Here is a 57,011-nt window from a genome sequence, read left to right as displayed (position 1 = left end):
CCATTGAGCGCGTCGGAGACGGTCGTGATCGAGACGCCGGCCGCGGCGGCCACGTCCCTGATTCCCGCACGGCCCGGACGGCCTGCGGTCCGCCGGGGGGTGTCGGTCCGGCTCACCTGATGCTTCCCTGCTGCTGTCATGGCGAGCCGATAGTAGGGCTCGGTGGGGTGGCTGGGCCGTATGCATATGCAGGCGTTGACAGGAACGGTTCTGCACGGTTCGCCACCCTCAATGACCTTGGAAATAAAGGCATTTAGTAGCAATGAGTGACCATGGCGCTTGTCGTCGGGTACGAGCATGCCAAAGTGAGGAGGTCTCGGACCGGTCTCAACTCACCTGCACGAGGGACGCGCGCCACGGCGCAGGCCACCGGCGCACGCATATATGCATGCGCTCCCCCTCATTCCTGGCGCCGGCCATTTTCGGGAGCGCGGAATCCTCATAAGGTGAGCAGTATTGAGTTGCACGGGATGGTCGAGGAGGACCTGCGGTGAGCGAGAAGAGCCCGAGGCTGCGCGCCGAGCTGGATGGCATTCCCACCTACAAGCCGGGGAAGCCCGCCGCCGCCGGAGGCCCGGTGGCGTACAAGCTGTCCTCCAACGAGAACCCCTACCCGCCGCTGCCGGGCGTACTGGAGAGCGTCGTCTCGGCGGCCGGTGACTTCAACCGCTACCCCGACATGGCCTGCACGGGGCTCGTCAACGAGATCGCCGAGCGCTTCGGCGTGCCGGTCGAGCACGTGGCGACCGGCACCGGGTCGGTCGGCGTCGCGCAGTCGCTGATCCAGGCGACGGCCGGTCCGGGCGACGAGGTCATGTACGCCTGGCGGTCCTTCGAGGCGTACCCGATCATCGTCCAGATCTCCGGGGCGACCTCGGTGAAGGTGCCGTTGACCTCGGGTGACGTGCACGACCTGGACGCGATGGCCGACGCGATCACCGAGCGCACCCGGCTGATCTTCATCTGCAACCCCAACAACCCGACCGGCACCGTCGTGCGGCGGGCGGAGCTGGAGCGGTTCCTGGACCGGGTGCCCTCGGACGTCCTGGTGGTGCTGGACGAGGCGTACCGCGAGTTCGTGCGCGACGCCGAGGTGCCGGACGGCATCGAGATCTACCGGGACCGGCCGAACGTGGCGGTTCTGCGGACCTTCTCCAAGGCGTACGGCCTGGCCGGCCTGCGGGTCGGGTTCGCGATCGCGCACGAGCCGGTGGCCGCCGCGCTGCGCAAGACGGCCGTTCCCTTCGGCGTCAGTCAGCTCGCCCAGGACGCGGCGGTCGCGTCGCTGCGGGCCGAGGACGAGTTGTTGGGCCGGGTCGGCTCGCTGCTCGGCGAGCGGGCGCGGGTGTACGAGACGCTGATCGCGCAGGGCTGGTCCGTGGTTCCCGAGACCCAGGCGAACTTCGTGTGGATGCGGCTGGGGGAGCGCACCGCCGACTTCGCGGCGGCCTGCGAGAAGGCCGGTGTGGTGGTCCGACCCTTCGCGGGTGAGGGCCTGCGGGTCACGATCGGTGAGACCGAGGCGAACGACCTGTTCCTGCACACGGCAGAGGCCTTCTTCAAGGAGCTGTGAGGGGCCGCGGCCGCGAGCCGCGCCCCGTGGGAGCTGTTACGCCAGTTCCACGCGGATGGGGTCACCGTCATGGACGGTGGCCAGCGGGCGGGGGTCGCCGTCGAACGAGCCCAGGACGTTGCAGGGGCTCGCCAGGCGGCTCTCGCCTCCCCGTGAGATGGGGGTCGGGCCGTAGGGGAGTGCGAGCGCGTCGCCCTCGGTCCAGAAGGCGACCGTGCCCGGCTCGACGACCTGCCGGGCGTCGTCCTCCAGTGCCACGGAAACCCCGGTGTCGAAGTAGACCTCCTCGCCCCAGGTGTTGGCGGAGGCGGAGATCGGGAGTGCCTCCAGCAGGGCCTTGGCCGTGGGGGTGTCGTCGAGGGTCGCGGTGAGCTGGCCGGAGGGCCAGGAGATTCGTATCTGCATGGGCCGCATTCAACAATCTGTTGAATCAATTGGCTAGAGGTACCCCGCCCGAAAGATGCCGACAGGTGTGCGACATAATGCTTGTGAATGTGAACGCGTTCACAAGCGTGTCTCGTTCCTCCCGTATTGGGTGGGATGTAAGGGGCACACTGCGGCTGTGACCACGGCGACGCGAAGGAGAAGACGACGTGGACCTAGCTTTGGCGCCGGAGACCCTGGCGCGATGGCAGTTCGGCATTACCACCGTCTACCACTTCCTCTTCGTCCCCCTGACGATCTCGCTCGCCGCCCTCGTCGCGGTGTTGCAGACGGCGTGGGTGCGGACGGAGAAGGAGAAGTACCTCAAGGCCACCAAGTTCTGGGGCAAGCTCTTCCTGATCAACATCGCGATGGGCGTCGTCACCGGCATCGTCCAGGAGTTCCAGTTCGGCATGAACTGGTCCGACTACTCGCGGTTCGTCGGTGACATCTTCGGGGCCCCGCTGGCCTTCGAGGCGCTCATCGCCTTCTTCTTCGAGTCGACCTTCATCGGCCTGTGGATCTTCGGCTGGGACAAGCTGCCGAAGAAGATCCACCTCGCCTGCATCTGGATGGTGTCGATCGGCACCATCCTGTCCGCCTACTTCATCCTCGCGGCCAATTCCTGGATGCAGCACCCCGTCGGGTACCGCTTCAACAAGGAGACCGGCCGCGCGGAGCTGACCGACTTCTGGCTCGTGCTGACCCAGAACACCGCGCTCAGCCAGGTCTTCCACACCCTGACGGCGGCCCTGCTGACCGGCGGCGCCTTCATGGTCGGCATCGCCGCCTTCCACCTGCTGCGCAAGAACCACATCGCCGTGATGCGCACCTCGCTGCGCCTCGGCCTGGTCGCCGTGGTGATCGGTGGCCTGCTGACCGCGATCAGCGGCGACACCCTCGCCAAGGTCATGTTCAAGCAGCAGCCGATGAAGATGGCCGCCGCCGAGGCGCTGTGGGACGGCGAGAAGAGCGCGCCCTTCTCGGTCTTCGCCGTCGGGGACGTGGACAAGGGCCACAACAAGGTGGCCATAGAGCTGCCCGGCCTGCTGTCCTTCCTCGCCGACAACGACTTCGACTCCTTCGTGCCCGGCATCAACGACGTCAACAAGGCGGAGCAGCAGAAGTACGGGCCCGGTGACTACCGCCCGAACATCCCGGTCGCCTACTGGGGCTTCCGCTGGATGATCGGCTTCGGCATGGCCTCCTTCGCCATCGGCGCGCTGGGGCTCTGGCTGACCCGACGCAAGTTCCTGCTCCCACCGGCCCTGCGGACCGGTGAGGACGAGCGGCCCCACCTGGTCCTCTTCAAGAGCGCCCTGAGCCCGCGGCTCACCCGGCTCTACTGGCTCGGCACGATCTGGACGCTCGGCTTCCCGCTGATCGCCAACTCCTGGGGCTGGATCTTCACCGAGATGGGCCGCCAGCCCTGGGCCGTCTACGGGGTCCTGCGCACCGCCGACGCGGTCTCGCCGTCGGTCTCCCAGGGCGAGGTGATCACCTCGATGGTCGTCTTCACCGCGCTCTACGCCGTCCTCGCCGTGATCGAGGTGAAGCTCCTCGTGAAGTACGTCAAGGCCGGGCCGCCGGAGTTGACCGAGGCCGACCTCAACCCGCCCACCAAGATCGGTGGCGACGACGCCGACGCCGACCGGCCGATGGCCTTCTCGTACTGAGGCTGGGGAGACCACACCATGCAACTCCACGACGTCTGGTTCGTACTCATCGCCGTCCTCTGGATCGGCTACTTCTTCCTGGAGGGATTCGACTTCGGGATCGGCGTACTGACCAAGCTGCTGGCCCGGGACCGCAAGGAGAAGCGGGTCCTGATCAACACGATCGGACCCGTCTGGGACGGCAACGAGGTCTGGCTGCTCACCGCGGGAGGCGCGACCTTCGCGGCCTTCCCCGACTGGTACGCCACCCTCTTCTCGGGCTTCTACCTGCCGCTGCTGATCATCCTGGTGTGCCTCATCATCCGGGGCGTGGCCTTCGAGTACCGGCACAAGAGGCCCGAGGACAAGTGGCAGTCCAACTGGGAACACGCCATCTTCTGGACCTCGCTGATCCCCGCCTTCCTCTGGGGCGTCGCCTTCGCCAACATCGTGCGCGGCGTGAAGATCGACGAGCACAAGGAGTACGTCGGCACCTTCTTCGACCTGCTCAACGTCTACGCGATCCTCGGCGGTCTGGTCACCCTCACCCTGTTCACCTTCCACGGCGCGGTCTTCGCCTCGCTCAAGACGGTCGGTGACATCCGGCTCCGCGCGCGGACGCTGGCCACCCGGCTGGGTGTGGTGACCGCCGTGCTGGCGCTGGTCTTCCTGATCTGGACCCAGGCCACCAAGGGCGACGGCAAGAGCCTGGTCGCGATGGTCATCGCGGTGCTCGCCCTGGTCGGCGCGCTCGGCTTCAACCTGGCGGGCCGTGAAGGCTGGTCGTTCGCCCTGTCCGGGGTCACCATCGCGGCCGCGGTCGCGATGCTGTTCCTGACGCTCTTCCCGAACGTCATGCCCTCGTCGCTGAACGACGCCTGGAGCCTCACGGTCACCAACGCCTCGTCCACGCCCTACACCCTCAAGATCATGACCTGGTGCGCGGGAGTGGCCACGCCGCTCGTCCTGCTCTACCAGAGCTGGACCTACTGGGTGTTCCGCAAGCGGATCGGCACGCAGCACATCGCCGACGCGCACTGATCCCACTCTCCTGCCTGACCCTCCCTGGGGGATGTTTCACGTGAAACCGATCGACCCGCGCCTGCTCCGGTACGCCCGCTCCACCCGTCTCTTCCTGGGGGCCGTGGTGGCTCTGGGACTCGCCGGAGCGGGGCTGGTCGTCGGTCAGGCGATGCTGATCGCCGAGATCGTGGTCGGCGCCTTCGAGGACGGGCTCGACGGGCAGGCGCTGCGGACGCCCCTGTTGCTGCTCGCGGCGGTGGCCCTGGGCCGGGGCCTGGTGGCCTGGCTGACCGAGCTGGCCGCCCACCGGGCCAGCGCCGCGGTCAAGTCGGAACTGCGCGGCCGACTGCTGGAGCGGGCCGCGGACCTGGGCCCGTCCTGGCTCAGCGGGCAGCGGACGGGCTCCTTGGTGGCACTGGCCACCCGGGGCGTGGACGCACTCGACGACTACTTCTCCCGGTACCTGCCGCAGCTCGGGCTCGCGATCGTGGTGCCGGTGGCGGTCCTCGCCCGGATCGTCACGGAGGACTGGGTCTCGGCGGCCATCATCGTGGTGACGCTGCCGCTGATCCCCGTCTTCATGATCCTCATCGGCTGGGCCACCCAGTCCCGGATGGACCGCCAGTGGCGCCTGCTGTCCCGACTCTCGGGCCACTTCCTCGACGTGGTCGCCGGACTGCCGACGCTGAAGGTCTTCGGCCGGGCCAAGGCCCAGGCCGAGTCCATCCGGACCATCACCGACGACTACCGGCGCGCCACGATGCGCACGCTGCGGATCGCCTTCCTCTCGTCCTTCGCGCTGGAGCTGCTCGCCACCCTGTCGGTGGCCCTGGTCGCCGTGACCATCGGCATGCGGCTCGTGCACGGCGACCTCGACCTGTACACCGGGCTGGTCATCCTGATCCTGGCGCCCGAGGCGTACCTGCCGCTGCGCCAGGTCGGTGCGCAGTACCACGCGGCTGCCGAGGGACTGGCGGCGGCGGAAGAGATCTTCGAGGTCCTGGAGACGCCGGTGACCGGCACGGGCGGGACGGCCGCCCCGGCGCCCGTCGCCACCGCCGGGCTGAGCTTCGAGGGCGTCGCCGTGCGCTACGAGGGCCGGGCCGAGCCCTCGCCCGGGCCGGTCTCGCTGACGGTCGCGCCGGGGGAGTGCGTGGCGCTCACCGGCCCCAGCGGGGTGGGCAAGTCCACCCTGCTCCAGGTGCTGCTCGGATTCGTGACGCCGACCGAGGGGCGGGTGCGGATCGGGGGCGTGGACCTGTCCGAGCTGTCCCTGGAGCAGTGGCGCGAGCGGATCGCCTGGGTGCCGCAGCGCCCCCACCTGTTCGCGGGGACCATCGCGGAGAACGTACGGCTGGCCCGCCCGGGGGCCTCGGACGAAGAGGTCGCACGGGCGCTGCGGGACGCGGGGGCCGAGGAGTTCGTGGCCGCGCTGCCGGCCGGAGCGCAGACCCCGCTGGGCGAGGGCGGGGTCGGCCTCTCCGCCGGCCAGCGGCAGCGGCTCGCGCTCGCCCGGGCGTTCCTGGCGGACCGGCCGGTGCTGCTGCTGGACGAGCCCACGGCCGCGCTGGACGGGCGGACCGAGGCCGCGGTGGTGGACGCCGTGCGCCGGCTGGCCGCCGGTCGCACGGTGCTGCTCGTGGTGCACCGGCCGGCGCTGCTGGCGGTGGCGGACCGGGTGGTGACGGTGGCCGCCGGGGCCGCACCGGCGATCCCTGCGCACGCTCCGGCCCCGGCCCGGGCATCCCACGCGCCGGCGGAGCCGCACGCCGAACCCGGGGGCTGGATCCTCGGGGAGGTCGCCGAGCGGGAGGCGGCCGCCGCGACCGGTGGCGGGCGCGGCGGCGACCACCCGCTCGCCCGGGTGCGGGCGGCCGCGGCGCAGTGGCAGGGGCGGTTCCGGCTCGGCCTCTTCCTCGGCGCGCTGGCCGTCGGGTGCGGAGTCGCTCTGATGGCCGTCTCCGGCTGGCTCATCTCCCGGGCCTCCGAACACCCGCCCGTGCTCTACCTGATGGTCGCGGTCACCGCGACCAGGGCCTTCGGCATGGGCCGTGCCGTCTTCCGCTACGCGGAGCGGCTGGTCTCCCACGACGCCGTGCTGCGGATGCTCGCGGAGCTGCGGGTCTCCGTCTACCGGCGGCTGGAGCGGATCGCCCCCGGCGGACTGCGCGAGCGGCGCCGCGGTGACCTGCTGACCCGTCTGGTGGCCGACGCCGACGCCCTGCAGGACTACTGGCTGCGCTGGCTGCTGCCGGTCGGCACCGCCGTGCTCGTCGGGCTCGGCTCGGTCGGCTTCACGGCCTGGCTGCTGCCGGAGGCCGGGGCCGTGCTCGCCGTCGGGCTGCTGGCCGCGGGGATCGTCGTGCCCCTGGTCAGTGGTGCCTGCGCACGACGGGCGGAGCGCAGGCTCGCCCCCGCACGCGGCGAGCTGGCCACCCGGGTGGCGGATCTGCTGTCCGGCACCGCAGAGCTGACCGTCGCCGGGGCGCTGGGCAGCCGCAAGGAGCGGGCCCGCGAGAGCGACGGGGTCCTCACCCGGATCGCCGCCCGGGGCGCGGCGGCCACCGGCATCGGCAGCGGGCTGTCGGCCCTGATCTGCGGCCTGACCGTGACGGCGGCCGCCGCCGTCGCCGCGGGCGCGGTGCACCAGGGCCGGCTCGGCGGGGTGGCCATGGCCGTGGCGGTGCTCACCCCGCTCGCCGCCTTCGAAGCGGTCAACGGGCTGCCGCTGGCCGTCCAGTACCGCCAGCGGGTGCGGCGCAGTGCGGAGCGGGTCTACGAGGTCATCGACGCCCCGGCGCCCGTCGTCGAGCCCGAGGCGCCCGGCCCGGCGCCCGCGTCCGTCTTCCCGCTGCGGCTGACCGGGCTCGCCGCCCGCCACCCCGGGCAGGAGGGCGACGCGCTGCGGGGGATCGACCTGACCCTCGACGCGGGCCGCCGGGTCGCCGTGGTGGGACCCTCCGGCGCGGGCAAGACCACCCTGGCCCAGGTGCTCCTGCGCTTCCTGGACGTGGCCGAGGGCGCGTACACCGTCGCGGGGGTCGACGTACGGACCCTGGACGGGGACGACGTACGCCGCGGTGTCGGCCTGTGCGCGCAGGACGCGCACCTCTTCGACAGCTCGGTCCGGGAGAACCTGCGCCTGGCGCGGACCGGGGCGAGCGAGGCGGAGCTGCGCGCGGCCCTCGCCGCCGCCCGGCTGCTGGAGTGGGCGGACGGCCTGCCCGAGGGGCTGGACACGCTCGTCGGCGAGCACGGTGAGAGGATCTCCGGCGGTCAACGCCAGCGGCTCGCCCTGGCCCGGGCGCTGCTGGCCGACTTCCCCGTACTGGTCCTGGACGAGCCCGCCGAGCACCTGGACGTGGTCACCGCGGACGCGCTGACCGAGGACCTGCTGCACGCGACCGAGGGGCGGACGACGGTGCTGATCACGCACCGGCTGGCCGGCCTGGACGCGGTGGACGAGATCCTCGTGCTGGACGGCGGACGGGTGGTGCAGCGCGGTCCGTACGCCGAGCTCGTCGCCGTACCGGGCCCGTTGCGGAGGATGGTCGAGCGGGAGCGGGAAGGGGACCTGGCCGGTGCCGGGCAGCGGGAATCGGCTTGATCGGGCGGTGGGAAGGCCGGTGCCGACTTTCCCCAGCAAAAGGGACTAACTAGTCTCAAGGACATGTCAGCGCAGGAGTCGCAGGAATCGCCGGACCCGATGGAGGCCGCCACCCAGGCCACGCGGAGTCTGCAGGGGCTGTCCACCGAGCTCACCGCCCGTGTCCCGCAGCTGCTGGAGGCGATGCGGTCGGTCGGTACCGGCCTCGAACTGCACTCCACACTGGACCGGATCTGCGAGACCGCCGCGGAGCTGGCCGCCGCCCGCTACGCGGCGATCGGCGTGGTGGACACCGAGGGCCGCGGCCTCTCCGATTTCGTCACCTACGGCATCGACGACGAGACGGCCCGGCTCATCGGGCACCGTCCCGACGGCAAGCGGGGCCTGCTCGGGGCGTTGATCGAGCATCCGGACGCCGTCCGCCTCGCCGATCTGTCGAGCGACCCGCGCTCGGCGGGCTTCCCGGCGGGCCACCCGCCGATGAAGACCTTCCTCGGCGTACCGATCCGCGTCCAGGGGGAGATCTTCGGCAACCTGTACCTCGCCGAGAAGCACGACGGCGCCGAGTTCAACGATTACGACGTCCACATGGTCCGGGTGCTGGCGACCGAGGCGGGCATCGCCATCGGCAACGCCCGCCTGTACGAGGCCGCCACCCAGCGCGAGCGGTGGATCGACGGATCGGTGGCCGTCACCACCGCGCTGCTGTCGGGCGGGGACGCCGACGACGCGCTCGCCGTCGTCGCGGAACAGGCCCGTCGGCTGGCGGACTCGGCGGCCGGGATCGTCATGCTGCCCTCCGAGGAGGGCGGGATGGAGATCGTGGCGGTCTCCGCCGATCACCCGGGCAACTCGCTGGGAGTGCTGATCCCCGGCGACAGCCCGGTGGTGGACAAGCTGCTCCACGGGGAGCCGGTGTTCGTGGACGACGCGTCCGCCGACCCGCGGATGATCGGGCGCCTGACCAGTCAGTACGGACCCTGCATGATGCTCCCGCTGCACAGCGGCGGGCGGGTGCTGGGCGCGCTCGTGACGCCCCGTGCACGCGGGAAGCGGCCGTTCAGCGAGGCGGAGCGGACCCTGGCCACGCAGTTCGCCTCGCAGGCCGCCCTCGCGCTGATGATGGCCGAAGCCCAGCGCGACCGGGAGCGGCTCGCGGTGTTCGAGGACCGCGACCGGATCGCCCGTGACCTGCACGACCTGGTCATCCAGCGGCTGTTCGCCACCGGGATGATGCTGGAGGGAGCCCAACGCCGCTCCATCGTTCCCGAGGTGCGCGACGGGGTGGGCAAGGCCGTCGACGAGCTGGACGTGACGATCCAGGAGATCCGGACCGCGATCTTCGCCCTCCAGCAGGGCCCGGCGGAGGCCCCGTCGGGCCTGCGCACGCGGGTGCTGCGCGAGATCAACATGGCGGCCGTACCGCTGGGCTTCAAGCCCGCGCACCGCTTCCTGGGGCCGATCGACGCGGTGGTCGGCGAGCTGGTCGGCAAGAACCTGATCGCCGCGCTGCGCGAGGCGCTGTCCAACGCGTTCCGGCATTCGGAGGCGGGCCGGATCGAGGTGGTGCTGGACTCGACGATCACGCTCGCGGACGGGCGGCCCGGTGTCCGGCTGGAGGTCGCGGACGACGGGGTGGGCATCCCCGAGGGCGGTCGGCGCAGCGGGCTGCGGAACCTGCGGCGCCGGGCGGAGTCGCTGGGCGGGTCCAGCTCGTACGGCCCGGGCATCGGCGAGGACGGTGGCGGGACGACCCTCGTGTGGGAGGCCCCGCTCTGACCGGGACGCCTGCGACCGGGCCGTCCGCGACGAGGACGCCTGCGACCGGGCACGGTCGGGGCGTCCCGCGTCAGTGCGGGCGGTGGGCCAGGTCCGCCAGGATCTGCTCGATGACGAGGGCGACCCCGTCCTCGTTGTTGGCGACGGTGCGTCCGGACGCGGCCGCGATCACGGCGGGGTGGGCGTTGCCCATCGCGTACGAGGTGCCCGCCCAGCTCAGCATCTCCACGTCATTGGGCATGTCCCCGAAGGCGACGACCTCGGCGCTGGAGATGCCGCGTTCGGCGCAGCAGCGTTCCAGGGTGCTGGCCTTGGACACGCCGAGGCCGCTGATCTCCAGCAGCGCGGTCGGGCTGGAGCGCGTGATGGAGCCGAACTCCCCCGCGGCGCCCCGGGCCAGGGTCAAGAACGCGTCCGGCGACAGCTCGGGGTGGTGGGCGAGCAGCTTGAGCACGGGCGCGGCCGGCGTGGCCGGCTCCGCGTACAGGAGCTTCTCCGCGGTGGCCACCGTGGCACCCGGGTCCTGGTAGAAGGGCGGGTACGCGGGCTCGTAGTGGATGCCGGTGGTCAGCTCGACGGCGAAGGAGCTGCCGGGGGCGGCGGCGCGCAGCGCGTGCACGATGGCCAGCGCGTCGGCCCGGGGCAGCTCGCGGACCTGGACGAACTCCCGGCCGGCGTGCAGATCGACGACGGCGGCGCCGTTCGCGCAGATGGCGAGGCCGTGGCCGTGCACGTGCTCGGCGACGACGTCCATCCAGCGGGCCGGACGGCCGGTCACGAAGAAGACCTCGATCCCGGCTTCCTCGGCGGCCGCGAGGGCGGCGACGGTGCGGTCGGACACGGACTTGTCGTCGCGCAGCAGGGTGCCGTCGAGGTCGGTGGCGATGAGGCGGGGCGTGGGTGCGGGCCCGTCCGGGCGCTGGGGAGCCGAGGTCACCGGTCCATCTTCGCCCATGGGTCCGCCCGGCCCGACCAGGGCCGCGGCGGACGGGGTGCTCGGCCGGACCGCCGTAGGCTCTGGGACATGAGTCTGCGTCTGAGCACTGTGATCCTTCCGGTACGTCGCTGGCACGAAGGCGGCCGCGACCAGTGGGTGCGAGCCGAGGAGCTCGGCTTCCACACCGCTTACACCTACGACCACCTCTCCTGGCGGACCTTCCGTGACGGCCCGTGGTTCGGCGCCGTGCCCACCCTGACCGCCGCGGCCGCCGCGACCGGCCGGATGCGCCTGGGCACCCTCGTGACCTCGCCGAACTTCCGGCACCCGGTGACCCTGGCCAAGGACCTCATGTCGCTGGACGACATCTCCGGCGGCCGGATCACCCTCGGCATCGGGGCGGGGGGCAACGGCTTCGACGCGACCGCGCTCGGGCAGGAGGCGTGGACCCCGCGGGAGCGGGCCGACCGGTTCGCGGAGTTCGTGCCGCTGCTCGACCGGCTGCTGACCGAGGAGTCGGTGACGTACGAGGGCACCTTCTACTCCGCGGACCAGGCCCGCAACATCCCCGGCTGCGTCCAGCGGCCCCGGCTGCCGTTCGCGGTGGCCGCCACCGGCCCGCGCGGGCTGAGGCTGGCCGCCCGGCACGGGCAGGCCTGGGTGACCACGGGCGACCCGAAGCTCTTCGAGGCGGGCACCGGGGAGCAGTCGGTCGAGGCGCTGCGGGGTCAGATCGAGAAGCTGGGCAAGGCCTGTGCCGAGATCGGCCGGGATCCGGAGTCGGTCGAGAAGATCCTGCTGACCGGGTTCACCCCGGAGGCGAACACGATGCTCAGCTCGCTCGACGCCTTCGTCGACTTCGTGGGACGCCACCGTGAGCTGGGCTTCAGCGAGCTGGTGATCCACGCGCCGATCCCCGACTCGGACTTCGCGTCGGACCAGGACGTCTTCGAGAAGATCGCCACCGAGGGGCTCGCACAGCTGGCCTGACGCATGGCGGCTGGTTCGCGCGCCGGGCGGTCCGGGGCGGGCGGTTCGTCTCCCACCCCGAACCGCCCACCCCGAACCGCCCACCCCGATCGTCCTCAGGACGCCAGCTGGTCCCGGGCGGCCTCGGCGCGGGGCAGCAGCCAGTCCGGCGCCGCCCCCTGCGGCAGCGCGCGCAGGTCCTCGACGAGGGCGGTCAGCCGGGCCGCCGCCCGCTCTTCCCGGCCCAGCTCCCGGTCCGTGTGGGTGGCGCCCTGCACGCACCAGAACCGCTCCGAGGCGCGCTCGGCCCCGAGTCCGGCGTAGCGCGAGGCCGCCCGGTCCCAGAGGTCGACCTGCTCCTCCCGGAGCAGCCGCACCTCCGCTCCGGTCAGCGGCAGGTACCGCTCGGTGCCGTCCTCGTCCTCGTCCTCGTCGAAGTCGTCCTCGTCCTCGGGCGCCAGCCGGCGGGCGATCAGTTGGGCGAGCTGCTGCCAGGTCTGGGCGAGTTCGAAGCGCAGCTGCGGCTCGTCGGCCGCTTCCCCGGCCGTCGCCTCCTCCAGCACGGCCACCGCCGCGTCCATCAGGGCCCGGGCCCGGGCGAACCGCTCGTCGGGGCTCTCCCCCTGCTTGTCCTGCCCCTGCCCCTGCACCGTCAGCCAGGCCAGCGAGCGCAGCATCCGGACCTCGGACACCGGGTTGTCGCCGATCGCCCGGCGCAGTTGCAGCGCCCGCTCGTAGGCGGCGACCGCGTCCGACCACCTGCGGGCGGTGGACAGGGCGTCGGCCGCCGACTGGGCGAGGTGGGCCTGGGGCCGGGGATCTTCCCAGCCCTTGGTGACGTCGGCGGCCAGCAGGTACTGCTCGGCCGCACCCGCCGCGTCGTGCAGCACGCCGAGCAGGTCACCGAGCAGCTCCCGTGCCTGCACCTCGGGGTACTCCCCCTGTCCGGCGAGGTCCGCCACCGCGGACTGGAGCACCTCCACCGCCTCGACCGTGCGCCCGGCCGCCGCGTAGGCGCGGGCCAGCAGGAGCCGGGCCCGCGCCCCGCCGGCCTCGGCGAGGCCGGCCAGATCGAACCAGTGCGCACTGTCCAGGGCGTGCCGGGCGGCCTCCGCCACGGCCTCCTCGTCCCCGCGCAACAGGATCTCCGCGAGGGTCAGGCGTACGGAGCCGTGCGTCTCGGCGTCGGTCACCTCGGCCGAGTGCGCCACGGCGGAGCGCGCGGCTTCCTCGGCCTCCGCCGGGCGCCCGAGCGAGAGGAGCACCTGCGCCCGCAGGGCCAGCGGGTCCACCGCCAGCCACGGCCGGCCCGCCCCGACACCATGCTCGGCGGCCGAGGCGAGCAGGGCCACCGCCCGCTGCGCGTCGCCCTCCTGGAGCCGCAGGCGCGCCAGCAACTCCTCGGCGTCGGCCGCCAGGTCGGACAGGTCCGTGCCCGTGGTGGCGGCGACGAGGGACTCGAGCCCGGCGCCCAGCTCCGGGTCCACGTCGTGCTGGTCGTGGTCGTGCTCCGCCGCGCGCAGGTACGACTCCACGCGCATCCGGGTCAGCTCGGCCGACGCGATCCGGCGCGCGCGCAGCGGATCGGCCGGGTCCAGCGCCGCGGCGGCGTCGACGGCCGCCGTCAGCAGCTCGCGCAGCTCGGCCGGTTCGGCGTCCGCCTGGAAGGCCGCGGTGACCAGCCACAGCTGCGCCAGAGCCGCCCGGTCCGGCTGGCCGGCGGCCCGCTGGGCGTCGCGGGCTTCGGCGAGCAGGACCCGTACCCGCTCGGGCCCGGTGTCGCCGGCGGTCGTCCCCGTGGCCCGCGCGACCGTCAGGGCCCGGTGCTCCAGCAGGTCCGCGGCCAGCGCGGCGTCCACGGGAGCGGCGGGGGCGGAAGCGGCCCGCGCCGCCACGTGGGCCCACAGCGCCGGCGCCCCCGGATGGCCCTCGGCCCGCGCCGCCCGGGCCCGGGCCACCAGCTCCGCGAAACCGATCGCCTCCGGGGCCGTCGGACCTGTAGCCGCGGCCGCGGTCCCGGCCGGGCGGGCAGCGGGCAGCGGGGCGCTGCGCACGCCGAGCGGCAGCGCCGGCGCCAGGGGTGCCCGCTCGATCCGCGCCGTGAACCGGTCGGAGGCCCGGGAGTTCCCGTTGCGCGCGTCGAAGCGCCGTACGCCGTCCCACGCGTCGGCGTGCAGGAGCGCGTACAGCTCGCGCACGCTCCGGACGGCTCCCTGGTGGGTGACGGCCGGTCCGTCGCCGAGGCCCAGCTCGGTCAGCCGTCGCAACAGGACGAGGACGCCCCCGTAGAACTCCACCAGGGCGTCGACGTCGTTCGGCCGGCCGAGGTGCGTCGCGTGCTCGGCGAGGATCTCCAGTCCGCGCGGCTCGTTGCCGGTCAGCGCGCAGAACTCGATGTGCTTGCCGATCGAGCGCAGCAGGCTGTCGTTGCCCCGGGCCATCCGGTAGCCCCGCAGGTGGTGCGAGCGGGCCTCGTCGAGCCGGCCCAGGCGCAGCAGCGGCAGCAGGGACTGGGCCAGCACCCGGTGCGGTTCCTCCGAGCAGACCCGCTCGCCCGCCAGGACCGGCTGCCAGACCTCGATGGCCCGGGCGTCGTCGCCCTTGCGCACCCAGAACCAGCCCTGGGTGTTGATCTCGCAGGCGTGGCAGTCCGCCATGCCGTCCCGCTCGGCGGCCATCCACCGGGAGACGGCCAGCTCGGCGCGCTCGTCGTCGGCGAGGGCGTCCGCGAGGAACAGCTCGGCCTCGCGCACCGGACGTTCCGTGTAGCCCGCGAGCCGGTAGCGGCGCTCCATTTCGGTGAGCCAGCCGCTGGCCTGGTCGAGCGATATCTCGGGGGAGTTGGCTATCGCCGAGGCGACCCACTTGAACTGCCAGAAGAGGGATCTGACCTCCCACTGCGCGAACGCGCCGGGGTCGCGGTCGTACTCCTGGAGCAGCCGGGCGAAGGGCACGAGCATCCGCGGCCGCTCGGAGGAGTACTCGTAGGCGTTGATCTGGTGGTCCAGGGCCGTGCGCAAGAGCGCCCGGTCGCCGCTGGCTTCGGCGGCGGCGCTCAGCTCCTCCGCGCGCGCGTTGCGCGCGGCGCCGTTGGGCGTGCTCGCATTGGCCTGGAGGGCCTGGCGGATCTCGTCGGGGGTCATCGCGCTCACTTCTGGGTCCCTTCGGTTCCGGTGGCGTGGGTCGCCCATTCCAGGAGTCCGAGGAAGGCGCGGTTGAGCAGGCTGGAGTCCGCGGGACGCAGCGGGCGCTGCGCCATCAGCAGGGCCTGTCCGTACAGCGATTCCACCGCCGTACCGGCCAGTGCCGCGTCCGGGATCGAGGCGATCCGGCGGACCAGCGGGTTGTTGTGGTTGAGCACGAGCCGGGCGCGCGGGGCGGCGCCGCGCAGCGAGCCGAGGATGCCGCTCCACAGCGAATCGGCGCTCTCCTGCGCGCTCGCCCGGTCGCGCTCCTGCCGGGTCTGGCGGTCGTCGAGGAAGAGCGCGGGCACGGAGACGGGCTGGAAGGCGCGCAGCACGACGTCGCAGCTCTGCGCCTCCAGCCGGATCCGCGCGGTGGAGAGGAAGGCGGTGAGGGCCAGCTCGGCGTCGGCCGGCACGGGGTCGAGCCGGTCCGTGACGGCGCCGGCGTCGAGCTCGGTGACCTTGATGCCGGGGCGGACGGTCGGCAGCAGGGCCAACAGATCGGCGTCGTAGGTGTATCCGGCGTTGATGACGCCCAGGCCGTGGGCCGCCGCGATCGGGGCGATCTGGCGGAACTCCTCGACCGTGCGCGTGAAGTGGATCTCGCGGTGCGCCGCGGCGAACTCCTCCAGGCTCATGGAGCCGTCGCTCGTCTCGAAGGGCAGCCAGGGCAGCATCAGCCCGAGCAGCTCGGCGTCGTGGCGGGCGAGGGACTTCACGCCGAGGTGGTGGACGCGCAGGAAGGCGGCCAGTCGGTCCGGCTCGCTCGCGGCGAGCTCGGCCAGCCAGGTGCGGATGCGGGCGCCGAGGGCCTCGCGCACGGCGGCGAGGGTCTCGTCGTCGTAGAGGTTCTCGCGGGAGGCGGTGGGCCGCAGGGTGTCCGTGTCGAGGACGGCGCGGACGAAGAAGGCCCAGTCCGGCAGCAGGTTGTCGGCATGGTCGGTGAGCAGCATGCCCTTGAGGTGGACGCGGTGACCGGCGCGGTGGGCGGGGCTGGTGGGCTCGGGGAGCACGTACGCGACGCCGCGCACGCCCGCGACGGGCAGGTCGAGGTCGATGCTGTCGAGGGGGCTGAAGCCGAAGAGGGCCGTGCAGTGTCCGGCGAGGGCGACCCGACGGGCGTCGGGGGTGGCGTACGGGCGGTCCCAGACGGCGGGTCGGTCGGTGATCGGGCGGGCGGCGCCGGCCGAGCCCGGCGCGGTGGCCTCCGCCGCTTCCTCGAAGGTGATGTCGTAGGGCAGCAGGGAGCCGTAGTCGCGGGCGAGCTGCTCGACCTTGGCGGGAACGGTCCATTCCGCGGCGCCGGGACGTGCTTCCAGGTGGACGGTGGTACCGGGCTCGGGGCGGGCCTCGTGGGGGAGTTCGCGCACGGTGTAGGAGCCGTCGTCGGTGGCGAGCCACTCGACGGGCGCGGCCTGCGGGTCACGGGCGGAGCGGGTGACGACGCGGATCTGCCGGGCGACGACGAAGCAGGCCAGCAGGCCGATGCCGAACTGGCCCAGGAACTCCTGGCGGGTGGTCTCCAGGCCGTGCTCGCCGCCGCGCTTGGAGCTGCGGCCGATGGTGGCGAGCAGCGAGTGCGCCTCGGCGGCCGTCAGGCCGATGCCGGTGTCCTCGATGGTGACGCGCCCGGCCCCGGCGGACAGCCGGATGCGGACGACCGCGTCCGGATCGTGCGCCCGGCGGGCGGTGACGGCGTCCACCGCGTTCTGGAGCAGCTCGCGGACGTAGACGCGCGGGCTGGAGTAGAGGTGGTGGGAGAGCAGGTCGACGAGTCCGCGGAGGTCGACCTGGAAGGAGTTGGCGGCCGCTTCGGGCGGCGTGTCCGCAGCTCCGGTGGGCGGGATGGTGGACGTCATGGAAAGTCACCTCGCGTGTGCTGGGGTTGTCCGGTGATCGCGAGGTACCCCCCTCTCAACCGACCGTGCGCACCAGGGTAGGGGGCAGCCCCGACAGGGCGCCCCGGCAATTTCTCGGGGGCTGCGGGGCGGGGGCGTGGGGCCCGGGGTCCGGGTCCGTCGTGTCGGGGCCGGGTCCGGGGTCCGGGGGCGAGGTCCGGGGTCCGGGTCCGGGGTCCGGGTCCGGTCCGGGTCCGCCCGGCTACGGCAGGCGCAGGAATTCCGGAGGGACGGCGTCCACGAGCCACACCCCGTTGGCGCTCACCCGGAACACGTGCCCGGCCGCCCGCATCGCGCCCGCGTCCACGGCGAGCACCACCGGCTGGCCGCGCCGCGCGCCCACCCGGGTGGCGGTCTCCCGGTCGGGGGACAGGTGCACGTGGTGGCGCCGCATGGGGCGCAGGCCCTCGGTACGGATCGGCTCCAGGGCGGCGGCGACGGTGCCGTGGTAGAGGTGGGCGGGCGGTTCGGCCTCCGGGAGGTCCAGGTCCACGTCGACGGTGTGGCCCTGGTTGGCCCGGATGCGGGTGCCCACCACGGCGAAGCGCTGCTTGTCGTTGGCGGCGACGACATGGTCGAGTTCCGCGCGGGTGATGGGGAAGCGGTGGTCCGCGGCCGCGCGCAGGAGGTCGTCGATCTCGACCCAGCCCTGGGCGTCGAGCACCAGTCCGATCCGTTCGGGCTGATGTCGCAGGTGTTTCGAGACGTATTTGGACACCTTCACGGTGCGTTTCTCGTCCATGGACGCCAGGTTGCCCGGTGGAGGGCGGCCTGCCAACGGCTTTACGCCCCTCGGCCCCTCCGGCCGGCTCCCGTGAGACCCCTCTATCGCGCTTTCGGCATACGGAATACTTTTTCCGTTGGACCTGAATCCTGGGGGAGACACCATGACCGCACCCGCCGTGACCGCACCCGCCGCACCCGCGTCAGCCGCGCCCGCCGCACCGGGGGTGACCGCACCCGCCGCGGCTTCGCTGCCGCGCCGCGCGGCCGCCGAACTCATCGGCACCGGCGGGCTCCTCGTCGTCGTCATCGGTTCCGGCATACAGGCCGCCGCCCTGAGCCGGGACGTCGGCGTGGCCCTCGTGGCCAACTCCCTGGCCTCGGCGATCGGCCTCGGTCTGATCATCACGCTGCTCGGCCCGTTGTCCGGGGCGCACCTCAATCCCGTCGTCAGCCTCACCTCCTGGTGGGCGCGCCGGGGCGGGGGCGAGGGCCTGGACGGTCGTGAGGCCCTCGTCTACACCGTGGCCCAGACGCTGGGGGCGATCGGCGGCGCGGTGCTCGCCGAGGCCATGTTCGGGCGGGTTCCGGGGAACTTCGCCACCCAGGTGCGGGGCGGTGGGCACCTGCTGGTCGGCGAGGTCGTGGCCACGGCCGGGCTGGTCCTGGTCATCCAGGGGCTGGGGCGGATCGGGCGGTCGCGGCTGATACCGGCGGCGGTGGCCGCGTACATCGCCGCCGCGATCTGGTTCACCTCCTCGGGCTCCTTCGCCAACCCGGCCGGGACCGTCGGGCGCGCCTTCAGCGACTCCTTCACCGGGATCGCGCCGCGCTCGCTGCCCGGGTTCGTCGTGGCGCAGCTGGCGGGCGGGGTGCTGGGCCTGCTGCTGGCGGCCTTCTTGTACGGGCGGGGTGGGGGTGCGGGTGCGGGGTCGGGTGCGGGCGCGGGCGCGGGAACGGATTCGGGCGCGAGTGCGGGTGCGGGTACGGGTACGGGTACGGGCTGAGGGTCCGTCCACAGGAAATCCCCACTTGTCCACAGCTGATTCGGTGGGGTTTGTCGGCAAACGGGTGACCGCCCTGTGGAAACTAACCGCCGCGCCGCGCCAGCTCGTTCATCGTCCTCGCCTGCAACTCCCGCTCCGTCGCCGCCCGGACGAAGGCCGCCACGTGATCGGCCCCGACCAGCTCCTGCACCGCCCGTACGGTCTCGGCCGGCAGCACCACCGGAGTGGGCCCGGGAGGCTGCGGCGGGCCGACCGTGCCCAGGTGCCGCTGGAGGTGCCGGGTCGCGAACAGCCGCATGGCCCGGGCCAGCTCGGCGTCCACCGTCTGCTGGGCCAGCGGCCGCAGCCTGCGCACCATGGCGGCCGCGGCGGTCGCCGCGGCGTCCGTCAGGGTCAGCTCCACGGCGCAGGCGGGGTCGATCGCGGCCGTCGCGTCCGCGTGGTGACCGAGGTAGCGGGCGAAGACGTGCTCGGTGGTGAACTCCAGGAAGCGCGAGGCGATGTGCTCGACCTGGCCGCGCAGCTCCCGCAGGTGCCCGGTGATCGCCGCCAGCGGCACCCCGGCCGCGTACAGCTCGGCGGCCACCGCCAGCTCCTGGGGCGAGGGGACCAGGAACTCGTCCTCCCGCCCCGGGATCCGCTCCAGGACGCCCAGCTCGCAGGCCTCGTCCACCGCGGTGTCGTCCGGCTTGCCGCCGAACCGCTCGTTCAGCTCGGCCCGGCTGATCCGGGCCGCCTCCTCGTCCGTCCACGGCCCGTGCACCTCGGCGACCAGACCGAGTACGCCGCCCAACCCGCGCCCCGCGTCCCAGGCCTCCAGCAGCTCCTTGATGGAGGCCAGGGTGTAGCCGCGGTCCAGCAGGTCGGCGATCTGGCGCAGTCGGGCCAGATGCGTGTCCCGGTACACGTTGGACCGGCCCCGCCGCTCCGGCTTCGGCAGCAGGCCCCGGTCCTGGTACGCCCGGATCGTGCGCACCGTCGCCCCGCTGTGGTGCGCCAGGTCCTCGATCCGGTACTCGGCTACCGCCTGATCGGACAATCCCACTCCCTACGACAGGCCCACGACAGGCCCACCAGGGGCCCACGACAGGCCCTACGACACGGCGGCTCGGCCGACCGCGCCCGCCGCGGCGCGGGCCGCGGGCGAAGTCGTCAGGTACTCGACCGCCCTGCGCAGCGAGCCCTCCTGCGAGGGATGGTACGACCGCCGGAAGTAGCGGGGTATGGCTGCGCCCAGCTCTCTCCAGGTCGGTAGCAGGCCCTTGGCCACGGCCTGGTTGTGGGCGCGCAGCGAATACCGCATGCGGCCAGCGAGTTCCGGGTCGTTGCGCATCAGGTACGCCGTCCCCCACACCCACAGCCAGGCCAGCACCGGGGCGACCACGGCCATGCCCTCGATCCGGCGCGCGTACCGGGCCGCGCCGGTGCCCGCGCAGTGCTGGTACATGTCGAAGGCGACGGAGCGGTGCTCCACCTCCTCCGCGCCGTGCCAGCGCAGCAGGTCCAGCATGATCGCGTCCGAGCCCGCCCGGTCCAGCCCCTCGGCGCGCAGCACCCAGTCGCCGAGCACGGCCGTGAACTGCTCGATCGCGGCGATGAGCGAGAGCCGGAAGCGCAGCCATTCCTGTGCGGGCAGCGGCGCGCCGAAGGGCGGGGTCTCGCCGAGCAGCCTCTCGAAGAGGAAATCGACGTACCGGGTGAATTCCGCGGTCGGGAGTCGCTGTTCGGCGAGGTGGTCCAGGACGTAGGAGTGCTGCACGCTGTGCGTGGCCTCCTGCCCCATGAACCCCTTGACCTCCTGGCGCAGCCCTGGATCGGTGACCAGGGGCAGGGCTTCCTTGAAGACCTTGACGAACCACCGCTCCCCGGCGGGCAGCAGCAGGTGCAGCACATTGATCACGTGGGTGGCGGTGGGCTCGTCCGGTATCCAGTGCAGCGGGGTGGTCCGCCAGTCGAAGGCCACCCGGCGCGGAGCGATCCGGTACGCCCCGCTCACAGCCGGGGCTCCAGCTTCGCGAAGGCCCGCAGCGCACCGGGGGCGAAGCGGGACATCCACCGGGCGCCCTTGGACTCGGGGGTCACCGGAACCACCGCCTGGTTCTTCACCACGGCGAGCAGGATCGCGTCGGCGACCTTCTCCGGCGGGAAGTTGCGCAGGCCGTAGAGCCGGGAGGACTTCTGCTGGCGGCGCTTCTCCTCCGCCGCGTCCACCCCGGTGAACCGGGAGGTGGCGGTGATGTTGGTGTTGACGATGCCGGGGCAGATCGCCGAGACGCCGATCGAGCGGCCCGCCAGTTCGGCGCGCAGGCACTCCGACAGCATCAGCACCGCGGCCTTCGAGGTGCTGTAGGCGGGCAGGCTCTTGGTGGGCAGGTAGGCCGCGGCGGAGGCGGTGTTGACGATGTGGCCGCCCTGGCCGCGATCGGCCATCTGCTTGCCGAAGATCCGGCAGCCGTGGATGACGCCCCACAGATTGACGTCGAGGACCTTCTTCCAGTCCTCCGAGCTGGTCTCCAGGAACGGCCCGGAGAGACCGATCCCGGCGTTGTTGACCAGGACGTCGACGATGCCGTACTCGGCGGCGACCTTCGCCGCGAGCTTCTCCATCGCCTGTTCGTCGCTGACGTCCACGCACTCGCCCCAGGCCTGCGGGGCGCCCACGAGCCGGGCCATCTCGGCGGTGCGGGCGGCGCCCTCGCCGTCGCGGTCCACGGCAACCACCCGGGCGCCGGCCTCGGCGAAGGCGAAGGCCGTGGCCCGCCCGATGCCGCTGGCCGCGCCGGTGACCAGGACGAGCTGCCCGCCGAAGCGGTCGGCGTAGCGCCCCGGGGCCTTGCGCTCCGGCGCGCGGGTCGCGGGCTCCTCGCGGGAGGTGACGAACTCGCCGATCCACGCGGCCAGCTGGTCCGGACGGGTGCGCGGGATCCAGTGCTTGGCCGGCAGGGTCCGGCGCAGCAGATCGGGTGCCCACAGCTCCAGGTCGTCGTAGAGCCGCTCGGACAGGAAGGCGTCCCCGGTCGGGGTGATCAGCTGGACGGGCACGTGGGCGTAGGCGTCGGCGCGCGGGTGGCGCAGCCTGGGACGGATGTTGTCCCGGTAGAGCCAGGCGCCGTGCGCCGCGTCGGAGGCGAGCGAAGCGGTCGGGTAGTCACCGGCCGGGATCTTCTCCAGCCGCTCCAGCATCACGGGCCACCGCTTGCCGAGCGGCCCGCGCCAGGCCAGCTCCGGCAGCACCGGGGTGTGCAGCAGGTACACGTACCAGGACTTGGCGCCCTGCCCCAGCAGCTGCGCGGCCCGGCGCGGGGTCGGCCGGGACATCCGCTTCTTGATCCAGTGCCCGAAGTGGTCCAGCGAGGGCCCCGACATGGAGGTGAAGGAGGCGATCCGGCCCTCCGTGCGCCGCACCGTCGCGAACTCCCAGCCCTGTACGGACCCCCAGTCGTGCCCGACCAGGTGCACCGGGCGGTCGGGGCTCACCGCGTCCGCGACCGCGAGGAAGTCATCGGTCAGCTTCTCCAGCGTGAAGCCGCCGCGCAGCGGCACGGGCGCCGTGGACCTGCCGTGCCCGCGCACGTCGTAGAGCACCACGTGGAAGTTCTCCGCGAGGCGCTCGGCCACCTCCGACCAGACTTCCTTGCTGTCCGGGTAGCCGTGCACCAACACCACGGTGGGCCGCTCGGTGTCGCCCAGTTCCACGACGCACAGCTCGATCCCACCGGTGCTCACCCGGCGCTCCCGCGCTCCTGCCAGTCCCATGTCGCTCACGCCGCCTTCTCCTCCGCCCAACGCCGCACGTGCGGCAGATCGTCATCCAGCCAGAAGGCGCTCTCCGCGGGATCCCGTGAGTCGGTCACGACCAGGATCTCCTCGAACTTGGCGCCGGTACCGCGGAAGCCCAGGTGCGGCTCCACCGCCCACAAGCCGGGCTGCGGCGGGTGGTCGGAGAAGGAGTACGGGCTCCACAGCGGGGACCATCCTTCACGGTGCCCGTGCAGCGCGTCACTGGCCAGCCCCTTCAGGGCCTGGGTGCCGAAGCCGAAGGCGGTCGGCGACCAGCGCCGCTCGGCGACCCGGTCCACCTTGTGCGCGATCACCCCGAAGGGATAGGCGCGGTGCCGGTTCGCGTACCCCTGGCGGACCATGAGCCGCTCGACGTCCTCGTAGATGTCGCGCAGCGAGCGGCGCTCGCGCACCTGCTCCAGGATCAGCTCGCGGTGCGCCTTCAGGTCGGACAGCAGCCGGTCGTGCACGGGATTGAGCCCGAGACAGCCGGAGTACCCGATGTCCGCCGTGTACCCCTTGTAGACCGGTGCCATGTCGAGGATGAAGGGCATCCCCGGCTCCAGCTTCCGGTGGGTGGGGAAGAACTGGAGCGGGATCCGGAAGTTCACGAAGGCGGTCCGGTCCCCGAACCAGGCGAAGGGCAGGTGGAACCAGTCCCGCACCCCGCGCTCGCGCAGCCAGTCGCGCTGCATCCTGGCCGCCTCGCGCTCGGTCACCCCGGGCCGCAGCTGCGCCGCGACCGCCTCGGCGCACGCGTACGACAGGCGCTGCACTTCCCTGAATCCGTCGAGATCGGTGGCCCGTGGGCCGCGGCCCACGGCCGCCCGCGCGGTGCTCCGTTGCTTGGTGTCCCCTGCCATGCCAGCCGTCCGTCCGAGTAGCCGTACGCGTCCGTAACTTGACACTGATGAATGTGACAATGCTTGGAGATCACGTCAAGGCCCGTGCACGGACCTGTGGAAAAGTCCTGCGATGTGGACAACCGCATCAGTCTTCCGACAGGCCGTGTACGCCTCAAGGCGGAGACGGGGTCCCGCTCCAAGGCTGACGATCCGCGCGGACCCGGCCACTAACGTCGGTTCCGTGACTGTCATCGCGACCGAAAGCCTGAGCAAGCGGTACCCCCGAGTGACCGCCCTCGACCGGCTCTCCCTGGACATCGGGCCCGGCGTAACGGGTCTCGTGGGTGCCAATGGAGCCGGCAAGTCCACGCTGATCAAGATTCTGCTGGGACTGTCCCCCGCCACCGAGGGCCGTGCCGCCGTGCTCGGGCTCGACGTCGCCACGCATGGCAGTGCCATCCGTGAGCGCGTCGGCTACATGCCCGAACACGACTGCCTGCCACCCGACGTCTCGGCCACCGAGTTCGTCGTGCACATGGCCCGCATGTCGGGGCTGCCGCCGACGGCCGCCCGCGAGCGGACCGCCGACACGCTGCGCCACGTCGGGCTCTACGAAGAGCGGTACCGCCCCATCGGCGGCTACTCCACCGGCATGAAGCAACGCGTCAAGCTGGCCCAGGCGCTGGTCCACGACCCGCAGCTGGTCCTCCTCGACGAGCCCACCAACGGCCTCGACCCGGTCGGCCGCGACGAGATGCTCGACCTGATCCGCCGCGTCCACACCGACTTCGGGATCTCGGTCCTGGTCACCTCCCACCTCCTCGGCGAGCTGGAGCGGACCTGCGACCACGTCGTGGTCGTCGACGGTGGCAAGCTGCTGCGCTCCAGCTCCACGAGCGACTTCACCCAGACCACGACGACCCTCGCGGTCGAGGTCACCGACACCGACGCCCACCCCGACGGGACCGCCGCGCTGCGCAAGGCGCTGACCGGGGCGGGCCTGACCCTCCACGCGGCGCAGGAGCAGGGCCTGCCCGGAGCGGGCCACATCCTCCTCGTCGAGGCCGTCGGTGAGGAGACCAACGACACCATCCGCGACATCGTGTCCGACCTCGGCCTCGGCCTGGTCCGGATGGAACAACGCCGCCACCACATCGCGGAGGTCTTCCGCGACCACGACCAGCAGAAGGGAGCCGGTTCCGATGGCGCCTGACACCTCGACCCAGATCCACAACATCGGCTACCGGTCCTACGAGGGCTCCCGGCTCGGCCGCGCCTACGCGCGCACCTCGCTGTTCTCCCAGTCCCTCCGGGGTTCCTACGGGCTCGGCCGCTCGGCCAAGTCGAAGGTCCTGCCGATGATCCTCTTCGCGGTGATGTGCGTCCCCGCTCTGATCATGGTCGCGGTGGCGATCGCGGTGCCGGGCAACACGGACCTGCCGATCAAGTACACGACGTACGCCCTGACCACGCAGATGATCATCGGGCTGTACCTGGCCTCCCAGGCCCCGCAGTCCGTCTCCCGCGACCTGCGGTTCAAGACGGTCCCGCTCTACTTCTCGCGGCCCATCGAACGCGTCGACTACGTCCTCGCCAAGTTCGCGGCGATGGCCAGCGCGCTCTTCATCCTCACGGCCACGCCGCTGCTGATCATGTTCATCGGCGCGCTGCTGGCCAAGTTCGACTTCGCCCACCAGGCGAAGGGACTCGGGCAGGGTCTGGTGTCCGTACTGCTGCTCTCGCTGCTCTTCTCCGGCCTCGGGCTGGTCGCCGCCGCCCTCACCCCGCGGCGCGGCTTCGGCGTCGCCGCCGTGATCGGGCTGCTGATCATCCCCTACGGCGCCGTCACCACGGTGCAGGCCGTCGCCTACAACACCGGTACGCCCGAAGCGGTCCAGTGGATGGGCCTGTTCTCCCCGATCACCCTGGTCGACGGCGTCCAGACCGCCTTCCTCGACGGCGCCTCCGCGTTCCCCGGCGGCGAAGGACCCACGGTCGGCGTCGGATTCGTCTATCTGCTGGTCGTACTCGGCCTCATCGTCGGCTCCTACGCCGCGCTGATGGCCCGCTACCGGAAGGCCGGGCTGTGAGCATCATCGACATCGACCACGCTTCCCGCTGGTTCGGGAACGTCGTCGCCGTGAACGACGTGACCATGCGCATCGGTCCCGGCGTGACCGGTCTGCTGGGCCCCAACGGGGCCGGGAAGTCGACCCTCATCAACATGATGGGCGGCTTCCTCGCCCCCTCGACCGGCACCGTCACGCTCGACGGGGCGCCGATCTGGCGCAACGAGCAGGTCTACAAGAGCGTCGGCGTCGTGCCCGAGCGCGAGGCCATGTACGACTTCCTCACCGGTCGGGAGTTCGTCGTCGCCAACGCCGAGCTCCACGGGCTCGACGACGCGGCCGCCCAGCGGGCGCTGGCCACCGTCGAGATGGAGTCCGCCCAGGACCGCAAGATCTCGACCTACTCCAAGGGCATGCGCCAGCGCGTGAAGATGGCCTCCGCCCTCGTCCACGACCCGTCCGTGCTCCTGCTCGACGAGCCGTTCAACGGCATGGACCCGCGCCAGCGCATGCAGCTCATGGAGCTGCTGCGCCGCATGGGCGACGAAGGCCGCACCGTCCTGTTCTCCTCCCACATCCTGGAGGAGGTCGAACAGCTCGCCTCCCACATCGAGGTGGTCGTCGCCGGCCGGCACGCCGCCTCCGGTGACTTCCGCAAGATCCGCCGGCTGATGACGGACCGCCCGCACCGCTATCTGGTCCGCTCCTCCGACGACCGGGCGCTCGCCGCGGCCCTGATCGCCGATCCGTCGACCGCCGGGATCGAGGTCGACCTCAAGGAGGGCGCCCTGCGGATCCAGGCCGTCGACTTCGGGCGCTTCACCGAGCTGCTCCCGCGGGTCGCCCGCGCGCACGGCATCCGACTGATGACGGTCTCGCCCTCCGACGAGTCCCTCGAATCGGTCTTCTCCTACCTCGTCGCGGCCTGAAAGGAGCTGGCACCCGATGTACAACCCCACCGTTGCCCGGCTCACCTACCGAGCCCTGCTCGGCCGCCGCCGCGCGCTGATCCTCTTCGCGCTGCCCGCCCTGCTGATCGTCATCTCCATCGCCGTCCGTGCCCTGACCGGCGTCGACGACAAGGTCGCCGCCGATCTGCTCGGCGGTTTCGCCCTCGCCACGATGGTTCCGCTGATCGGCGTCATCGCCGGTACGGGCGCCATCGGACCGGAGATCGACGACGGCTCGATCGTCTACCTGCTCGCCAAGCCGGTGAAGCGGCCCACGATCATCATGACCAAGCTGATCGTCGCGATCGCCGTGACCATGGCCTTCTCCGCGATCCCCACCCTGATCGCCGGGTTCATCCTCAACGGCAACGGTCAGCAGATCGCCGTCGCCTACACCGTCGCGGCGCTCGTCGCCTCGATCGCCTACAGCGCGCTGTTCCTGCTGCTGGGCACCGTGAGCCGGCACGCGGTCGTCTTCGGTCTGGTCTACGCCCTGATCTGGGAATCGCTCTTCGGCAGCCTGGTCGAGGGAGCGAAGACCCTGAGCGTCCAGCAGTGGGCGCTCGCGCTCGCCGAGAAGGTGGCGGGTCCCGGGTACGTCGACTCCTCCGTCGGCCTGACCACGGCGGTGGTCCTGCTCGCCGCCGTCACCGTGGGCGCCACCGTCTACGCCGGTCAGAAGCTGCGCCGGCTGACCCTGGCGGGCGAGGAGTAGGGCCCGCCGCACCGCACCGCGTCACCCGTGCCCCGCCCGGCCCACATGCCGGGCGGGGCACAGGTTTGCGCGTCATGATCGGGACATGCTGTCGCACTCCGAGCCCGAGCCCTCCAGGCCCCTGTGGTCCTGGGTCCGGGCCTCGCCCGGTACGCACGTCTGGCTGCTGATCATCGCCGTCACCAGCATCATCGTGGCCGTCTCCCCCGACGCGGTCGACCACTTCCTCTTCCACCGCAACAGCAGCAACATCCACCAGCTCGTCAAGCACCCCTTCCAGGCGCTGATCGGCAGCGCCTTCTGGATCGAGAACCCGGCCTCACTGGCGCTGTACGCCGTGCTCTTCGAGGTGTTCCACGCCTCGGTGGAACGCTGGCTGGGCACCCTGCGCTGGCTGATGATCGTCGCCAGTGCCCACGTCGTCGCGACGCTGATCAGCCAGAAACTCGTCCTCACCGCGATCCAGGACCACCGTGCCCCGCGGAGCATGGCCCACGTCGTCGACATCGGGGTCAGCTACGGCCTCGCGGCGGCCATCGGCGTCCTCGTCTACCGGCTGCCCACCCCCTGGCGGTGGCTCTACCTGGCCGGAGCCGTGGCCTTCTTCGGGCTCCCGCTGCTCACCGGGGGCACCTTCACGGACGCCGGGCATGCCATCGCGCTCTCCATCGGCCTGATCGCCTGGCCGCTCACTCGGCATCCGCACCCGCACGTGCATCCCGACGCGCACCACCCTCGTGTTTCACGTGAAACAGAAAGCGGTCCGCGCCCCGCCGACCGGCGGTAATTCGCTGGTAAGGGACACGGTCCGGGGGCAGAGTGAGCGGTGCGGGGAGCAACAAAAAGGTCCGGGGCGGCCACTTCGAGCGCGCCTCGCGGCGCGGGCCATCCCGGACCTTCCCTGCGGTCCTCGTGCTCAGGCGGCGCCGAGCAGACGCTCCAGCACCACCGCGATGCCGTCGGCCTGGTTCGACGTGGTCACCTCGTCGGCCACCGCCTTCAGCTCCGCGTGGGCATTGGCCATCGCCACGCCGTGCGCGGACCATCCGAACATCGGGATGTCGTTGGGCATGTCGCCGAAGGCGATGGTCTGCGCCGCCTTCACGCCCAGCCGACGGGCCGCCAGCGACAGGCCGGTGGCCTTGCTCAGGCCGAGCGGCAGGATCTCCACGACGCCCGGACCGGCCATCACCACGTCCACGAGACTGCCGACCGTCGCGCGGGCCACACGGGCCAGCTCGTCGTCGTCGAGTTCGTGGTGCTGGATGTACAGCTTGTTGAGCGGAGCCGTCCAGACCTCCGTGGTGTCCCGCAGGTACACCGCCGGAAGCCCTTCCTGCACCTGGTACCCGGGACCGAACAGCACCTCGCCGTCCACCCCGTCACGGCTCGCCGCGAGGGCCAGCGGCCCCACCTCGGCCTCGATCTTGGCGAGCGCCAGACCGGCCAACTGCCGGTCCAGCGTCACCGAGGTGAGGAGCTTGCGGGCGCCGGCGTCGTACAGCTGCGCACCCTGCCCGCACACCGCGATGCCCTTGTAGCCCAGGTCTTCCAGCACGTGCCGGGTCCAGGGCACGGCGCGCCCGGTGACGATGATGTGCACCGCGCCCGCCGCGGTGGCCGCGAGCAGGGCCTCGCGGGTGCGTTCCGAGACGGTGTCGTCGTCGCGCAGGAGCGTGCCGTCGAGATCGGTCGCGACGAGCTTGTACGGGAACGGTGCGGGGATCACTTGGCGATCGGCTCCAGAACTTCCCGGCCGCCCAAGTAGGGACGGAGGATCGGGGGCACCCGGACCGAACCGTCGGCCAGCTGGTGGTTCTCCAGGATGGCCACGATGGTGCGGGGGACGGCGCACAGGGTGCCGTTGAGCGTGGACAGCGGGCGCGTGACCTTCTTGCCGTCCTTGGTCTCGCGCATCCGCACGGACAGGCGGCGGGCCTGGAAGCCGTTGCAGTTCGAGGCGGAGGTCAGCTCGCGGTACTTGCCCTGGGTCGGGATCCACGCCTCGCAGTCGAACTTGCGGGAGGCCGAGGACCCCAGGTCGCCGGTGGCGACGTCGATCACCTGGAACGGCAGCTCCAGAGCGGTGAGCCACTGCTTCTCCCACTCCAGGAGACGCTGGTGCTCGGCCTCGGCGTCCTCCGGCGCGACGTACGAGAACATCTCGACCTTGTCGAACTGGTGGACGCGGAAGATGCCGCGGGTGTCCTTGCCGTACGTGCCGGCCTCGCGGCGGAAGCACGGCGAGAACCCGGCGTAGCGCAGCGGCAGCTGGTCCGCCTCCAGGATCTCGTCCATGTGGTACGCCGCGAGCGGGACCTCGGAGGTGCCGACGAGGTAGTAGTCGTCCTTCTCCAGGTGGTACACGTTCTCCGCGGCCTGGCCGAGGAAGCCGGTGCCCTCCATGGCGCGCGGGCGGACCAGCGCGGGGGTGAGCATCGGGATGAAGCCGGCCTCGCCCGCCTGCGCGATCGCCGCGTTCACCAGGGCGAGCTCCAGCAGGGCGCCGACGCCCGTGAGGTAGTAGAAGCGCGAGCCGGAGACCTTCGCGCCGCGCTCGACGTCGATGGCGCCGAGGGACTCGCCGAGCTCCAGGTGGTCCTTGGGCTCGAAGCCCTCCGCGCCGAAGTCACGGATGGTGCCGTGGGTCTCCAGGACGGTGAAGTCCTCTTCCCCGCCGACGGGGACGTCCGGGTGCACGATGTTGCCGAGCTGGAGCAGCAGCCGCTTGGCGGTCTCGTCCGCCTCGTTCTGCTCGGCCTCGGCGGCCTTGACGTTGGTCTTGAGCTGTTCGGCCTTCTTCAGCAGCTCGGCACGCTCGTCGGGCGAGGCCTTGGGGATCAGCTTGCCCAGGGACCTCTGCTCATTGCGCAGCTCGTCGAAGCGGGAGCCGGAGGACCTGCGGCGCTCGTCGGCGGAGAGCAGTGCGTCGACGAGGTCGACGTCCTCTCCACGGGCGCGCTGCGAGGCGCGGACACGGTCAGGGTCTTCACGGAGCAGCCGGAGGTCAATCACCCCACCAGGCTACCGGGCCGTCTTCGAGGCCTCGTACCGATATAACGCTGCGTGTCGCTATGTCCCAATTGCCGCGAATGCAAAACTCCTGACCCGTGGCCGGAAGTGGACCTCCGTGCCGGTCCGATCCACGCTCGATCCCGGGCTGATAAAACTGCCCGAATCCCCGAAATGGGGCGCATCGCGCGCCCCCGCCCCTGTGGCTGAGCAGGGGCGAAGCGGCCTCTTGTCCACAGGAATTGTGATCCCGGCCGGCTTATCCACAGGCTGTGCGCTGTATCTGTGGACACGAAAAGAGATCATTCCCGGGCGATGCGGCCCGGGGGTGAATCAGGGTTCAAACCCCCCTCACACACTCATTCGGGTGGGAATGGCTCGCCCCAAAGAGTTGATCAGCGATGCACGGGTGACGCCGTTCACCCTCCGATCCCCAGCGCGAAACCTGAGCCCCCGACCGATTTGTCGACCTTGTCGTGCCGCACTGTCGACTTGTCCCCAGGTCTCCACACGCTCCTGTGGATAACTCTGTGGATAAGCGGCGCCTTCCTGTGTGCGAGCTAGGCCCGGCCGTCCAGGCAGCGCGTCAGCCAGTCGGAAGCGGCTGTGAAATCGCCATCCGAGGTTCCGGGTCGGGCCGCGCGCACCTCACTCAGAGCGACGCCCGCGCGCGGGTAGGAGCCGAGGAAGCGCACCTGCGGGCAGGTGCGCTTGAGACCCATGAGGGCCTCGCTGACCCGGCGGTCGGAGATGTGGCCCTCGGCGTCGACGGCGAAGCAGTAGTTGCCGATGCCCTCGCCGGTGGGCCGGGACTGGATCAGCATCAGGTTGACCCCGCGGACGGCGAACTCCTGGAGGAGTTCGAGGAGCGCGCCGGGGTGGTCCTCGCCGAGCCAGAGCACGACGGAGGTCTTGTCCGCTCCGGTCGGCGCCGCGGGCCGGGCCGGTCGGCCGACCAGGACGAAACGGGTCTCGGCGTTCTCCGCGTCGTGGATCTCGGTGACGAGGGGCTCCAGCCCGTAGGTGGCGGCGGCGAACTCGCCGGCGAAGGCGGCGTCGAAGCGGCCCTCCTGGACGAGCCGGGCGCCGTCCGCGTTGGAGGCGGCGGACTCCCACACGGCGTCGGGCAGGTTGGCGCGCAGCCAGTTGCGCACCTGCGGCTGGGCGACCGGGTGCCCGGTGACCGTCTTGACGTCGGACAGCTTGGTCCCGGGCCGCACCAGCAGGGCGAAGGCGATGGGCAGCAGCACCTCGCGGTAGATCATCAGCGGCTCGCCGGAGGACAGCTCGTCGAGGGTGGCGGTGACACCGCCCTCCACGGAGTTCTCGATCGGAACCAGGGCCGCTGCCGCCTCCCCGTTCCGTACGGCGTCGAGTGCCGCCGGGACCGACACCATGGGAACGAGTTCCCGGGTCGCGGCTTCCGGCAGCGTGCGCAGGGCGGCTTCGGTGAAGGTGCCCTCGGGACCGAGATACGTGAAGCGGGTGGCCGACATGTGATCAGCCTAATGCCGCCGCCCCGTGCCCCGAGGTGCTGTTCATCCTTCGAGCAGCGGCTGTCCCACGTACTCCTCGGTGCGCGGGCCGCGCGGGACGGCGTAGAGCCCGCTCGCCTCGTGGCGGATGAACTCTGACAGTGCGTCACCCCGGTCGAGCTTGCGCTGGACGGGGACGAAGCCGCGCATCGGGTCGGCCTGCCAGCAGATGAAGAGGAGACCGGCATCGGGGGTGCCGTCGGAGCCGATGCCGTCGTGGAAGGAGAAGGGGCGCCGGAGCATGGCGGCCCCGCCGTTCTGCGCGGGGGCGGAGATCCGGGCGTGGGCGTTGGAGGGGATGACCGGCTTGCCGTCGCTGCCGAACTTGTCGAGGTCCAGCTTGGTGGTCTCGGTGCCGCCGGTCAGGGGCGCCCCGTCCGCCTTCCTGCGACCGATGACCTGCTCCTGCTTGGCGAGCGGCTGCTTGTCCCAGTCGTCGAGCAGCATCCGGATGCGCCGGACGACGGCGTACGAGCCTCCGGCCATCCACGCGTGTTCGGCCGGGCCGGGACCGGCGCCGGGCACGAAGATCCGCTTGTCGAAGTCGGCCTCGGACGGCTTGGGGTTGCCCGTGCCGTCGATCTGGCCCAGGAGGTTGCGGGCGGTCATCGGCTGGGCCGTGGCTCCCGGCGTCCGGTTGAAACCGTTCATCTGCCAGCGGACGCGGGCCGCCTCCCCCGCGTCCTTCTGCAGGGTGCGCAGCGCATGGAAGGCGACGAGTGCGTCGTCGGCGCCGATCTGGACCCACAGGTCCCCGTTGCCGCGCTGGGGGTCGAGCCGGTCCGCCGAGAACTCGGGGAGCGGATCGAGCGCAGCGGGCCGGCGCGCCGTGAGGCCGGTGCGGTCGAAGAACGAGTGGCCGAAGCCGAAGGTGACGGTGAGCGAGCACGGTCCGGCGTCCAGGGCGATCCCCGAGTCGGCCGCCCCCGCCGTCTCACCGGCCATCAGCCGGCGGGCGCTGTCGGACCAGCGGCGCATCAGGGCGACGGCCTCCTTGCGGCCCGCCCCGGGGGCCAGGTCGAAGGCCAGCACGTGGCCCTTGGCCTGGAGCGGCGTGGTGATGCCGGCCTGGTGCTCGCCGTGGAAGTCGATCTCGGTGGCGCCAAGGGCGCCCGCCGCCGGGCCGTTGTCGTCGGTGCCCGCGATCGCGGCATGCGCGAGGGCGCCACCGGTGGCGCCGAGTGCGAGACCGACGGCGCCCGCGGCACCTACGGTGCCCAGCAGCCGGCGCCGGGAGATCTCGATGTCGGGGTTGCTCTCGGTCATGCTGTTCAGCCGATCTTGACGGTCTTCTGGACGGTCGTCTGGTCGATGTCGGAGGTACGGAGGCTTACGTCGATGCGCCACTCACCGGCCAGCGGCAGCTGGACGCCCGAGGCGCTCCAGTGCCCCGGCGCCGCGTGGTCGGGGGCCAGCGGCAGCGGGCCGATGTCCTTGGCGGGGAGGGTGAAGGCGACCTTCACCTCGGGGATGTCGAAGGGCTGCCCGTCCGGGGAGTCCACCCAGACGTGCAGGCTGTTGGCGCCCACCCGGCCCGGGTCCAGTTCGATCCGCACGCTGCCCTTTCCGTTCTGGCCGCCGGTGTCGAAGGGCAGGGTGACCTTCACGGCGCGGTTGGGTACGGCGGTGACGGCGCGACCGCCCTCCAGCTCGGCGGCCCGGCCGGGCTCCGTGCCGGTCAGCAGGGTGGCGACGGCGAGCAGGACGACGGCGACGGCCGCCTCGGCGAGGACGGACCGGCGCAGTCCCGCGCGATCGGGATCGGCGTCCCGGATCCGCTTGTCCCGCGCGCTCTCGCGGGCAGCGCGCTGACGGGCCAGCTGGGCGGCGCGCTTGGCGCTCGGCGGGACGGTGACCGCCGCCTCTGTTTCACGTGAAACATCGCGCTGGACGACGACCTGCGGGGCGCGGCCGGCCGCGTCCCCCGCCAGCCGGCCGGTCCACTTTCGCGAGACGGAGGCGATGGCGACCAGGACGGCGATCAGCCCGACCTTGATGAGGAGGTAGCGGCCGTACTCCGTGCCGGTCAGCGCGGACCAGCTGCCGAGCTGGCGCCAGGACTGGTAGACACCCGTGGCGGTGAGGACGAGGACGCTGACGAAGGCGACGCGGGAGAAGCGCCGGATGGCCTCCCGCTCGATGTCCGGGACCTTGTGCAGGGCGATCAACAGCGCGGCGAGACCACCGAGCCAGGTGGCGACGGCCAGCAGGTGGACGATGTCGACCGGCATGGCGATGCCCGGCTGGATGCCCGTGGAGGCGTGTTCGGACAGCGACCAGGTGGCGGCGATGCCGGCGGCGACCACGGTCCCGCCGATGGCCAGCCCGAAGGTGAGGTCGCTGGTGTCCTTGGCGTCCTCCTCGCTCGCGCCGCTGGCCGCCACCTTGCGGGCGAAGGTACCGAAGAGGACGGCCATGAAGAGGGCCACGGCGCCGAGCAGCAGCAGCCGGGACACCAGGGAGGCTCCGGTCTTGGTCTCCAGGACGGCCTTGAGACCGGCGAGGTCGAAGACGTCGGAGAAGTCGCCCGAGCCGGTGTAGGGGTTGCGCAGCACCAGCATGGCGAGCGTGGCGGCGGTCAGCGTCACCCAGGCGCGCAGCACGAGTTTTTGCATCGGCCGCTCGGCGGCGCCCCGGCGCCAGCACAGCAGGATGAAGGCGGCGCCGCCGACGAGCACGGCGAACCCGCCGTAGGAGGCGTAGCGCGCGATGTCGTAGGCGATGCCCACCGGTCCGCCGCCCGCCACCTGTGAGGGCAGCGAGACGCTGGTCGCGGAGGGGGCGCCGATGGAGAAGGTGAAGGCGCCGGAGACCGGGTGGCTGTCGGCGGAGACCGCCTGCCAGGCCACGGTGTAGGTGCCGTTGGGCAGGCCACTGTGCAAGGCGGTGCCGTAACGGATGGTGGAGCCGCTGCACAGGTCGCGCAGCTCCCCGGTGTCGATCCGCTTGCCCTGGGGGTCCATGACCCGGATGGAGTCGCCGTTCATGGCGACGGCTTCGGAGAAGGAAAGGGTGACCTGGGCGGGGGCCGTGGCGACCACCGCCCCGTCCCTGGGATCGCTCGCGGTGAGCGCGGCATGTGCCGAGGCCGGTCCGGCCGCGGTGAACAGGGCCGCGGCCAGAGCGGCGAGGACCAGCAGGAGCCGCGGCAGGAATGCCGCCGCGGCCGTGCGGGCCGTGGAAGGGGCGGGGGCGGTGGCCGTCATGGCGTGTCAGTCCCTCGGTCCGTCAGTTGGTTTTCTGCGGCTGGTACGTGCGTTCCTTCACGTCCAGCTCGACCTTGACCGGGTCGGACTTCTCGAAGCGCAGCTCGACGGTCACCTTGTCGCCGACCTTCGGCTTGTTCTTCAGGCCCATGAACATGATGTGGTCGCCGCCCCGCGCGAGCTTCAGCTCGCCGTTGGCCGGCACGTCGAGGGCCTGGACCTGCTGCATCTTCTGGTCTTTGGTCTCGTGGATCGTCACGTCGCCCGAGAGCGTGCTCGTGACGGCGGTGAGCTTGTCCGCCGCCTTCGAGTCGTTCTTGATGACCATGAACGCGCCGGCCATCTTGTCGTCGATCGGTTCGGGCATGTACCCGCCGCTGACCTTCAGCTCGGGCTTGCCGTCGCCCGCGTCGGAATCGGAGGAGCAGCCGGATATGGCGAGCGCTGCCGACAGGGAGAGGACGGCGGCGATGGTGCGGGTGGTGCGGCGGTTCACGGGTTCTCTCCCTTGATGATCTTCGGCAGATCCTTGGTGTAGTCCTCGACGGTGGTCGACTCCCCGTAGAGGACGTAGCCCTCGTCGGTCTTCGGCGAGAAGGCGATGACCTGCGCGCCGTGCATGGAGACGATGTCGCCGTTGGCCTCCTTCTTGGCGGGCTCGATGCCGATGCCGAGGCTGCGGGCACCGGCCTGGATCTTGGCGAAGTCCCCGGTGAGCCCGATGAAGGCCGGGTCCTGGGACTTGAGCCACTGGCCGAGGGACTCGGGGGTGTCCCGGTCGGGGTCGGTGGTGACGAAGACGACCTGGAGGTTGTCCTGGTCGGCCTTGGGCAGCGCCTTCTTGGCGACGGCGATGTTGCTCATCGTCAGCGGGCAGACGTCCGGGCATTTGGTGTAGCCGAAGTAGATGAGCGTCGGCTTGCCCTTGGTCTGCTCGCGCAGGCTCCAGGGCTTGCCGTTGGTGTCGGTGAGCACCAGGTCCGGCTTGTCGAAGGGGCGGTCGAGCACGGTGCCCGGCTTGCTCTTGGCGGGGGCGTTGACCTCCGCGAGCGACGTGCTCTTGCCGGTGTCACTGCCACAGGCGGTGAGGGCGAGGGCGGCCGCCGCCACGAGGGCGGCGACCGTCACACGTGTGGTGCGCATGGGATGTCCCTGAGATCGGGGGTGGTTCGGATATCTGCGGACGTCGATCAGGACGTGCGACGGCGCGAGGCCACGCCGAAGGCGACCCCGCCCAGGCCGACGACGATCCCGGCGATGCCGAGGGCGCGCGCGGTCGTGTCGGAGCCGGACGCCGCGGTGTTCTCGGCGCCGTCCTCGTGGTCGGTGTTCTTGGCCTCGTCGGCCTTCTTCGCACCGGCGTCGTGGTGGTCGCCGCCCGCCGCGGCCGTCAGCTTGAGCACGGGCGCCGGGTTCTGCGGCTCGGCGGCGCCGTCCTTGGCCTCTTCGATCCAGCGCACGACCTCGTTGTTGTCGTACGTCTGGATGGCCTTGAAGGTGAGCTTGTCGGCGTCCGAGGGGAGCTGGCCGATCGAGAGCGGGAACTGCTGGAACTTGCCGGGCTCGATCTTGCCGCCGGTCCAGGTCACCTTGGTGACGGCTTCGTTGATCTGCTTGCCGTGGACCGTGAGCGGCTTGTCGAGCTTGCTCTTCTCCACGGTGACCGTCCAGCCCGGGACGTCCTGCGGCATGACCGAGGAGAGCGGGTGGTCGGTCGGGAAGCTGACCTCGAGCTTGTTGGTCGCGGCGTTGTCGCGCTCGTTCGGGACCTTGAAGTTGATCGTCGCGTAGCCGCCCTTGGCGGCCTCGCCCGGCTGGATGCCGACGTGGGCGAAGGCGGTGCCGGACAGGACGAGGACGGTACCGGCGGCGAGGGCGGCGGCGAAGGAGACGCGAGAGGTCTTCATGGCAGGAACACTCCACGGAAGCAGGGGTGACGGTGGCTCCGGCGCACAGGCGCGCGCGGAGTTCGCGGCACCGGTGCTCCGCCGGGCGTCCCGGGGAGTGGAGGTGGTGCCGCGTCAGGCTGCGAGGGCGAGGGCCGCTGGTGGGCCGCGCCTGATCACCGTGTGGTGGAGTGCCGTCCGGCCGGGGGCCACGGCCCGGTCCGGGGTGGCGCGCGGCGACCGCGGGGTACGTCCGGGCGCGCCCGGGAGTCCGGCGCAGAGGGCGCGGACGAGGGCCAGGGCGGTCCGCAGGGCGCGGACCGGGGCGGCCGGGGTGGCGAGCCGGGACAGTTCGACGAGCCGGAACAGGGCCGCGTCCCCGCGGCTCAGCAGCCAGCCGGCGAGCAGCGCGGCCACCAGGTGGCCCAGCAGCATCGGCAGGCTGAGCAGCCCGGTCGAGGGAGCCGTGACCGCCTGCGCCACGTGGGCGTGGGCGTCGTGCGCCGGGACCGTGAGCGCGGCCGGATTCAGGCCCGCGGTCTCCAGCACCTGTCGGGCGTCGGCCGGGCTGAGCGGTACGGAGTTGCCCCCGCAGATCAGCCGGGCCGCGAGCGCCGCGAGCGAGGTGTCGGAGGCGGCCCGCGCGGAGGCGTCCGCGGCGGCCGAGGCGGCGGACGCGGTGGCGGCGCCGTGCTGGCCGAGGCCGAACAGCGTGTGCAGCCCCAGCTGGCCCACGGCGAGGGCGCCGGCGAGACCCGGCAGGGTGCGCCGACGGCCCGCGAGCAGGGAGGCGACCGCGAACACGGCCAGGAATCCCGCGCAGAGCGTCCACCAGGGAACGGTGGCGCACGAGGCGAGGGCGTGCCCGACGGCGGACAGCACGACGCAGACCGCGGTGAACACCGCGGCCCGCAGGGTCCGGAGCCCGGCTCCTGCACGCATCGTGTGGGGGGCAGTCATGGCCGGGCCATCATCGCACTGCGCTTAGGTCTCCCATACGGCAGGTCCGGAAGGTCCCTTGAGTCCCCCTGGACGGAGTTCGCCCGCCACCGCGCCGAACCGCCGCATACACCGGCGTCCGGGCGGGTCGCATCGGCCGAACGAGGGCTCCGACGGCCGCACGGGGCTTACGCGGTGCTCCGGGCGGCAATAGGTAACGGTATGAGCATCTGGTGGTCTCTCCACTTGAGGCGCGAGGCCGCGAGCGTTCCGCTCGCCAGGCGACTGCTGCTGGGGACGATGGAGACCGCGGGGGTGGACCCCGACATCTCCTTCGACCTGTCGGTGGCGCTGAGCGAGGCGTGCGCGAACGCGGTGGAGCACGGCGGGCCGGTGGCCGGGGACGGCGACGAGGCCCCCGCCGGGGGCGTCGGGCCGGCTCCCGCCGATCCCGCGGCCTGTGCGGCGTACCGCGTCACGGCCTATCTCGACGGCGACCGCTGCCGGATCGAGGTGACCGATTCGGGCCCGGGCTTCCCGCCCACGACGGTGTCCCGCCGCAGACCCTCGCTGGCGGAGCACGGCCGGGGGCTGTCGCTGATCGCCGAGCTGGCCGATCACGCCCGCTTCCGCAACCGCCCGGGCCGGGGAGCCGTCGTCAGTTTCGACAAGATCCTCAAATGGCAGGACGGAGCGCTGTTGAAGGCGTCCTGAGCGGCCGATGGGCGGGGTCCCGGTACAGGGGACCCCGCCCATCGGCGGTGGTGCGGCGGCGCAGGGGTCAGCCCTTCAGCGCGGCCATCCAGCTTTCGACCTCGTCGGACCGGCGCGGCAGGGCCGCGGACAGGTTCCGGTTGCCGTCCTCGGTGACGAGGATGTCGTCCTCGATCCGGACGCCGATGCCGCGGTACTCCTCGGGCACGGTCAGGTCGTCGGCCTGGAAGTACAGGCCGGGCTCGACGGTGAGGCACACGCCGGGCTCCAGGGTGCCGTCCACGTAGGCCTCGGTGCGGGCGGCCGCGCAGTCGTGGACGTCCATGCCGAGCATGTGACCGGTGCCGTGCAGGGTCCAGCGGCGCTGCAGACCCAGCTCCAGGACGCGCTCGACCGGACCCTCCACCAGGCCCCACTCGACGAGCTTCTCGGCGAGCACGTGCTGCGCGGCGTCGTGGAAGTCGCGGAACTTCCCGCCCGGCTGCACGGCGGCGATGCCGGCCTCCTGGGCCTCGTACACCGCGTCGTAGATCTTGCGCTGGATCTCGGTGAACCGGCCGTTGATCGGCAGGGTGCGCGTCACGTCGGCCGTGTACAGGGACTGGGTCTCCACGCCGGCGTCCAGCAGCAGCAGGTCGCCGGAGCGGACGGGGCCGTCGTTGCGGACCCAGTGCAGGGTGCAGGCGTGCGGGCCGGCGGCGCAGATCGAGCCGTAGCCGACGTCGTTGCCGTCGACGCGGGCGCGCAGGAAGAAGGTGCCCTCGATGTAGCGCTCGCTGGTGGCCTCGGCCTTGTCGAGGACCTTCACGCAGTCCTCGAAACCGCGGACGGTGGAGTCGACGGCCTTCTGCAGCTCGCCGATCTCGAACGCGTCCTTGACCACGCGGGCCTCGGAGAGGTTCACGCGCAGCTCGCCGTCGCGCTCGGCGGTGACCTTGTCGGCCAGGGCCGCCTCGATGACCGCGTCGTGGCCGCGGACGATCCGGACCGGGCCGGTGGCCTCGGTCAGGGCCTCGGCCAGGGTGCGGACGTCCTTCGCCGGGATGCCCAGGAGCTGCTCGGCCTCGGCGAGGGAGTGGCGGCGGCCGACCCACAGTTCGCCCTGGCCGGACAGCCAGAACTCGCCGTTCTCGCGGTCGGAGCGCGGGAGCAGGTAGATGGTCGCGCTGTGGCCCGTCTCGCCGGTGGGCTCCAGGACCAGGACGCCGTTCTCGCTCTGGTCGCCGGTCAGGTAGGCGTACTCGGTCGAGGCACGGAAGGGGTACTCCGTGTCGTTCGAGCGCGTCTTGAGGCGACCCGCGGGGACGACGAGGCGTTCACCGGGGAAGCTCGCGGACAGCGTCTCGCGGCGCGCGGCCGTGTGCGCGGCCTGGGCGATGGGCTCCAGGCCGTGCAGCTCGGTGTCCGCCCAGCCGGTGCGCATGTTCTCGGCGAGTTCGTCGCTGAGGCCCGGGTACAGCCCGTTCTTGCGCTGCTTGTGCGTCTTCTTGGGCTGCTCTTCTTCCGGGGTCTCCGGGGTGAGCTCGTCAGCCACGTCATCTCCTCAGCTACGACAGGACCGGGTACGGACCCCGTCCATCGTATGTGCGAGAGGAAGTGGCCCCGCAGGGCTGTGATAAATCAGTCAAACCGGGCAGCCAGCAGGACGATGTCCTCATGGCAGCCGCTCGCCGACCCGTTCCCGGTCCCGCCCGTGAAGTCCTCGTCCGGCAGCACGGTGCGCAGGACGTGGTCCACGATCGCGGCCGGGTCCTCGCGGGCGGCCCGCGGTACCGAGGCGGCGGCCGCGTGCAGCCGGGCGTACGCGCGGTCCATGGCGTCACCGGTACGGCGCAGCAGCCCGTCGGTGTACAGCAGCACCGTTTCTCCGGCGGCGGGCTCGATCTCCACGCTCGGAGCCTCCCAGCAGGCGAGCATGCCGAGCGGCGCGGACAGCGTGGTCTCCACGTACTCGGTGCGGTGCTCGCCGATGAGCAGCGGCGGCGCGTGTCCGGCACCCGCCAGGAGGATCTTCCGGGATCCCGGCTCGCAGTAGGCGAAGAGCGCGGTCGCCGACCTCGCGGGCTCGGTCAGCCGCAGCAGCAGCTCCAGGTCGGAGAGGACCGCGACGGGGTCCTCGCCCTCCATCACCGCGTACGCGCGCAGCGAGGCCCGCAGTCGTCCCATCGCGGCGATCGCGCTGGGCCCGGCTCCGGTGACGGAGCCGATGGCCAGTCCCAGGGCGGCCTCGGGCAGCGGCAGCGCGTCGTACCAATCGCCGCCGCCGTGCGGTCCGGTGTGGTGGCGGGCGGCGAGCTGGACCCCCGGCACCCGGGGCAGCCTGCTCGGCAGCAGTTCCTCGGCGACGGTGGCGAGGTGGGTCCGGGCGCGCTGGGCCTCCAGGACGCGGGCCAGGTGCTCGGCCCCGTGCCGTACGTAGAGGCCCACGAGGTCGCGCTGGCGGTCGCTCGGCTCGACCTGGTCGTCGTACAGCCAGACGACGGCGCCGAGCCGGCCGGTGGCTTCGGCGGTCAGCGGCAGCGCGTAGCTGGCGGCGTAGCCCAGACGCGCCGCGACCTCGCGGAGCTGCGGGTCGACGGGGGTCGCGTACCCGCCGGAACCGGGGGGCGCGCCGACCTCGGGGAGCACCTCGGAGCCGCCGGTGGCGCCGGGGGTTCCGTCGAGGATGCGGCCGTACGAGGTGGCGGCGCGCGGCACGGTCTCGATGTGGCCGAGGTCCGCGCGGCCCAGGCCCAGCCCGATCGTGGTGGCGGGGCCGAGGCCGTCGGCGGGCTCCAGCACGATCAGCCCCCGACGGGCGCCGACGAGGGCGGCTCCGGCGCGCAGGAACTCCTGGAGGCAGGAGTCGAGGCCGGCGGACCGGGCGAGGCGCTCGGTCAGCTCGTGCAGGGTGGTCAGGTCGGAGACCATGCCCGCCAGGCGGTCCTGGATCAGGGTGCTGGGGGCGGGTACCGCGGTCGGTGCGGGAGCGGTGCGCGGGGGCACGGGTGCCGCAGTGTGAGGGGAAGCCGTAACTACTGAATCGATTCCAGCCACTTTCGGCGGATGCGGGGCGCTCATGGCGTCCGGCTTTCCACCTGGTGTGATTCGCCGAATAGCATCGCAAACCCCCAGATCGTTCTGCGCCGCCATCAATGGATCCACATCTACACGCACACGTGGATCGATGTCCAGCATTGCCCAGGTGGGAATCCTGGTGTCCGTGAGACGACAACTCACCGTTCGGTCAAGGGTAAAACTTGGCCGGAAAAGGTTGGATGGGATGCCTTTTTGCGGTCGACTGGGCGGGCGTCACCATCGGCACGGGTACGTAAACGGTGGTGCGCGGGGTGAGTTGACGCCATCCCGGACCCGCCGGGAACCGTCCGGTACGGGCCGCCGTCCTTAGCGACGGCGGCTGGGCGCGGCCCGTCACGGGTCGCGCACCGCCCTTGCTGGACGTTCCATGGACCCGTACGAAAACTGCACGAACCGTGTGAACCTGCTTCTAGCGGACAGTGACGCGAAACGTGTACGTGTGGTGAAACACCGCATACATGGTGTGATGTGGCCCTCGGCGTTCAACGGAAAGGAACGAGCGCTCATGCGCGAGATCCTCGGGAGGCGTCTCCAGCGACTCCGCAGTTCCCTTCGGACCGCCCAGTCCCTTCGGACGCTCCAGTCCCTTTGGACCCTCCAGCCTCTCCGGACTCTTCAACCTCTCCGGACCCTCCAGCCCCTCCGGACCCTTCAGTCCCTCCGATTCGCCCAGCGGGCCGGGTCCCGGCCGGGGTCCGCACCCGCCCACCCGCTGTCCCTCGACGCCGCATTGGTGTGTGCAGCCGACTGGGCGTGGCCCGTGCTCCCCGGTGTGGGCCGGGCCGGCGCGGACGGTGCGCGCTGCGCCTGCCCGGACCCGGACTGCGTGGTTCCCGGCGCCCACCCCTTCGACCCGGGTCTCCTCGCGGCCACCACCGACCCCCGGATGGTGGGTTGGTGGTGGACCAACCGGCCCAGCGCTCCCCTGCTCCTGGCCACTGGCGGGGCCGCACCCTGCGCGGTGAGCCTGCCGGCGGCGGCCGCCGCGCGGGCGCTGGTCCGGCTCGACCAGCGCGGCCTGCGGCTCGGTCCGGTCGTCGCGACGCCCACGCGCTGGTCGCTGCTGGTGGCGCCGTACTCGCTGGAGCGGCTCGGCGAACTCCTCTACGCCAAGGACCACGTTCCGTCCTCGCTGCGCTTCCACGGCGAGGGCGGGTACCTGTTGCTGCCGCCCTCCGCCGCGTCCTGCGGCGGTCAGGTGCGCTGGGAGCGGGAACCGGTGGCGCCGGACGGGCCGCCGTGGCTGCCGGAGGTGGAGGCGGTCGTGGACGCGCTGGTGGAGGCGAGCACCGGGGCGCCGGGCGGCGGCAGCCGACTCGCGTACTGACGCTCGTACGGGCTGACCGGCGGGCCTACCCGCCGAATCACTCGAACGGGTGTCACCAGCGCCCGATTACACGGGAATTGGGCGCGGGCATCTCCGTGGCCCGTCGCCGCATCGCTATCTTCGGCGAATGAATCTCCGCCTGATCGGTATCGGCGCCGGTGTGCTGATCATCTTGTCGCTTCCGCTCGCGGGTGCGATCGCCGGACCGGACCTCGCCGCTCGGGACGACGGAAAGGGCGGCGGACTGCTCTCCTCGCTGGGACTGTCGGATCCCTCCGGCCGCCGGGGCGGGTCGAAGCCGGCGCCGCCCGGACCGGCCGAGCAGCCGCGCACGGACGCGCGCTGCGGCCCCGAACTCTCCTCGCCCCAGGGGGTCGAGGCGCAGACGTGCGTGCTGACCGGTGAGGGGCAGAGTTGGGGGCGCAGTTACTACCGCAACACCAGCGGGCGGCCGCTGGAATCCGTACTGACCGTGATGGGGCCGGCGGGTCGGACGGTGCAGATCCGCTGCGCGATCGGGGCGGGCGACGAACCGGGTCTGTGCGAGACGCCCAAGGAGGACTCCCTGGGAACCCCGGACCGGTACAGCGCAGTAGCGGAATTTGCAGTTCCGGATGCTGAAGGACCCCTGCTCCTGCGGTCCGGGAGCAACTCACCGGGACCGGGCGGCGGTTGAGCGCCACCGGAAATGGAAGGGCCCGGTCGCTGGCGACGGGGGATGCACCAGCGACCGGGCTACAAGAACGGTAACAAGAGATCGCCTGTTCGCAAATTCGATCTCGGATATTCGGACATCGATTTGCAGACGATTAGCGGGAGTTGTGACTCCGGTCACCGCCCGTGGCGGGCTCCGGGAGGCCCCGTGGAGGGCCGTCGGGGCCCGTGCGGACCCGTCGTGGGACCGCACGGACGACCCGAGGTCAGCTCAGGGTGACCTGGCGGTTGGTCAGGCCGCCGCGGGCCCGGCGCTCCTCCGGGGTCAGCGGGGCGTCCGTGGTCAGGGCCTTGGCGAGGCGCTCCGCGAGCCGGGCCGCGGGCTCTTCCGCCTGGTCGGCGGTGTAGCCGACGGGCAGGTCCCAGACGGGGACCATCAGGCCGTGCGCGCGGAAGGACCCGACGAGCTTGGTGCCTTCGCCGAGCGAGGACTCGCCCGCCGCGGTCAGCCGCGCCAGGGCGTCGAGCAGCTGCTCCTCGGGGTGCGGCATGACCCAGCGCAGGTGGTTCTTCTCCGGGGTCTCGCACCAGTAGGCCGCGTCGACGCCGGTGAGCTTGACCGTCGGGATGGCGGCCGCGTTGGCGCGCTCCAGCGAGGCGGCGATCTCCGGGGAGGCGGCCTGGGCGGTCTCCGCATCCGGAATCCAGAATTCGAAGCCGCTGTGTACAACCGGCTCGAAAACGCCGTCCGGGTCCAGGAGATCCTGAAGTCGGGGGCCCTCGGCGGGCACGCGGCGGGCGGCGATCGGGTTGCCGGGCTCGGCGACGAGCGCGCGCTCCAGCGTGTCGGCGAGGTCGCGGGAGAGGTTCCCGCTGGAGGACTCGTTCTGCAGGCCGAGCAGGACGGAACCGTCCTCGCGGCGCAGCGCCGGCCAGGCCATGGGCAGTACGGTCACCAGCGTGACGGACGGTACGCCCTCGGGCAGCCCGCCCTTGAGGGTCAGCGGGATGGTGGCGGCCGGCACCAGCTCGCGCAGCGCCACCCAGTCGCACTCGGACGGCAGACCCTCGAAGGGGCGCTGCACCAGCTCGGTGACGGCGTGTGAGGCGGCGGCGCCGTGGCAGGCCTTGTAGCGGCGCCCGGATCCGCAGGGGCAGGGCTCGCGGGCGCCCACCACAGGGATCTCCCCGTCCTTGAGCTGCGGCTTTGCAGTCTTCACTGCGGGGCGCTTCTTGGCCATCGTGGGTGTCTCCCGGTTGCGGCGGTACGGCGGTACGTGACGGCGCGAGCCTAGCCGTTCGTACCGCCGCAACCGGGCGGGTGCGGCCGGGAGCGCGGCCGGGAGCGCGGTCGGCGTGCGCTCCCGGGGTCGCGTTCGGTTCGCGTTCGGGTCGGAGCTCGGGTGTGAGCCCGGGTTCGAGCTCGGGTTCTCGTTCGGGTTCGAGCTCGGGTTCTCGTTCGGTCGGAGCTCGTGGCCGAGATCGGGTCAGGGATCCAGGTCGTCGAAGGGGGCGCCGAAGCCGATCGCGGGCGCAGCGACGCGCGTAGCGAAATCGTCGTGACGGGGTCCGCACGCGACCGTCACCCATACGGTGACCTCGCCGCCCGCGCCGTCCCGCACGCCCCAGTCCTGGGCGAGGGCGCTGATGATGTTCAGCCCCCGGCCACCGCGCGCGGTGACCGAAGGCGTGGCCGGAACCGGACGGGTGGGCCCGCCCCCGTCCGTGACCTCGACCGTCAGTCGCCCCGCCTTGTCGACGCGCCATGCGGCGCGTATGTCCCCGTCGCCGATCTCCTGAGTGCCCAGGGGCCTGCCGTGCCGGCAGGCGTTGCTGAGCAGTTCGGAAAGGATCAGGACGGCATCGTCCACGACCGAATCGGGCAGTCCGCCGATACGCAATTGCTCACGCATGCGGTGCCTCGCCGTACCCACGCCCGCAGGGCCATGGGGTACGGCCATGCACGACGACGTGGGCACCTCCTGTGCCATCACCAACGTCACCCCCGGAACCTCCTTAGCCCCACGCCATGGTCTGGATGCCCCATTGGCCTGGACCGGAAACCGCCGTGGAGGTGGCCTCTGACGCATTCATGACGACTGAATGCGGAGCGGATGCGCCGGGGCACACCCTGTCACGAGAGGGGAAGGGGGGACGGGTGGGCAAAAGGGGGCGTCAGCGACCAAGTTGTGACAGAACTTGGCGGGGTCGGTTCGTAATGATTGCTTCGACACCCAGATCAGCGCAGAGCTGAACGTCTTCGGGTTCGTTCACGGTCCACACGTGCACCGAGTGCCCGGCGGCTTGAAGTTTGCGGATGAAGCCGGGGTGGTTGCGGACGATCCGCATGCCCGGCCCGGCGATCCGGACCCCGGCGGGCAGCCGCCCGTCGCGCATCCGGGGCGATACGAACTGCATCAGGTACACGGTCGGGATCGTCGGCGCGGCCGCGCGGACCCGGTGCAGGGAGCGCGCGGAGAAGCTCATGATCCGTACGGGGTGCGGGCCCTCGGTCGGCGGGGAATCCAGGCCGAAGCGCTTGAGGAGGAACAGCAGCCGCTCCTCCACCTGTCCGGCCCAGCGGGTCGGGTGCTTCGTCTCGATCGCGAGCTGCACCGGCCGCCCGGCGTCCGCGACCAGCTCCAGCAGCCGCTCCAGGGTGAGCACGGAGGTGCGCTCCGGATCGGGCTCCTTGCCGTACTCGCCGGCGGCGCCCGCTCCGGCGTCCCAGTCGGGGGATTCCTCGCGGTCCTTCCAGGAGCCGAAGTCGAGGGCGGCGAGATCGGCCAGTTCCAGGGCCGAGACCGCGCCGCGGCCGTTGGACGTGCGGTTCACCCGGCGGTCGTGGACCAGCACGAGATGGCCGTCGGCGGTGAGCCGGACGTCGCATTCGAGCGCGTCCGCTCCGTCCTCGACGGCTTTGCGGTAGGCGGCCAGGGTGTGCTCGGGGGCGTCCTCCGAGGCGCCGCGGTGGGCGACGACCTGGATGGGGCGCGGCGTTGCGTGGGTCACCGGGTCATGGTGCCAGGGTCCGGCCCTCCGGCGTGGGGCGGGCCCCTGGAGATGCGTCCGAAATGCCCGGCATAAAGGATGGGGTCAGGACGCACAGGTCCGGCTTACAGTGCTCTGACGGTTGATGGGAAAGGCTTTGCCCAGGAACTTGTATGACCGGTCGAACGTTCACCCGGACCGATGTCCCGCCGGATGTACCGTCCGATATCCAGCACGCCGTGTGTGACGAGGAGAGAGCGCTGTGAGCACCGAGAACGAGGGCACCGCGGCCCCGACGCCCCCCGCGGCCCCGTCCGCACCTCCCGTGCCGGTGGCCGCGCCGACCCCCGAGCCGGTGGCCCCGGCGGATGCGGCCCCCGTGGACGCACCGCCCGTGGACATGGGCAAGGCACCGGTCGCCGCCGACCAGGGGTACGCCGCCGCGCCCGGCGCGGCCGAGCCCGCGACCCAGCAGCTGCCGCCGACCCCGCCGCCCGGGGCCGAGCCGACCCAGCAGCTGCCGCAGACCCCCGCCGCGGACCCGTACGGGGCTCCGGCCGCGGCTCCGGTCCCGGGCCCGCCCGCGGCTCCGTACGGCGCTCCCGCCGCGCACGGCGCCGAGGCCTGGCCGCCGCCCCCGCCGGCCGTTCCGGCGTACGGAGCCGGCGGCCACGACGGTGGCAACGGCGCCGGGGTCTGGGGCGCGCCCCCGCTCGGCGACGGCGCTCCGCAGCACAAGGCGAAGGGCCGGGGCGGCCTGATCGCGGCCGTGCTCGCGGCCGCTCTGCTCGCGGGTGGGGTGGGCGGCGGCATCGGCTACAAGCTCGCCGACGGCAGCCTCGACGGTTCCGGCTCCACCACGGTCAACTCCTCCGGCGAGGCGCCCAAGGACCTCAAGCGCGAGCCCGGTTCGATCGCGGGCCTGGCGGCCAAGGCGCTGCCCAGCGTCGTGACCATCGAGGCCCAGGGCGGTGACGGCGAAGGCGGTACGGGTACCGGCTTCGTCTACGACCAGGAGGGCCACATCCTGACCAACAACCACGTCGTGGCCTCCGCCGCCAACGGTGGCAAGCTCTCCGCCACCTTCTCCAACGGCAAGAAGTTCGACGCCGAGGTCGTGGGCCGGGCCCAGGGCTACGACGTGGCCGTGCTGAAGCTGAAGAACCCGCCCACCGGGCTCAACCCGCTCCAGCTCGGTGACTCCGACAAGGTCGCCGTCGGCGACACGACCATCGCGATCGGCGCGCCCTTCGGCCTGTCGAACACGGTGACCACCGGCATCGTCAGCGCCAAGAACCGCCCTGTGGCCTCCGGCGACGGCGCCAGCAACAAGAACTCGTACATGAGCGCCCTCCAGACGGACGCCTCGATCAACCCGGGCAACTCCGGCGGTCCGCTGCTCGACGGGCGCGGCGCGGTCATCGGCATCAACTCCGCCATCCAGTCGGCGGGCAACGGCGGCTTCGGCGGCGGCCAGGCCGGTTCGATCGGCCTCGGCTTCGCGATCCCGATCAACCAGGCGAAGAACGTCGCCCAGCAGCTCATCAAGACCGGCAAGCCGACCTACCCGGTGATCGGCGTCTCCGTGGACCTCCAGTCCAAGACGGACGGCGCGAAGATCTCCGAGCAGGGCGCCGCGGCCAACGAGCTGGTCGACCCGGCCGGTCCGGCGGGCAAGGCCGGCCTCAAGCCCGGCGACGTGATCACCCAGTTCGGTGACAAGACGATCGACAGCGGCCCGACGCTCATCAGTGAGATCTGGACGTACAAGCCCGGTGACACGGTGAAGCTGACGTACTTGCGCGGTGGAAAGCCGACCACGGTCGACATCACGCTCGGGTCGCGGGTCGGCGACAAGTGATTCGGGGCCAGTGATCCAGGGCCGATGAACCCGGGCGGGTGAGCCCGGGCGAATGACCCCGGGCGAGTGATCCCGGGCGACGGATGGGTCGGGCCACAGGAAATCCTGTCGGGAGGGGCCGTAGGCGCGATTGTGCCCACGGCCCCTCCCAACGTCCGCTTATGCTTCGGTCGTGTTCGATTCGCGGCACATACGCACGTTTCACGAGGTGGTCGCCTCCGGGTCGTACTCGGCGGCCGCCCGCGTCTTGGGCTATACCCAGCCCGCGATCACCCAGCAGATGAAGGCCCTGGAGCGGGCCGTCGGCACCCCGCTGTTCACCCGGGTCGGTCGCCGCATGCAGCTCACCGAGGCGGGGAATTCGCTGGCCAGGCACGCGGAATCGATCCTCGGATCCCTCTCCGCCGCCGAAGCGCAGATGAAGGCCTACGCGCGACTGCGTGCCGGCAGGGTCCGGCTGTGCGGATTCCCCAGCGTCAATGTCACCCTCGTCCCCGAGGCGCTCAGCGGGCTCGCCAAGGACCACCCCGGCGTGCAGGTGGAGCTGTTGGAAGGGGAACCCCCGGACTCACTGCGCAGGCTGGAGCGCGGGGAGTGCGACATCACGCTGGCCTTCACCTATCCCGGTCTCCACGAGGAGATACCGGAGGAGGTGGCCGAGGTGAAGCTGCTGGAGGACCAGCTGACGGTGCTGCTGCCGACCGGCCACCCCCTGGCCCGCCGGCGCGCCGTGCACCTGGCGGACCTGGCGGAGGAGCGCTGGATCGCGGGCTGCCCGCGCTGCCGGGCCAACCTGCTGCACGAGTGCGCCGAGCTGGGGTTCGTCCCCGACATCCGGTTCTCCACCGACGACAACCTGGTCGTGCAGAGCCTGGTGGCCCAAGGGCTCGGTGTGGCCATGATGCCCGCGCTGGTTCTTCCCTCGCTCTCCCTGAACAAGGTGTGCGGACGGCCGCTGGCGCCGATGGCCCGCCGCCACATCGCCGCCTACGTCTACCGGGACCACCTGCGGATACCGGCGACGGCCGCCGTCCTGGACGAGCTGAAGCGGGTGGCCGCCAACCGCGTCGGCTGCTGACCCGACGAACGTCACCCTTCCCCCAATCCATAAGCGGCCCTTGGGATTTCGGGTAGAAACTGTCGTTGGACGTGATGGATCGGCTGCCGGATGCTGCCGATATGACCACCACCACGCCGGCCCGTACCACTGCGAGGATGGCCGCCCTCGTCGCTGAGATCCGTACGGTCGTGGACCGGGGGCTCGCACCCGACCTCACCGCCTACCTGGTCGGAGAGCTCGTCGCGCCGCAGCTGGGTACGCCCGACCTGCTCACCGACGAGCAGCGCGAGGGCCACACCGACCGCTACCGCCAGCACATCCTGCACGCGGAGCCGGACGGCAGCTTCTCGGTGGTGGCACTGGTGTGGCTGCCCGGTCAGGAGACGAGCATCCACGACCACGTGTCGTGGTGCGTGGCGGGAGTCCACGAGGGCACGGAGAGCGAACGGCGCTACCGGCTCGCCCCGGCGACGGGCACCACGGGAGCCCGGCTGGTGGCCACCGAGGAGATCCTCAACGGCCCTGGCGACGTCTGCGGGTTCGCGCCCCCCGGCGACATCCACAAGGTGCGCAACTCCTGTCGCACCAAGGCGATATCCCTCCACGTCTACGGCGCCGACGTCGCCCGCCTGGGAAGCAGCGTCCGGCGCGTCTACACGCTCCCCACCGACTGATGGCGCTGCTGCACCGGCCCACACCGCGCATCGGTGGGGATCGGCCTGTTTCACGTGAAACACCCACTTCCTGGCCCGGATTGGCGGCCGCGGTGGTCGGGGCCGCGCTCGCCTGGGCGGTTCATTGGCTCGTGCCCGCGGTGCCGTGGCTCACCGCGTCGGTGGTGCTGGGCATCGCCGCCGCGCATCTGCCCCGGATCCGGACCTTCGTCCGCGGAGCCGCCCGGCCGGGCCTTTCGCTCGCCGGTCGACGGCTGATGCGGATCGGCATCGTCCTGCTGGGCCTGGGGCTCGGTCTGGACGACGTGTTGGGGCTGGGCTGGGCCACGGTGGCCATGGTCGTCGCGGTGGTCGCCGCGACCTTCCTGGGCACGCTGTGGCTGGGCCGGCGGCTCGGGCTGCGCGGGGACCAGCCGCTGCTGATCGCGACGGGGTACTCGATCTGCGGAGCCTCGGCGATCGGTGCGGTCAGCGAGGTCTCCGGCAGCGACGAGGAGGACGTGGCCGCCTCGGTGGCCCTGGTCACCTTGTGCGGCACCCTCGCCATCGCGGTCCTGCCGCTGCTCCAGGGGCCGTTGGGGCTCACCGACCCGGAGTTCGGCCGGTGGGTGGGGGCCAGCGTGCACGACGTCGGCCAGGTCGTGGCCACCGCTCAGACCGCCGGGCCGGACGCGCTCGGGGAGGCCGTCCTCGTCAAGCTGATGCGGGTGGCCCTGCTGGCCCCGCTGGTGGCCGCCGTGGCCTTCTCGGTACGGGCCCGCCGGCGCGGGGTGCGGACCGCCTCGGGGCGGCGGCCGACACCGGTTCCGCTGTTCGTCGCCGGGTTCCTGGCGGCGGCCGCACTGCGCGCCACCGGAGTCGTGCCCGAGGCCGCACTGGGGTGGGCCCACTCGGCGCAGGAGGCCCTGCTGGCTGCCGCGCTCTTCGGCCTGGGGAGCGCGGTGCACCTGCCGACGCTGGCGCGGACCGGGGGGCGGGCCGCGGTGCTGGGCCTGAGCTCGTGGGCCGTGGTGGCCGGGGTCTCGTACGCCGGGGTCCTGCTCACCATGTAGCGGGCGGAGAGGCCGAGTTCAGCCGTATCGGGCCGAACCGGCCAATCGGCGTGACACCCCGCTGACAATCGCGCACCACCGTGCCACGCTGCCCGGGCAAGCCGCACTGCCGATCCGCACCGACCACTCTTCCTACCCCACCCCTGCCCGGGTCCCACGGGCCCTGGGCACGGCAGAAGGAGTCATGCGTGAATCGTCATCGAACGGCCGCGTCCGTCCTCCTGGCCGCAGGCGCCCTGATAGCGGGCGTGCTCACGGCCGCGCCCGCGTCCGCGGCGTCCCCCCTCACCCCGGACCCCGGCTTCTGGACGGCGGCCCGGATGAGGGCGGCCACCCCGCTCGACGTGACGGCGGCCCCCGGATCCACCCGCGGCGCGCCGACGGCGGTCGCCGGCCCCACGACGTTCGCCCCGACCGCTCCGTCCGCTCCGTCCGCCCCGTCGGCCCATGACGCGTCCCCGAGCGCGTTCCCGCAGGCGGGCGGCGCCTGGACGGGCGGCGGCGCGATCGTGAAGACCTCCGGCCGGGTCTTCTTCACCATGGGCGACCGCACGGCCTCTTGCTCCGGCGACTCGATCACCAGCGCCAACGGCAGCACCGTCATCACCGCCGGCCACTGCGTGAAGTACCAGGGCGCCTGGCACACCAACTGGATCTTCGTCCCGGCGTACAACAACGGCAGCGCGCCGTACGGCCAGTGGTCCGCCACCAAGACCTTCTCGACCGACCAGTGGGTGGCGAGCGAGGACATGAACATGGACGTCGGCCTCGCGGTGGTCGCCCCGCTCGGCGGCCGCAAGCTCAGCGAGGTCGTCGGGGCCCAGGGCATCCAGTTCAACGGTGGCTACAACAAGAAGATGTACTCCTTCGGCTTCCCCGCGGCCGCTCCGTACGACGGCACGAAGCTCGTCTACTGCAGCGGCAACACGGGCAAGGACTTCCTCCTCACCAAGGACCACAGCCTGTCCTGCAACATGACGGGCGGCTCCAGCGGTGGCCCCTGGCTCCAGAACTTCGACGAGGCCTCCGGCCTCGGCACGCAGGTCTCGGTGAACAGCTTCGGCTACACCTTCCTGCCGAACCGGATGTACGGCCCGTACTTCGGCGACGAGGTGAAGGCGGCCTACGACAGGGCCCAGACCTCCTCCTGACCACAGCCCCCGCGCACCCCACCTGCCCGGTACTCTGTACCCGCCAGGTGGGTTGCCCGAGCGGCCTAAGGGAACGGTCTTGAAAACCGTCGTGGCAGCGATGTCACCGTGGGTTCAAATCCCACACCCACCGCACTGCAGACGAACGGCCCCTGACCGGAAAACCCGGTCAGGGGCCGTTCTGCGTCCGGTTCTGTGGGGGCTCCGCAAGTGGTGATGGGCCGACCGAGTGGTGTTTGTCGGAAGATCGGCGCGGGTGTGGGACTCGCTGCGCTTGCGGTCACATCATGACGAATGTATTCAGATCCGCCCGTCGGAACATCCTGGAATGAGGGGTTCGTCATGGCCAACAGCAGCACCTTCAAGTCGATCTGGACCAGTGTCCTCGCCGCACTCGTGGCGCTCTTCGCAGCCCTGGGTCTCGGTGGCAGCGTCGCCGCTCCCGTCGCAGCTTCCGTCTCCGCTCCCGCCGTCCCGGCCGGATCCGCGGCGCGGACGACGGCGGTGCCGTCCCGGCGGAGCTGGAGGGCGATGATGCGCGGCGGATCGCTGCCGCCGACCATCGCCCAGCGGATCCGCGCCGAAGCCCACGGTTCCACCCCCTCCGTACGCAGCCGCTCCACGACCGCCGCCTCCCACGCCCAGTCGGACCGCTCCCGGGACGCGTTGGAACTCGTCGCCTGACGTGCGGTGCGGAGTAGTGCGGAAGCAGTGCGGAACGCGGCAGTGCAGAAGTGCGGCAGTCCAGTGGTGCAGGAGTGGGCTTGGTCGTCAGGTCGGGCCAGGTCGGACCGTTCGTCGGTAGCAGGTAGCAGGTAGCAGGTAGCAGGTAGCAGGTAGCAGGTAGCAGGTAGGGCGTAGGACGCAGTACGCGGTTTCGTGGGACAGCCAGCCCGATCAGTGGTGCGCCGGTCGTTCGCGCACGGTCGGGCAGTGACTTCAGGTGGACAGCAGGTCGGCGAGAGCGCCCGTGGGGGCGTACCGCTCGGCCACCCCGGCGAGCGCCGGGGGCGTGCAGGGGGCGCGCGAGCGCGTGTGCAGGACCGCAGACCCGGGAGACGGTGGGGTTCCCGGACGGAGCGGTCCTCTTTGGCATGCCCGGGGCCAGTGGGATTGGCGGAACGGTTCGCCTCTTGTGTGCCGGGGGTTTCGCCCGTTGCGCGTGCGCTGATCTGGGGCGCTGGGGGCGCGAATGGGGTTTATCCGATGTTGCTCATGCTTGCGGGGGAATCGTGGGCTCCGGGGTGGTTCGCCGGGGATTCGGTGGGCAACTCTGGTCCAGCGACGTCGTCACTACGGAACGATCGAGGCGGTCGGCCAACTGCCTTGGAAACACCCCCATTTCAGGTTCTCTGGAGGATAAAGACATGGCAAGCATCCGTACCGCCCGCGTCATCGCCACCGTCGCTGCGCTCCCCTTCGCCCTCGCCCTCTTCGGCGGGGTGGCGCACGCCGACAACGGCGGCTTCGCGAACGACGGGTCGAATGCGAGCGTCGCCAGCATCATCGGCAGCGGCGTGGGCGGGAACAACCACGGCAACTCCGCCACCACGCAGCAGGTGGCCACCGGCGCCGGCGCGTCCAACCAGAACAACTCCGCGCAGGTCAACGGCTCCGCCTTCACCGCGATCCATCAGGCGAACAGCAACGTGGCGGTGAACTTCCACCCCTGGTGGTAGCCGCCCCGTGAGCGCTGAGGGCGCCCGTGCGACCGGACCGGCTGGGGTCCGGTAGGCGCGGGCGCCCTCGCGCGTTCCCGACCTTGACATCGACAGGGAATCTGACGGACAGTCAGGTTCACTTGATGATGTGTGATGCCGGGAGGCCTGCGCCGTGCACCTCGCCCCGACCGAAGACCAGTTGCGGCTGCGTGCCGAACTGCGCGAGTACTTCCAGAACGTGATGCCGGACGGTGCGCCCCAGGACCCCGCGGGGCAGCGCGCGCTGCTGCGGCGCATCGGCGCCGACGGTCTGCTCGGCCTCGGTTGGCCCGTCGAGTACGGCGGTCAAGGGCGCGGCGCCGACGAGCAGTTCGTCTTCTTCGACGAGGCGTACCGGGCCGGAGCGCCCGTCTCCATGGTCACGCTCAACACCGTCGGCCCGACGCTGATGCGGTACGGGACCCAGGAGCAGAAGGAGTTCTTTCTCCCCCGGATCCTCACGGGAGAGATCGTCTTCGCGATCGGCTACTCGGAACCGGAGGCCGGCACCGACCTCGCCTCCCTGCGCACCAGGGCCGTGCGGGACGACTCCGGGTCGGAGCGGGGCGAGTGGGTGATCGACGGGCAGAAGATCTTCACCTCGAACGCCCAGAACGCCGACTGGATCTGGCTCGCCTGCCGCACGGACCCGCAGGCCCCCAAGCACAAGGGCATCTCCATCATCCTCGTGCCCACGGACGCCCCGGGCTTCTCCTGGACGCCGATCGACACCGTCGGTGGTCTGACCACCACCTCGACCTACTACGACGGCATCCGCGTGCCGGCCGGGAACCTCGTCGGCCCCGAGCACGGCGGGTGGGGCCTCATCACCAACCAACTGAACCACGAGCGCGTCGCCCTCGCCGCGATCGGGATGCAGGCCGAGGACTTCTACGACGCCGCCCTGACCCATGCCCGCACGGCGGACCCCGTCACCGGCGAGCGCCCGGCCGACCGGCCCTGGGTGCGGTCCCGGCTCGCGGAGGCACACGCGCGGCTGGCCGCCGTACGCCTGCTGAACTGGCGCCTCGTCCAGGACGTGGGCGCCGACAGTCTGGCCCCCGGTGATGCGAGCGGAGTGAAGTTCCTGGGCACCGAGTCGACCGTCGAGGTGTACCGGATGTGCCAGGAAGTGGTGGGCGAGGAGGCCCTCGTACGCGGTCCGGCGGCCTTCGCGGGCGGCGAGCTGGAGCGGATGAACCGCGCCGCGCAGATCAACACCTTCGGCGGCGGGGTCAGCGAGGTCCAGCGCGAGATCGTCGCCATGATGCGGCTCGGCATGAAGGGGAGGAAGCGGTGACCGCGACCACACGGAACCAGGGCCAGGGCGAAGGCCAGGCCCACGGCCAGGGCGAAGGACAAGAGCGGACGGAGACCGGAGGCGGGCCGGCGGACGCGCTGTACCCGCTGCTCAAGGCCTTCGAGGGGCGGGCCGCGGCCACCTCGGGCCGGGGCAAGGACGCGGTCAACGAGCCGATGATCCGGCATTGGTGCGAGGCGATGGGCGACACCAACCCGGCCTACACCGGTCCCGACGCGGTGGCTCCGCCCACCATGCTCCAGGCCTGGACGATGGGCGGGCTCTCCGGCCACACCGACCGTTCCTCCGCCTACGACGAGCTGTTCGTCCTCCTCGACGGCGCCGGATTCACCTCCGTGGTCGCCACCGACTGCGAGCAGGAGTACCTGCGACCCCTGCGGCCCGGCGACGAGGTCACCTTCGACGCCGTGATCGAATCCGTCTCCCCCCGCAAGACCACCAAGCTGGGCACCGGGCACTTCGTGACGACCCGGATGGACGTCCGCGCCGGCGGCGAACCCGCCGGCACCCACCGCTTCCGCATCCTGAAGTACGCCCCCGCCCCCGCCCCCCGACGCGAAGACCCGGCTCAGGCCCAAGCCAAGGCCAAGGCCCTGCGCCCCCGCCCCGTCGTCAACCGCGACAACCGGGGCTTCTGGGACGGGGTCCAGGAACACCGGCTGCTCATCCAGCGCTGCGCCTCCTGCGCGGCCCTCCGCTTCCCCTGGCTCCCGGGCTGCAACGACTGCGCCGGCCTGGACTGGGACACCGTCGAGGCGTCCGGCGCCGGAACGGTCTTCAGCTACGTCGTCATGCACCACCCGCCCTTCCCCGCCTTCGACCCCCCGTACGCGGTGGCGGTCGTGGAACTCGCCGAAGGCGTCCGGATGGTCAGCAACATCACCGGCGTCCCCTACGACAAGGTGCGCATCGGCATGCCCGTCCAGCTGGAGTTCCTGCGGGTCGACGAGGAACTGGAACTGCCCGTCTTCCGGGGGAGTGAGGGCTGATGGACTTCCGGCCCACCGAGGAGCAGGCCGCCGCCATCGGTCTCGCCGCGCAGATCTTCCGGGACCTGGCGACCCACGAGCGCCTCGCCGCCGCGGGCACCGGGACCGACGCCGAACTGTGGAAGGCCCTGGCGGGGTCCGGGCTGATCGCGGCGGTCGAGGAGGTCGGACTGCTCGGCCTGGTGCTGCTGCTGGAGGAGCAGGGCCGCACCACCGCCCAGGTCCCCTTCGCCGCCACCTGCACGTACGGGCTGCTCGCCGTCGCCGCCCACGGCAGCGCCGAGCAGCGCGCCCGGCTGCTGCCCGCACTCGCCGCCGGCGAGGCGGTGGCCACCGGCGCCTTCCCGGCGCGCGGCCGATTCACCGCGGACGCGCACGGCCGGCTGACCGGGTCGGCCCAGGCCGTGCCGTGGCTGCGCGATGCCACGCACGTCCTGGTCCCGAGCGCCGACCGGCAGCTGTGGCTCGTGCGGGCGGACGCACCCGGTGCCGAGACGGTCCCGCAGGAGACCACCGCCCCGTGGTCGGCCGGTCGGCTGGTCCTGGACGGCGCCGAAGCCGAACGACTCGGCGACGGCGGTGCCGGCGACGCGGGCGGGGACGGCGACGCCTACGCGGCGGTGCTCGCGAGCGCGCGCACCGCCTTCGCCGGCCTCCAGGCGGGCGTCTGCGCGGGCTCGCTGGCCCGGGCCGTCGCCCACACCGGCGAACGCGAGCAGTTCG

49 protein-coding genes and 1 tRNA gene (2 of these 50 running past the window's edge) are annotated in these 57,011 nt (G+C 71.8%); 26 read left to right on the top strand and 24 right to left on the bottom strand.

Annotated features, from left to right (window positions below; all coding sequences use genetic code 11):
* Positions 1-140, bottom strand: partial view of a LacI family DNA-binding transcriptional regulator gene (locus tag ACZ4UB_RS00820; protein ID WP_354378879.1) — the 5' portion only. 976 nt of this gene lie to the left of the window's left edge; 140 of the gene's 1,116 nt are visible here — the first part of the coding sequence; the start codon lies at positions 138-140; the stop codon falls past the left edge of the window.
* 350 nt (positions 141-490) lie between these two features.
* Here ACZ4UB_RS00820 and hisC point away from each other — a divergent pair, with 350 nt between their 5' ends.
* Positions 491-1,573: a histidinol-phosphate transaminase gene (gene hisC / locus ACZ4UB_RS00815; protein ID WP_354378880.1), complete on the top strand. Its 1,083-nt coding sequence runs from the start codon at positions 491-493 to the stop codon at positions 1,571-1,573.
* A 36-nt stretch (positions 1,574-1,609) separates the two neighbouring features.
* Here hisC and ACZ4UB_RS00810 read toward each other — a convergent pair whose 3' ends face one another.
* Positions 1,610-1,978 carry a cyclophilin-like fold protein gene (locus ACZ4UB_RS00810; RefSeq protein WP_468067408.1) on the bottom strand — a complete coding sequence of 123 codons (369 nt, stop codon included), beginning with the start codon at positions 1,976-1,978 and terminating at the stop codon, positions 1,610-1,612.
* Positions 1,979-2,166: 188 nt separating this feature from the next.
* Between ACZ4UB_RS00810 and ACZ4UB_RS00805 the strand changes: the two genes are divergently transcribed.
* From ACZ4UB_RS00805 to ACZ4UB_RS00790, 4 genes are all read left to right on the top strand, one after another.
* Positions 2,167-3,672: a cytochrome ubiquinol oxidase subunit I gene (locus ACZ4UB_RS00805; RefSeq protein ID WP_468067406.1), complete on the top strand. Its 1,506-nt coding sequence runs from the start codon at positions 2,167-2,169 to the stop codon at positions 3,670-3,672.
* A gap of 18 nt (positions 3,673-3,690) precedes the next feature.
* Positions 3,691-4,692, top strand: a complete 1,002-nt coding sequence (gene cydB, locus ACZ4UB_RS00800; protein WP_468067405.1) for a cytochrome d ubiquinol oxidase subunit II — start codon at positions 3,691-3,693, stop codon at positions 4,690-4,692.
* Positions 4,693-4,732: 40 nt separating this feature from the next.
* Positions 4,733-8,281, top strand: coding sequence for a thiol reductant ABC exporter subunit CydD (cydD, locus tag ACZ4UB_RS00795; RefSeq protein WP_468067404.1), 3,549 nt, complete (start codon positions 4,733-4,735; stop codon positions 8,279-8,281).
* Positions 8,282-8,344: 63 nt separating this feature from the next.
* On the top strand, positions 8,345-10,060 hold the full coding sequence (locus tag ACZ4UB_RS00790; protein WP_468067403.1) for a sensor histidine kinase: 1,716 nt from the start codon (positions 8,345-8,347) through the stop codon (positions 10,058-10,060).
* Positions 10,061-10,130: 70 nt separating this feature from the next.
* On the opposite strand, the gene ACZ4UB_RS00785 is transcribed toward ACZ4UB_RS00790, so the two are convergent.
* Positions 10,131-11,015, bottom strand: coding sequence for a Cof-type HAD-IIB family hydrolase (locus tag ACZ4UB_RS00785; RefSeq protein WP_468067402.1), 885 nt, complete (start codon positions 11,013-11,015; stop codon positions 10,131-10,133).
* A 69-nt stretch (positions 11,016-11,084) separates the two neighbouring features.
* On the opposite strand from ACZ4UB_RS00785, the gene ACZ4UB_RS00780 reads away from it, so the two are divergent.
* A complete protein-coding gene (locus tag ACZ4UB_RS00780) occupies positions 11,085-11,987 on the top strand; it encodes an LLM class flavin-dependent oxidoreductase (protein ID WP_354378887.1) in 903 nt (300 codons plus the stop codon).
* Positions 11,988-12,082: 95 nt separating this feature from the next.
* On the opposite strand, the gene ACZ4UB_RS00775 is transcribed toward ACZ4UB_RS00780, so the two are convergent.
* The 3 genes from ACZ4UB_RS00775 to ACZ4UB_RS00765 all read right to left on the bottom strand — a co-directional run bounded on the left by ACZ4UB_RS00775 (position 12,083) and on the right by ACZ4UB_RS00765 (position 17,791).
* Entirely contained in the window at positions 12,083-15,118 is a 3,036-nt protein-coding gene (locus ACZ4UB_RS00775; protein ID WP_468067400.1) for a hypothetical protein, read from the bottom strand.
* The gene (locus ACZ4UB_RS00770) at positions 15,115-17,010 is read right to left on the bottom strand and encodes an HSP90 family protein (RefSeq protein ID WP_468067399.1); all 1,896 of its coding nucleotides are present in this window, start codon (positions 17,008-17,010) and stop codon (positions 15,115-15,117) included. Before ACZ4UB_RS00770 ends, ACZ4UB_RS00775 begins: the two co-directional genes overlap by 4 nt.
* 241 nt (positions 17,011-17,251) lie before the next feature.
* Complete coding sequence (locus tag ACZ4UB_RS00765; protein ID WP_468067397.1) at positions 17,252-17,791, bottom strand: RNA 2'-phosphotransferase; 540 nt, start codon at positions 17,789-17,791, stop codon at positions 17,252-17,254.
* A gap of 145 nt (positions 17,792-17,936) precedes the next feature.
* On the opposite strand from ACZ4UB_RS00765, the gene ACZ4UB_RS00760 reads away from it, so the two are divergent.
* Positions 17,937-18,779, top strand: coding sequence for an aquaporin (locus ACZ4UB_RS00760; protein ID WP_468067396.1), 843 nt, complete (start codon positions 17,937-17,939; stop codon positions 18,777-18,779).
* Between the two features lie 82 nt (positions 18,780-18,861).
* Here ACZ4UB_RS00760 and ACZ4UB_RS00755 read toward each other — a convergent pair whose 3' ends face one another.
* From ACZ4UB_RS00755 to ACZ4UB_RS00740, 4 genes are read right to left on the bottom strand one after another with little or no spacing between them, the layout of a single operon-like run.
* Positions 18,862-19,818, bottom strand: coding sequence for a MerR family transcriptional regulator (locus tag ACZ4UB_RS00755; RefSeq protein WP_468067395.1), 957 nt, complete (start codon positions 19,816-19,818; stop codon positions 18,862-18,864).
* 54 nt (positions 19,819-19,872) lie between these two features.
* The gene (locus ACZ4UB_RS00750; RefSeq protein ID WP_468067394.1) at positions 19,873-20,775 is read right to left on the bottom strand and encodes a metal-dependent hydrolase; all 903 of its coding nucleotides are present in this window, start codon (positions 20,773-20,775) and stop codon (positions 19,873-19,875) included.
* Positions 20,772-22,535, bottom strand: coding sequence for an SDR family oxidoreductase (locus ACZ4UB_RS00745; RefSeq protein WP_468067718.1), 1,764 nt, complete (start codon positions 22,533-22,535; stop codon positions 20,772-20,774). Before ACZ4UB_RS00745 ends, ACZ4UB_RS00750 begins: the two co-directional genes overlap by 4 nt.
* A 5-nt stretch (positions 22,536-22,540) precedes the next feature.
* Positions 22,541-23,422 carry a M24 family metallopeptidase gene (locus tag ACZ4UB_RS00740; RefSeq protein ID WP_467960264.1) on the bottom strand — a complete coding sequence of 294 codons (882 nt, stop codon included), beginning with the start codon at positions 23,420-23,422 and terminating at the stop codon, positions 22,541-22,543.
* A 223-nt stretch (positions 23,423-23,645) separates the two neighbouring features.
* Here ACZ4UB_RS00740 and ACZ4UB_RS00735 point away from each other — a divergent pair, with 223 nt between their 5' ends.
* From ACZ4UB_RS00735 to ACZ4UB_RS00715, 5 genes are all read left to right on the top strand, one after another.
* A complete protein-coding gene (locus ACZ4UB_RS00735; RefSeq protein WP_385773645.1) occupies positions 23,646-24,617 on the top strand; it encodes an ABC transporter ATP-binding protein in 972 nt (323 codons plus the stop codon).
* A complete protein-coding gene (locus ACZ4UB_RS00730; RefSeq protein ID WP_468067393.1) occupies positions 24,607-25,494 on the top strand; it encodes an ABC transporter permease subunit in 888 nt (295 codons plus the stop codon). The genes ACZ4UB_RS00735 and ACZ4UB_RS00730 overlap by 11 nt, the downstream gene beginning before the upstream one ends.
* Positions 25,491-26,402, top strand: a complete 912-nt coding sequence (locus ACZ4UB_RS00725; protein WP_354378897.1) for an ABC transporter ATP-binding protein — start codon at positions 25,491-25,493, stop codon at positions 26,400-26,402. Before ACZ4UB_RS00730 ends, ACZ4UB_RS00725 begins: the two co-directional genes overlap by 4 nt.
* 16 nt (positions 26,403-26,418) lie before the next feature.
* On the top strand, positions 26,419-27,138 hold the full coding sequence (locus tag ACZ4UB_RS00720; protein WP_354378898.1) for an ABC transporter permease: 720 nt from the start codon (positions 26,419-26,421) through the stop codon (positions 27,136-27,138).
* An 85-nt stretch (positions 27,139-27,223) separates the two neighbouring features.
* Positions 27,224-27,925 carry a rhomboid-like protein gene (locus ACZ4UB_RS00715; protein WP_468067391.1) on the top strand — a complete coding sequence of 234 codons (702 nt, stop codon included), beginning with the start codon at positions 27,224-27,226 and terminating at the stop codon, positions 27,923-27,925.
* Between the two features lie 129 nt (positions 27,926-28,054).
* Here the strand turns inward: ACZ4UB_RS00715 and ACZ4UB_RS00710 are convergent, their stop codons facing one another.
* The 9 genes from ACZ4UB_RS00710 to ACZ4UB_RS00670 form a co-directional block, all read right to left on the bottom strand.
* Positions 28,055-28,867: an HAD family hydrolase gene (locus tag ACZ4UB_RS00710; protein ID WP_468067390.1), complete on the bottom strand. Its 813-nt coding sequence runs from the start codon at positions 28,865-28,867 to the stop codon at positions 28,055-28,057.
* Positions 28,864-30,153, bottom strand: a complete 1,290-nt coding sequence (serS, locus tag ACZ4UB_RS00705) for a serine--tRNA ligase (protein ID WP_354378901.1) — start codon at positions 30,151-30,153, stop codon at positions 28,864-28,866. The genes ACZ4UB_RS00710 and serS overlap by 4 nt, the downstream gene beginning before the upstream one ends.
* A gap of 557 nt (positions 30,154-30,710) precedes the next feature.
* Positions 30,711-31,646 carry a prephenate dehydratase gene (pheA, locus tag ACZ4UB_RS00700; RefSeq protein WP_354378902.1) on the bottom strand — a complete coding sequence of 312 codons (936 nt, stop codon included), beginning with the start codon at positions 31,644-31,646 and terminating at the stop codon, positions 30,711-30,713.
* A 42-nt stretch (positions 31,647-31,688) separates the two neighbouring features.
* Positions 31,689-32,951 carry an iron uptake transporter deferrochelatase/peroxidase subunit gene (gene efeB / locus ACZ4UB_RS00695; RefSeq protein WP_468067388.1) on the bottom strand — a complete coding sequence of 421 codons (1,263 nt, stop codon included), beginning with the start codon at positions 32,949-32,951 and terminating at the stop codon, positions 31,689-31,691.
* A 5-nt stretch (positions 32,952-32,956) separates the two neighbouring features.
* Positions 32,957-34,891 carry a copper resistance protein CopC gene (locus tag ACZ4UB_RS00690; RefSeq protein WP_468067387.1) on the bottom strand — a complete coding sequence of 645 codons (1,935 nt, stop codon included), beginning with the start codon at positions 34,889-34,891 and terminating at the stop codon, positions 32,957-32,959.
* 22 nt (positions 34,892-34,913) lie between these two features.
* Positions 34,914-35,387, bottom strand: coding sequence for a copper chaperone PCu(A)C (locus ACZ4UB_RS00685; protein WP_354378905.1), 474 nt, complete (start codon positions 35,385-35,387; stop codon positions 34,914-34,916).
* A complete protein-coding gene (locus ACZ4UB_RS00680) occupies positions 35,384-36,034 on the bottom strand; it encodes an SCO family protein (protein ID WP_468067386.1) in 651 nt (216 codons plus the stop codon). Before ACZ4UB_RS00680 ends, ACZ4UB_RS00685 begins: the two co-directional genes overlap by 4 nt.
* A gap of 47 nt (positions 36,035-36,081) precedes the next feature.
* Positions 36,082-36,798, bottom strand: coding sequence for a YcnI family copper-binding membrane protein (locus ACZ4UB_RS00675; protein ID WP_468067384.1), 717 nt, complete (start codon positions 36,796-36,798; stop codon positions 36,082-36,084).
* 114 nt (positions 36,799-36,912) lie between these two features.
* Positions 36,913-37,737: a hypothetical protein gene (locus ACZ4UB_RS00670; RefSeq protein ID WP_468067383.1), complete on the bottom strand. Its 825-nt coding sequence runs from the start codon at positions 37,735-37,737 to the stop codon at positions 36,913-36,915.
* A 201-nt stretch (positions 37,738-37,938) separates the two neighbouring features.
* On the opposite strand from ACZ4UB_RS00670, the gene ACZ4UB_RS00665 reads away from it, so the two are divergent.
* Positions 37,939-38,430 (top strand): ATP-binding protein, encoded by a 492-nt coding sequence (locus tag ACZ4UB_RS00665; RefSeq protein ID WP_354378909.1) that lies wholly within the window; start codon positions 37,939-37,941, stop codon positions 38,428-38,430.
* A gap of 67 nt (positions 38,431-38,497) precedes the next feature.
* Here ACZ4UB_RS00665 and ACZ4UB_RS00660 read toward each other — a convergent pair whose 3' ends face one another.
* Both ACZ4UB_RS00660 and ACZ4UB_RS00655 read right to left on the bottom strand, forming a co-directional pair.
* Positions 38,498-39,964: an aminopeptidase P family protein gene (locus ACZ4UB_RS00660; protein ID WP_354378910.1), complete on the bottom strand. Its 1,467-nt coding sequence runs from the start codon at positions 39,962-39,964 to the stop codon at positions 38,498-38,500.
* Positions 39,965-40,050: 86 nt separating this feature from the next.
* Positions 40,051-41,607 (bottom strand): PP2C family protein-serine/threonine phosphatase, encoded by a 1,557-nt coding sequence (locus tag ACZ4UB_RS00655; protein ID WP_468067382.1) that lies wholly within the window; start codon positions 41,605-41,607, stop codon positions 40,051-40,053.
* 406 nt (positions 41,608-42,013) lie between these two features.
* Between ACZ4UB_RS00655 and ACZ4UB_RS00650 the strand changes: the two genes are divergently transcribed.
* Positions 42,014-42,835 carry a bifunctional DNA primase/polymerase gene (locus ACZ4UB_RS00650; RefSeq protein ID WP_468067380.1) on the top strand — a complete coding sequence of 274 codons (822 nt, stop codon included), beginning with the start codon at positions 42,014-42,016 and terminating at the stop codon, positions 42,833-42,835.
* A 127-nt stretch (positions 42,836-42,962) separates the two neighbouring features.
* Positions 42,963-43,511 (top strand): hypothetical protein, encoded by a 549-nt coding sequence (locus ACZ4UB_RS00645; protein WP_468067378.1) that lies wholly within the window; start codon positions 42,963-42,965, stop codon positions 43,509-43,511.
* Between the two features lie 244 nt (positions 43,512-43,755).
* Here ACZ4UB_RS00645 and ACZ4UB_RS00640 read toward each other — a convergent pair whose 3' ends face one another.
* The 3 genes from ACZ4UB_RS00640 to ACZ4UB_RS00630 form a co-directional block, all read right to left on the bottom strand.
* Positions 43,756-44,730, bottom strand: a complete 975-nt coding sequence (locus ACZ4UB_RS00640; protein ID WP_468067377.1) for a DUF5926 family protein — start codon at positions 44,728-44,730, stop codon at positions 43,756-43,758.
* Between the two features lie 246 nt (positions 44,731-44,976).
* Complete coding sequence (locus tag ACZ4UB_RS00635) at positions 44,977-45,579, bottom strand: ATP-binding protein (protein WP_468067376.1); 603 nt, start codon at positions 45,577-45,579, stop codon at positions 44,977-44,979.
* 85 nt (positions 45,580-45,664) lie between these two features.
* Positions 45,665-46,501 carry a glycerophosphodiester phosphodiesterase gene (locus ACZ4UB_RS00630; RefSeq protein ID WP_468067375.1) on the bottom strand — a complete coding sequence of 279 codons (837 nt, stop codon included), beginning with the start codon at positions 46,499-46,501 and terminating at the stop codon, positions 45,665-45,667.
* Positions 46,502-46,742: 241 nt separating this feature from the next.
* Here ACZ4UB_RS00630 and ACZ4UB_RS00625 point away from each other — a divergent pair, with 241 nt between their 5' ends.
* The 11 genes from ACZ4UB_RS00625 to ACZ4UB_RS00575 form a co-directional block, all read left to right on the top strand.
* Positions 46,743-48,341 (top strand): S1C family serine protease, encoded by a 1,599-nt coding sequence (locus ACZ4UB_RS00625; RefSeq protein ID WP_468067374.1) that lies wholly within the window; start codon positions 46,743-46,745, stop codon positions 48,339-48,341.
* A 172-nt stretch (positions 48,342-48,513) separates the two neighbouring features.
* Positions 48,514-49,419 carry a LysR family transcriptional regulator gene (locus tag ACZ4UB_RS00620; protein ID WP_354378917.1) on the top strand — a complete coding sequence of 302 codons (906 nt, stop codon included), beginning with the start codon at positions 48,514-48,516 and terminating at the stop codon, positions 49,417-49,419.
* 101 nt (positions 49,420-49,520) lie between these two features.
* The gene (locus ACZ4UB_RS00615) at positions 49,521-50,075 is read left to right on the top strand and encodes a cysteine dioxygenase family protein (protein ID WP_354378918.1); all 555 of its coding nucleotides are present in this window, start codon (positions 49,521-49,523) and stop codon (positions 50,073-50,075) included.
* Complete coding sequence (locus ACZ4UB_RS00610) at positions 50,075-51,127, top strand: YeiH family protein (protein ID WP_468067373.1); 1,053 nt, start codon at positions 50,075-50,077, stop codon at positions 51,125-51,127. Before ACZ4UB_RS00615 ends, ACZ4UB_RS00610 begins: the two co-directional genes overlap by 1 nt.
* Before the next feature lie 188 nt (positions 51,128-51,315).
* Positions 51,316-52,278: a trypsin-like serine peptidase gene (locus tag ACZ4UB_RS00605; protein ID WP_468067371.1), complete on the top strand. Its 963-nt coding sequence runs from the start codon at positions 51,316-51,318 to the stop codon at positions 52,276-52,278.
* A 46-nt stretch (positions 52,279-52,324) separates the two neighbouring features.
* Positions 52,325-52,411, top strand: a tRNA-Ser gene (locus tag ACZ4UB_RS00600).
* A gap of 209 nt (positions 52,412-52,620) precedes the next feature.
* On the top strand, positions 52,621-52,962 hold the full coding sequence (locus ACZ4UB_RS00595) for a DUF6344 domain-containing protein (RefSeq protein ID WP_468067370.1): 342 nt from the start codon (positions 52,621-52,623) through the stop codon (positions 52,960-52,962).
* Between the two features lie 683 nt (positions 52,963-53,645).
* The gene (locus ACZ4UB_RS00590; protein ID WP_354378922.1) at positions 53,646-53,957 is read left to right on the top strand and encodes a hypothetical protein; all 312 of its coding nucleotides are present in this window, start codon (positions 53,646-53,648) and stop codon (positions 53,955-53,957) included.
* Positions 53,958-54,111: 154 nt separating this feature from the next.
* Positions 54,112-55,278, top strand: coding sequence for an acyl-CoA dehydrogenase family protein (locus tag ACZ4UB_RS00585; protein ID WP_468067368.1), 1,167 nt, complete (start codon positions 54,112-54,114; stop codon positions 55,276-55,278).
* Between the two features lie 98 nt (positions 55,279-55,376).
* Positions 55,377-56,288, top strand: coding sequence for a bifunctional MaoC family dehydratase N-terminal/OB-fold nucleic acid binding domain-containing protein (locus ACZ4UB_RS00580; protein WP_468067717.1), 912 nt, complete (start codon positions 55,377-55,379; stop codon positions 56,286-56,288).
* Positions 56,288-57,011: the 5' portion of an acyl-CoA dehydrogenase family protein gene (locus ACZ4UB_RS00575; RefSeq protein WP_468067367.1), read on the top strand. It continues 332 nt past the right edge of the window; the window shows 724 of its 1,056 coding nt (coding positions 1-724); the start codon lies at positions 56,288-56,290; its stop codon lies beyond the right edge, outside the window. Before ACZ4UB_RS00580 ends, ACZ4UB_RS00575 begins: the two co-directional genes overlap by 1 nt.

This window comes from Streptomyces sp. NPDC028419 (assembly GCF_055565515.1).
Note: the sequence above shows the minus strand (reverse complement) of the source record. Positions and strands in the feature narration are given on the sequence as shown.

Bases quoted from the DNA above. Each gene is read 5' to 3' on its own strand.
- ACZ4UB_RS00635 (WP_468067376.1), bottom strand. From the start codon at position 45,579: ATGCGTCAGAGGCCACCTCCACGGCGGTTTCCGGTCCAGGCCAATGGG.
- ACZ4UB_RS00645 (WP_468067378.1), top strand. From the start codon at position 42,963: ATGAATCTCCGCCTGATCGGTATCGGCGCCGGTGTGCTGATCATCTTG.
- ACZ4UB_RS00810 (WP_468067408.1), bottom strand. From the start codon at position 1,978: ATGCAGATACGAATCTCCTGGCCCTCCGGCCAGCTCACCGCGACCCTC.
- ACZ4UB_RS00680 (WP_468067386.1), bottom strand. From the start codon at position 36,034: ATGCGCACCACACGTGTGACGGTCGCCGCCCTCGTGGCGGCGGCCGCC.
- pheA (WP_354378902.1), bottom strand. From the start codon at position 31,646: ATGTCGGCCACCCGCTTCACGTATCTCGGTCCCGAGGGCACCTTCACC.
- ACZ4UB_RS00785 (WP_468067402.1), bottom strand. From the start codon at position 11,015: ATGGGCGAAGATGGACCGGTGACCTCGGCTCCCCAGCGCCCGGACGGG.
- ACZ4UB_RS00740 (WP_467960264.1), bottom strand. From the start codon at position 23,422: ATGGCAGGGGACACCAAGCAACGGAGCACCGCGCGGGCGGCCGTGGGC.
- ACZ4UB_RS00615 (WP_354378918.1), top strand. From the start codon at position 49,521: ATGACCACCACCACGCCGGCCCGTACCACTGCGAGGATGGCCGCCCTC.
- ACZ4UB_RS00715 (WP_468067391.1), top strand. From the start codon at position 27,224: ATGCTGTCGCACTCCGAGCCCGAGCCCTCCAGGCCCCTGTGGTCCTGG.
- ACZ4UB_RS00770 (WP_468067399.1), bottom strand. From the start codon at position 17,010: ATGACGTCCACCATCCCGCCCACCGGAGCTGCGGACACGCCGCCCGAA.
- ACZ4UB_RS00760 (WP_468067396.1), top strand. From the start codon at position 17,937: ATGACCGCACCCGCCGTGACCGCACCCGCCGCACCCGCGTCAGCCGCG.
- ACZ4UB_RS00670 (WP_468067383.1), bottom strand. From the start codon at position 37,737: ATGACTGCCCCCCACACGATGCGTGCAGGAGCCGGGCTCCGGACCCTG.
- ACZ4UB_RS00720 (WP_354378898.1), top strand. From the start codon at position 26,419: ATGTACAACCCCACCGTTGCCCGGCTCACCTACCGAGCCCTGCTCGGC.
- ACZ4UB_RS00595 (WP_468067370.1), top strand. From the start codon at position 52,621: ATGGCCAACAGCAGCACCTTCAAGTCGATCTGGACCAGTGTCCTCGCC.
- ACZ4UB_RS00650 (WP_468067380.1), top strand. From the start codon at position 42,014: ATGCGCGAGATCCTCGGGAGGCGTCTCCAGCGACTCCGCAGTTCCCTT.
- ACZ4UB_RS00690 (WP_468067387.1), bottom strand. From the start codon at position 34,891: ATGACGGCCACCGCCCCCGCCCCTTCCACGGCCCGCACGGCCGCGGCG.
- ACZ4UB_RS00765 (WP_468067397.1), bottom strand. From the start codon at position 17,791: ATGGACGAGAAACGCACCGTGAAGGTGTCCAAATACGTCTCGAAACAC.
- ACZ4UB_RS00590 (WP_354378922.1), top strand. From the start codon at position 53,646: ATGGCAAGCATCCGTACCGCCCGCGTCATCGCCACCGTCGCTGCGCTC.
- ACZ4UB_RS00730 (WP_468067393.1), top strand. From the start codon at position 24,607: ATGGCGCCTGACACCTCGACCCAGATCCACAACATCGGCTACCGGTCC.
- ACZ4UB_RS00780 (WP_354378887.1), top strand. From the start codon at position 11,085: ATGAGTCTGCGTCTGAGCACTGTGATCCTTCCGGTACGTCGCTGGCAC.
- ACZ4UB_RS00610 (WP_468067373.1), top strand. From the start codon at position 50,075: ATGGCGCTGCTGCACCGGCCCACACCGCGCATCGGTGGGGATCGGCCT.
- ACZ4UB_RS00675 (WP_468067384.1), bottom strand. From the start codon at position 36,798: ATGAAGACCTCTCGCGTCTCCTTCGCCGCCGCCCTCGCCGCCGGTACC.
- cydB (WP_468067405.1), top strand. From the start codon at position 3,691: ATGCAACTCCACGACGTCTGGTTCGTACTCATCGCCGTCCTCTGGATC.
- ACZ4UB_RS00655 (WP_468067382.1), bottom strand. From the start codon at position 41,607: ATGCTGGACATCGATCCACGTGTGCGTGTAGATGTGGATCCATTGATG.
- ACZ4UB_RS00745 (WP_468067718.1), bottom strand. From the start codon at position 22,535: ATGGGACTGGCAGGAGCGCGGGAGCGCCGGGTGAGCACCGGTGGGATC.
- ACZ4UB_RS00790 (WP_468067403.1), top strand. From the start codon at position 8,345: ATGTCAGCGCAGGAGTCGCAGGAATCGCCGGACCCGATGGAGGCCGCC.
- ACZ4UB_RS00640 (WP_468067377.1), bottom strand. From the start codon at position 44,730: ATGGCCAAGAAGCGCCCCGCAGTGAAGACTGCAAAGCCGCAGCTCAAG.
- ACZ4UB_RS00665 (WP_354378909.1), top strand. From the start codon at position 37,939: ATGAGCATCTGGTGGTCTCTCCACTTGAGGCGCGAGGCCGCGAGCGTT.
- efeB (WP_468067388.1), bottom strand. From the start codon at position 32,951: ATGACCGAGAGCAACCCCGACATCGAGATCTCCCGGCGCCGGCTGCTG.